Source organism: Streptomyces sp. NPDC001410 (assembly GCF_042895235.1).
Lineage (GTDB): Bacteria > Actinomycetota > Actinomycetes > Streptomycetales > Streptomycetaceae > Streptomyces.
Genome location: NZ_JBIAWE010000004.1, coordinates 449,786 through 506,876 on the forward strand (window position 1 = coordinate 449,786; position 57,091 = coordinate 506,876).

Below are 57,091 nucleotides of genomic sequence, written 5' to 3' on the forward strand. Positions count from 1 at the left end.
CCGTCAGGAAATAGGAGGCGAAGCCGTGATGGGCGATGATGTCCAGCTCGTCATGCATCCGCGCCCAGTACTCCCGGCGGTCGGCATAGCCGCGCAGCACCATGCCCGCGGCGGCCCGCGAGGCGAGCGCCCGCTGGGCGGTACGCCGCCCGGCGCCGACGAGATGCGCCTCGGGGAAATGAACGCTCCCCATGCCGAGGTCGTCCTCAGGATCGACCAGGCACTCGGCGGCCGTGGCCCGGGTCTGCTCCAGCAGCCGATGAGCGGTGTCGCGCCGATAGCCGGCCGCCTCCACCACCCGCTCGGCGACCCGCAGCATGGCCTGCGCGTCCTTCAGCCAGGCCTCGCCCGAGTCCAGCTCCTTGCGAGGATCGATCGGAACCAGACGGCGAGCGGCATCCAGCACGTCGGCGACCGGCCCCTGACCGGGATCGGCGTACCGAACCGCGTTGCTGAGCACGGGCCGGACCCGCTGCTCGGCGGCGAAGCCGACCGTGCGGGCGGCCAGCCGCAGAGAACCGGACCCCGTACCTTCACGACCGTGCCAGACGGTCTCCAGGCGCAGCGCGTCGCCGTAGACCTCACGCCAGGGAACGAGCAGCTTGGCGGCCCGATCGGGACGCCCCGCGGCAAGAGCACGCCCCACATCGGAGCCCGGCCCCAGCAGCACACTCACACCATCGCCCTGGTTGCCGTCCCAGGGCAGCAAAGGCGCACCCTCACCCTCATGCGCCGCCGTGACGATCCTGCACAGATCGGCCCAGCCACGGGCGCCGTCCCGGGCAAGGAAGGTCACCCGGGCTGCCGACTCATCGACAAAGGCACCACCGCGCACCGGCGCACGCCGCCGCTCACGCCGCGCGACCACCGGCTCACCCACCGCGAGATTCACACCGAACAGCGGACGGACCCCGACCTTGGCGCACGCCTTGGCGAACCGCACCGCGCCCGCAAGGGTGTCACGATCGGTGAGGGCAAGAGCGTCCATGCCCCGCTCCGAGGCACGCTCGGCCAGCCGCTCCGGGTGCGAGGCTCCATACCGCAGGGAGAACCCGGAGACGGTGTGCAGATGCGCGAAGCCCGGCACACGCACCTCCCGCACTCGTGAGCCCCAAACGGCTCTCGAACATCTGTTCCCACCCCCACCATACCCCCATTCCCGAACAAGTGTGCGACATCCGTTCGAGCACCTCTCACCTGCGCGGATGCCGCCTGCGACCAGTACCCGAGCAGGCGCCACAGGCATGAAACGACGAAGCCCGCCCCCACACCCGGGACGGACTCCGACGAAGCAGAAGCCGGGGCGTCAGCCGATCTGCGCCCCCGTGGCCGAGAGCGCCTCGGTGACCGGCTGGAAGAAGGTCTCCCCACCGGAGGTGCAGTCACCGCTGCCACCGGACGTCAGCCCGATCGCGCTGCTGCCGGAGAACAGCGAGCCACCGCTGTCACCGGGCTCGGCGCACACGTCGGTCTGGATCAGACCGCTGACCGTGCCCTCGGAGTAGTTGACGGTGGCGTTCAGCCCGGTGACCGTGCCGTCGTGCACCTGGGTGGTCGAGCCGCTCCGGGTGACCTTCATACCGACGGTGGCCTCGGCCGCGCCGGTGATCTGCTGGGCGGACCCGTTGTAGAGGTCGACCTCGCTCGGGTGATCCACGTCCGAGGTGTACTTGACCAGCCCGAAGTCGTTGCCCGGGAAGCTGGACTGCGCGTTCTCGCCGATGACGTTGCCGGAGGAGTCCGACCAGGAAGAGATGGCCTCGGTGCAGTGCCCCGCGGTCAGGAAGTACGGCTGCCCGTCCTTGACCACATTGAAGCCGAGCGAGCAACGCCCACCCGATCCCGTGATGGCGTCGCCACCGGCGATGAAGGCCTTGAACTCCCCCCTCGACCGCTTCAGTTCGGCCTTGGTCCCAAGCCCGTCGACGACCTTGCCGAGCTTCGCCCACTCACCCCCGGACACCGTCCTGTCCGCGGTGACGACGACCTTGTTGGTGACCGGGTCGATCGCCCACGAGGTACCGGGGATGGTGGCGTCCTTCTTCAACGTCGCTCGTGCGCCCTCGAGTTCGGCCAGCGAGTGGTCGACGATTCTGGCCTTGGCGCCGGCCGCCCGGACGGACTTGGCGGCGGTGGCGTCGAGCACGTTGACGACGAGGCTCTTGGTCCGGGCGTCGTAGTAGCTGCCCGCGGCGTCGGACCCGAGGTCCTCAACCAGCGCCGAGGCGAGCTTTCCGGCCGCCGGAACGGACAGAACCCGCGCTTTTGGGGCGGACTTGGCGGGCTCGCTGGCGTTCGCAGTCTGGAAGGTGACACCCGCGGCGACCAATGCGGCGATTCCCGCGCCGGTCACGACGGCCCGTCGCCCGGATATGCGTCGGTGCTTCAACTCACGTCCTCCTGTGGGGGGTCGGCCCGAGAGGTTGTGGGGACCTCAAGGGCCGGAAGGCTGGTTGACGGGCGCCCACTCTTCCGAACCGCACAGGCAGCACACAAGGTCGACTTCAGGACGCGCGCACGAAGTGACCGCACGCCCCCGCCGACTTGGGCGTACGACGGTCACCCCAGGGAATTCGCACTGCAAACACTACGTGCGAGTAGCCCATCGGCGGACAGTGACAGTTGCCCCTGGCCGGAATGCCACCTTCCCCGGGCAGGAACGAGCCCCCACACGCAACCCGCGCGCGGGGGCTCGCAGAGCCGGACTGACTCAGGGACCGGACTGGCTCAGGGAAGGGTCACACCGTAGTAGCTCAGTGCCTCGGTGACCGGCTGGAAGAACGTCGTACCGCCGGAGGTGCAGTTGCCGCTGCCGCCGGAGGTCAGACCGTAGGCCACGGTGCCCGCGTAGAGCGGACCGCCGCTGTCGCCGCCCTCGGCGCAGACCGTGGTCTGGATCAGGCCGTAGACGATGTCACCGCTGCCGTAGTTGACGGTCGCGTTCAGTGCGGTGACCCGCCCGCTGTGCGTACCGGTGGTGGAACCACGCCGGTAGACGGTCGTGCCCACGGACGGAGTCGCCGCACTGCTGATGGTCTGGCTGCCCACCGCGCTCGGGTGCGCGATCGAGGAGTTGGTGTAGCGCACCAGCGCGAAGTCGTTGCCCGGGAAGCTGTAGCCGACGTTCGTGCCCAGCGTCGTGGTGTGGCCGGAGTTGCTGTACCAGGTCGAGGCGACCTCGCCGCAGTGACCGGCGGTCAGGAAGTAGTACGTGCTGCCGCTGCGCACGTTGAAGCCGAGCGAGCAGCGGTAGGAGCCGCCGTAGATCGCGTCGCCGCCGGTGATCAGCTTGTTGAACTTGCCGGACGTGTGCTTGATGGTCAGCGCGCCCGAGTTGCCGCCGGCCTGCCGCTTGATCTTGGCGATCTCGGCCTGGGAGACCGTGCTGTCGACGGTGACGACGACACGGTTGGTCTTGCTGTCCACCGCCCAGGCCGTGCCGGCGATGTCGGCCTTGAGGACGGAGTCGCTCGCCTTGGTGAGCTGGGTGGCGCTGAACGTGTGGGCGTCGCTGGCGTTCGCGGTGGGGGCGGCGAACGCGGCTGCGGCCAGGAAGCCGGTGGCCACGGCGATCAGCCGGGTCCGTCTTGCGATGCCGCTGCGGGGAGTGGTGCGCTTGATCCTCACGTTTCGTTCCCTCCCAGGGGAAGTCGGGGGCCCGCGTGGGGTCGGGGCCCGTGAGGCGCAGCCAGGGGCCGGTCCTGGGTTCCGAACACGTATGCCCCTGACAAGCGCTGAGGGGGAGTATTCGGCCGAACGGCCGGTAGGCGCAAGGGCACCTTTCGGCCGTGCAGCGTTCAACTGCCCTGCCTGCTACGCGCGTTCACCTTTCACCGCACGGCGCTTCCGTACGACGAGATGATGGCGGTTCCGTACGACGTGACGGCCGCTCCCCTTCAACAGGGAGCGGCCGGTGGACAGGCTAGTAGATGCTGACGCCGTAGGCGCTGAGCGCCTCCGGGACGGGCTGGAAGAACGTCGTACCGCCGGTCGTGCAGTCGCCGCTGCCGCCCGAGGTGATGCCCAGGGCCTTGGTGCCGTCGTAGAGGGGACCGCCGGAGTCGCCGGGCTCGGCGCACACCGTGGTCTGGATCATGCCGCTGACCGTGCCGCCACCCTGGTAGCGGACGCTGACGTTCAGCGCGGTGACGGTGCCGCCGTGGGTGCCGGAGGTGGAGCCGGTGCGCTTGACGTTCTCGCCGACGTAGGCGTTGGCGGCGGTGTAGCCGCCGGGGTGGCTGAGGGCGGTGTTGTCGTAGCGGACGAGGGCGAAGTCGTTGCCGGGGAAGTCGTAGTCGATGGTCGGGCCGATGAGCGTGGTGTGCGCCTGGTTGGTGTACCAGGTCTTGGCGACCTTGCCGCAGTGGCCCGCGGTGAGGAAGTAGTACGTGCTGCCGCTGACCACGTTGAAGCCGAGCGAACAGCGGTACTGGCCGCCGTAGATGGCGTCGCCGGCGCCCAGCAGCGGCCGGAAGACCCCGCTGGTGCGGCGGACCTCGACAGCGCCCGCGTCGGCGCCCGCGGCCTTCTCGATGCGAGCGATGCCGGCCGGGGTGACCGTTGCGTCGGCGGTGACGACGATGTGCCCGGACGCACGGTCCGCATACCAGGCGGTGCCGTCGACGGCGGCCCGTGCGACGTTGTCCGAAACGCGGGCCAGCTGCGCCGCGCCGCGGGCGGGGGTGCCGGTGGCCCCTGCGGTGGGTACTCCCGCCAGGGTGGCGGCGACGAGACCTGCGGCGACGGCGAGCAGTCGGGTGCGTTTGGTTCTCACTGATCCTCCTCTTGGGGAGCGGAAGGCCCTACGGGGTGGGGGCCCGTGAGACGCTGCCGGAATGGCATGTTCCTGACATGCACCGATCAATGAGGATGACGCCGGAGCGTTACGCTCACAAGAGGCTCACAGCAAGGGGTTGACCCGGCTCCGGTTCAGTTCAGGGCACGCTCCCCCGCCTCGATCGCCACGTCCAGCCGGTTGCCCGACGGCGGGAAGGGGCAGATGAAGTGATCGGCGAAGGCGCACGGCGGGAGCTGGGCGCGGTTGAAGTCGACCGTGGTACGCCCCTCGGCGTCCGGTGCCTGCGGGAACAGGAACCGGAAGCGGAAGCTGGTGTCGCCGCTGGTGGCGTCGCCGAACACCGCCCACAGCCGGCCGTCGCCCTGCTGCGCGACCTGGAGCGTGAGATCGCTTCCGGCCAGGGAGAAGGCGAGTTCCCCGGCGAGGGCGAGCCCGCGCTCCCGTCCGTCCGCGTTGCCGACCCGCACGGTGCGCGTGTCGTCGTACGGCGTGAAGCGCCCCGGCACCGACCAGCGCGGGTCGTACGGGGTGGCCTCGATGCCGCCGAAGGTGCGGCGGGCCTCGGCGGCGGGGTCGTAGACCCGCACTCCCCACACGTCCTCGCGGACCAGCACGACCAGCCGCTTCTCGCCCAGCGCGACCCGCGACTCGGCCTCCGGCCCGAGGTCGGCGGCGAGGTGGGCCTCCCCGGCGAAGGGCCTGCCGTCCAGGGTCAGCCCGTCACCCTCGGCGGCCGCGAGCACCACCCCGTCACCATCCGCCACCCACGTCCCGGGAATGTCCGGAAGTCGCCCTTCCGGATGGTCCTCGACCCAGTGGGTGGCGGTCAGCGCGAGCGGCCCATAGGGCGCCGAGATCCTCTCCACGCGCCGCTCGTGCCACTGCTTCCAGGCAGCATCCGGTGCATCGCCGGTCATACGATCCATTCCTCTCCTACGCGCTCGACCCTCCCACGGCGGGTCGGGCAGCCCGAGGGGTGAGCGCGGAGTTGCGCCCTGGTATTCCGTGCGGAATGGGACGGGAAGTCGCGGCGAGTCGTCGGGCCCGGGGCGCGAGGGAGTCGTCCGGCGCCACGAAGTCGAGCCCACTGCGCCAAGTCCCGGACAGCGTCCCGGACTTCACCGACCGGCTCCGGATCCAGCGGTGAGGCCGGCTCGCAGGATCCTGAAGAAGTGGGGGACGACGGGCTCGTCGATCACCAGGTCCCGGATCAGCCCACCGAAGCTGAAGAACTGACGTTCATTCACCCGTACGCTCCGGGCATCACCCATCCGCCCCCGAACATCATATTTCACTCACAGTCAGCAGCCGTACGAGTCAAGACCCTTGGGGCACAAGGGCTCTCGACGGATCGTCTCTGCACCAGTACCGTCACAAACCCCCCGCGCGGCGTCTATCCACTTGGCGCGCCGTCCGCATCATGGATGACCATAGGGATGCGCAAGTAAGAAGGACCGCTGTGAGAGGAGGCGTCCATGGGATCGGTACGCAAGGCGAGTGCGTGGCTCGGCCTCGTCGACGACAACGATGACGAGCGCTACTACGACGACGACTACTCCGAGGGCGCCGAGCCCGCGGACGCCTGGGTCACGGACCCCCGGGTGAAGGTGGCCACGGACACGGCCGAGGAGAAGGGCCGCCGGATCGGCACGGTCACCCCGGACAGCTTCCGGGACGCCCGCGCCATCGGAGAGCTGTTCCGGGACGGGGTCCCGGTCATCATGAACCTCACGGTGATGGAGCCCGCCGACGCCAAGCGCGTGGTGGACTTCGCGGCCGGGCTGACCTTCGGCCTGCGGGGCACGATCGAGCGGGTGGCCAACCGGGTCTTCCTGCTGACGCCCGCGAACACGGAGATCATCAGCGGTGAGCCGGCGGCGCGCCGCGAGGACGGTTTCTTCAACCAGAGCTGAGGCAGGGCCGCTCACCGGCCCTGCCCCGGCCCCAAGGGGTCAGCGGAAGGCGTCGAGCCCGGTGAGCGCCTTGCCCAGCACGAGCTGGTGCATCTCGACGGTGCCCTCGTAGGTGAGAACCGATTCGAGGTTGGTCGCGTGCCGCATCACGGGGTATTCGAGGGAGATCCCGTTGGCACCGAGGATCGTCCGCGCCGTACGGCAGATCTCGATGGCCTCGCGGACGTTGTTGAGCTTGCCGAAGCTGACCTGCTCGGGACGCAGGCGGCCGGCGTCCATCCGCCGCCCCAGATGGTGGGCGAGCAGGATTCCCTTGTGCAGTTCGACCGCCATGTCGGCGAGCTTGGCCTGGGTGAGCTGGAAGCCGCCGATGGGCCGCCCGAACTGCTCCCGTGTCTTCGCGTACTCCAGGGCCGCCTCGAAGCTGCTGCGCGCCGCGCCCATCGCGCCCCAGACGATGCCGTAGCGGGCGTGCGACAGACAGCCGAGCGGTCCGCGCAGCCCGGTGACCTCGGGGAGTACGGCGGTGGCGGGCAGCCGTACGTCGTCCATGACGAGTTCGCTGGTGACCGAGGCGCGCAGGGACCACTTGTGCTTGATCTCGGGCGCCGAGAAGCCGGGGCGGTCGGTCGGTACGACGAACCCGCGGATGCCGTCCTCGGTCTGCGCCCAGACGACGGCCACGCCGGCCACGGAGCCGTTGGTGATCCACATCTTGCGGCCGCTGAGGATCCAGTCGTCGCCGTCGCGCTTGGCGTGGGTGCGCATGGAGGCGGGGTCGGAACCGTGGTCGGGCTCGGTGAGCCCGAAGCAGCCGATCACCTCGCCGGAGGCCATGCGGGGCAGCCACTCCTGCTTCTGCTCCTCGCTGCCGAACCGGTGGATCGCGTACATGGCGAGCGAGCCCTGCACGGAGACGAGGGACCGGATGCCCGAGTCGGCGGCCTCCAGCTCAAGACAGGCGAGGCCGTACTGCACGGCCGACGCGCCCGCGCAGCCGTACCCGGTGAGCGACATGCCGAGGGCGCCGAGCCCGCCGAGTTCGCGCGCCAGCTCCCTGATGACGGGCAGCTCGCCCTTCTCGTACCAGTCGGCGACGTAGGGCAGCACGCGGTCGGCCGCCCAGCTGCGGACCGTGTCCCGTACGGCCAGGTCCTCCGGCTCCAGGAGGTCGTCGATCCCGAGCGGGTCGGCGGCGTCGAACGGGGGCAACTTCGCGGACATGGAACACCCTCCGGCACACTGAGGCACGGTGAAAACTAGCAACGCTAGTTACGCTGTGCGGCCGACGTTACGGCGCGACGTCCCGCACGTCCAGAGCCGCCACGGCGACCCTCGGCTTCTCGGCCTCCCGCGGGGACGGCAGCTCCACCTCGGCGGGCTCCTCCCCGCACTGCATGATCCGGGGCAGCCTGAGCGCCATCACCGCGCCCAGCAGCAACAGGCCCGCGCTCACCAGCAGGGTCACATGCAGTCCGTGCACGAAGGAGTCCCGGGCCGCCCGGCGCAGTGCGTCTCCCACCGGCCCGCCGAGCCGCCCGGCGACCTCGTAGGCCTCGCCCAGCGAGTGGCTCGCCGCGTCCGAGGCGTGCGGGGGCACGCCCGGCACCGACGCGAGAGCGGGTGCGTAGGCCGCGTTCATCACGCTGCCGAGCAGCGCGATCCCGATCCCGGCGCCGAGCTGGTACGACGTCTCGCCGATCGCCGCGGCCCCGCCGGCCTGCTCGGCCGGGGCCTCGCTCAGCATCGACTCGTACGCCCCGAAGAGGGTCGTCTCCAGGCCGAACCCGAGCAGGACGAAGCCGAACAGCAGCAGGCCCGCGTTGTCGGTCGCGCCCATCGCGGTCAGGGTCAGGACCGCCGCGGCGGTGAGGCAGAAGCCGAAGCACACCATCCGGCGCGGTCCGAAGCGGCGCAGCATCCGGGCGCCGGCGAGGCCCGACGCCATCGCCGCGACGGTCAGGGGCAGCAGCCTCAGGCCCGTCTCCAGCGGCGACAGACCGAGCACCAGCTGGAGGTACTGCGCGGCGATCAGCTCCAGGCCGACGAGCGCGAGCATCGCCAGCACGATGCAGCCCACCGAGGTGCTGAACGCCGGCCGCCGGAACATCCGCAGGTCCACCAGCGGGTGCGGGCGCCGTCCCTGCCGTCGTACGAAGAGGAAGAGGAGTGCCGCGCCCACCAGCAGGGGCACCACGGTGAACGGGCTGGCGGGCGACTCACCGCCGCCGAGCCGCTTCACGCCCAGCACGGCCCCGAACAGGCCGGCCGCCGCCATCAGCGCGCCGACCACGTCCCACGGGCCGCTACGGTCACCGCGCGACTCGGGCAGCAGCATCCGGCCGACCGGCAGGCTGACGAGCATCAGCGGGATGTTGACGAGGAAGACCGCGCCCCACCAGAAGTGCTCCAGCAGGAAGCCGCCGAGCAGCGGACCGACCGCCGCGCCGACGGCCGCGACCGCGCTCCAGATGCCGATGGCCAGCGCGCGCTCGCGCCGGTCCGGGAAGACCTGGCGGAGGATCGACAGGGTCGCGGGCATGATCATCGCGCCGCCGACGCCGAGCAGCGCCCGGGCGAGGATCAGCGTCTCGGCGGTCTGTGCGAAGGCGGCCACGGCGGAGGCGACACCGAAGAGGGCGTAGCCGAGGAGGAGGATGCGCCGGCGGCCGACCCGGTCGCCCAGGGTGCCGAAGAGGATCAAAAGGGAGGCGCAGACCAGCGGGTAGACGTCGACGATCCAGAGCAGCTCTATCGCGCCGGGCCTGAGGTCCTCGGTGACGGCGGGGACCGCCACGTGCAGCACGGTCGCGTCGAGGGCGACGAGCAGCAGGCTGACGCAGAGGACGACAAGGACGACCCAGCGGTTTGCACCGGCCCCGGTCGCCCGACGGCGCGGCCGTACGGCAGCCGTGGTCGTCCCGGACATCTACGTACCTCCCAGATGATCCCTCGCGGGCGGCGGATCGGCGGGGTGGGGACTCCCCGTCGTACGGCCGGAGAGGAGCGGTGTCTCCGGCCCGCGCAAACCCACGCGGGTGACTCGTCAGCGTACGCGAGTTCACTGCGGGGTCACGTGGCGGACCTCTCACACGCATGACCGAACCCGTGTGGCGTACGCCACTGCGCCCGCTCTTGACCACGCCCCGGCGGGCGGTCCGGTTCCCCGTCCGGTCGATAATCGAGCCCGTGACCGATCTTGACACGCGCGTGGCACCACCCCGCACCCCCGCTCTGCGCCGGGCGGCGCCGGCCCTCCTCGGGTACGCGGCCGTCCGCGCCCTGGGCCTGGTCGCGCTGGCCGTGTGGAGCAGCGCGCGCGACAAGAGCCCGTACACGCTGCTGACCGCGCGCTGGGACTCCCTTTGGTACACCCGGGTCGCCGAGCTGGGCTACGGCTACGAGGTGCGGCTGCCGAACGGCGACGTCCACTCCAACCTGGCGTTCTTCCCGCTGCTGCCCTGGCTGGAGCGGCTGCTGCACGCGGTCACGCCGCTGTCGTACGCGGACGCCGGTTTCGTCGTCAGCCTGCTCGCCTCACTGGCGGCGGCCTGGGGGATCTTCGCGGTCGCGGAGTGGGTGTACGGGCCTAGGGCGGGGGTCGGCGCGGTACTGCTGTGGGCGGTGCTTCCGGTCGGGATCGTGCAGTCGATGGCGTACAGCGAGTCCTTGTTCACGGCGCTGGCCGCGTGGTCGCTGTACGCGGTGCTGACCGGCCGGTGGGTGAGCGCGGGCGCACTGGCCGCACTGGCCGGGCTGACCCGGCCGGTGGGGCTCGCGGTGGTGGCGGCGGTGTGGGTGGCGGGCGTGATCTCGTTCGTGCAGGACCGAAGCGCACCGGGCACGCACGGCGCACGCGACACAACACGCGCCCCATCTTTCACCACCGGCGCACCCGTCTGGCAACGCGCCCTCGGCATGCTTCTCGCGCCCCTGGGTGCCGCCGGCTATGTCCTCTGGGTCGGTCACCACACCGGCAAAGGCCCGCTCGGATATCTCGATGTGCAGGCCGGGTGGCGCAACGGGTTCGACGGCGGGTACGCCTTCGCACGCTTCGTAGTCGACAAGTTCACGTCATTTCCGTCGGCTCTCGCCGGCGCGGGCCTGATCATCGGAGTGGCTCTGCTGATCTGGCTCTACGTGACCGGCGTACGCCAGGGCCAGCCCGTCACGCTGCTGGTGTACACGGGCGTCGTGCTGGCCCTCGCCCTGTGCGCGTCGAGTTACTTCGGGTCGAAACCGCGGCTGCTGATGCCGGCCTTCCCGGTGCTGTTCCCGCTCGCCCGCGCCCTGGCCCGGCTGCGAACGTCCAGATCGGCGCTGGTCACGGCGGGTGTGGCGGTGGCGACGGCGGTCTACGGGGCCTTCTGGCTGAACGGCTCAGGCCCCCCGTGATCAACTCCGACGGTTCGATGAGCACGCCCTGAATTCCACCCCATGATTCGGTGAACGAATTCATAAGCGCCATAAAACCGGCCTCCCGGCATGATCAAAGGAATTGCAGGAAGCAGGCTCACAGGATTGCGGAATCCCAGGAATTCGGACCGCTCCTGAGAGGTTTCCCACATCACATCGTCATCACAAAGCCGCTGTTTCGACCGGGAACAGAGCTCACTCGCTGTAACGTCGATTGGGTGCGTACCGAACGAAACCTCACCCGGAGTCTGGACCGGGTGTTCGCCAGGCTGGACCGTGAGCCGGAACGACCGGCTCACATCGATGTGCCGAGGATGAGCCGGCACCGGGTCGTGCTGTTCACCGCGACCCTCGCCTTTTACCTGGCGATCGTCTGGGCTGTGGTGATCACCTCCTGGCTGGTCCGGCTCGACTGGCAGGTCATGTTCTTCCGGCCCTACCAGCAGTGGCCGCAGATCCACGCCTTCCTCGACTACTACGTGGTGCTCGGCCAGCGCGGCCCCACCGCCGTGATGGTCGCGGCCTGGCTCGGCTGGCGCTCCTGGCGGCAGCACACGCTCCGCCCGCTGCTGACCCTGGCCACCTCGCTGCTGCTGCTCAACATCACGGTCGGCGCCGCCAAGCTCGGCATGGGGCGGCTCGGTCCGCACTACGCGACCGTGATCGGCTCGAACGAGATGGGTCTGGGCGGCGATATATTTCCCAGCGGCCACACCGCCAACGCGGTGGTGACCTGGGGAATCCTGGCCTATCTGGCCTCCACCCCGAGAGCGCGCCGCTGGCTGTCCGCGCTCTCCGCGGTCACCTCGCTCGGCGTCGGCCTCACCACCGTCTACCTCGGTACGCACTGGCTGAGCGACGTGCTGCTGGGCTGGGCCGCCGGCCTGCTGATCCTGCTCGCCCTGCCCTGGTTCGAGACGCTGATCGCCAAGGCCGAGACCGCGCTCTTCGACCTGCGCGACCGCTGGCGCGCCCGCGGCGACCGTACGGTGCCCTCCCCCACTCTCGAACCCGCTCGAGCGGGGGGACCCCCATCGGCCGTCCCGGTCACGCCCTCGCCGGTGCTGCTCAAGCCGCGCCCCGCGCCCGCCGAGCAGAGCGTCGCCCCGGCGCGCGAGCCGGTGTCGCCGGTGCGCGGCTCCCGGGCCCCGATCCATCTGGCCCCGGGCCCGCACACGGCCCGTTCGGAGCGCACCCCGGTCACCCCGGCGGGCAGCCGCCGCCCGCCGCACGCCGACCGCATCCCACGCGGCACCTCCCAGCCGGCCCGCCCGCTGACCGGCAACTGACGCTCCACCACGGCGGCGGGGCCGGTACGCACAGCCAACCCCCCGCCAAGACGAAGGCCCCGCTCCCGGGAAGAGGGAGCGGGGCCTTCGTCGCAGCGGCCGGCGGGAGCGGGGTCAGCCCTTCCAGGCGCGGGCCACCCGGCCGTCCCGCACCTCGAAGTTGAGCCGGCCCACCCGGTACTCCATGGTGATGATCGTGCCCGGCGGCAGCGACCGTACCGTCGACCACCCGCGCTCCCGAGCGAGCCGCTCGGCGCGCGTGGCGTCGAGGCCGACGTACCCGTCCGGACTGTCCTGGGGCTCCGCTGGCGGAGTGGGAATCGGTGCCATGCGGCCACGCTAGGCCGCATCGGACGGTGACGGAAGCCGGAACCGGCGTACCGCGTCCCGGCGCTCCCCCGGTCCCTCTCCGGTCACACTTCTGTCACAGGTTCCCGACACTCGTTTCCGTCGCCGTGACATCAACTACTGCCGCAGCGGGCATCACACGTACGGGGGTTTCCGTACCGCCCACCGGGGCAATCGAACAGAATTCCCGCGTGTCGGAGCAGCCCCTCGAATTACCCGCCGGAATACCCCTCGATGCGGATCGGAGCGGTCCCGGGTGCGATTCCCCGCGGAATCCGGCGCCATGCCCGGCGAGCTGACACCGCATAGGAAATTCACGGATTCAGCACACGACCGACGCACACGTCAGTCCCTCCCGGATCCGCCCCGCGGCCCCGCTGCCCGCGCCAGTGCGGCGTCCAGCCGGTCCCGGACGCTCCTGATCACCTCGTTCAGCTCGACGGGCTCCAGCACCTCGAAGGGGAGGCCCGTCATCATGATGTGAATGACCATCACCTCGAGGTTCGGGGCACCGCTGCGCAGGATGCACGCGTCCTCTCCGTCGGCGTCCAGCATCCCCGCGGACGGCGAGATCCGCTCGGCCGCCGTCCGCAGCGGCGCCAGCAGCCGGACGGTGGACTGCGCGGCGTACGCGCTCGTGGAGACGCCCTTCGACACATAGGCGGCGAGATCCTCCGCGGGCGGCTCGCGCGGGTCGAAGCGCGGGCCGTGCGGCGGCTTCGGCGTGATGCGGTCGACGCGGAAGGTCCGCCAGTCCGCCCGGTCGACGTCCCAGGCGACCAGATACCAGCGCCGCTCGGTGCACACCAGCCGGTGCGGCTCGACGGTACGGCGACTGGCCGTGCCCTCGTGGCTCAGGTACTCGAAGCGCAGCCGCTCGGCGTCCCGGCACAGATGGGCGAGTTCGGTGAGCACGGCCGGGTCGACGGGGGTGGACGGCGGACCGCCGCGCAGCATCGGCACGGTGAAGGCGTTGAGGGCGCCCACCCGGCGGCGCAGCCGGTCCGGCAGCACCTGTTCCAGCTTGGCCAGGGCGCGTACGGAGGTCTCGCCGATGCCCTCGATGCCCTGTCCCGCCGCGGTGCGCAGTCCGACGGCGACGGCGACGGCCTCGTCGTCGTCCAGCAGCAGCGGGGGCAGTTCGGCGCCCACACCGAGCTGGTAGCCACCGCCGGTGCCGGGGCTCGCGTTGACCGGGTAGCCCAGTTCGCGCAGCCGGTCCACGTCCCGGCGGACCGTGCGCGAGGTGACACCGAGCCGCTCGGCGAGTTCGGCTCCGGACCACTCACGGTGGGCCTGGAGCAGCGAGAGCAGGCGCAGCAGTCGTGCCGAGGTCTCCAACATGGGGCCGAGTCTGCCAGCCGATGCGGACAGCCGCTGTCCTCATTCAGGACAGCGGCTGCACCGGTCAGGTGCTCGGCACCCGTCGTGTGCCTCAGAGCGCGAGGCGCTGGCCGGGCACGATCAGGTTCGGGTCGCCGCCGATGACCTTCTCGTTGGCGGCGTAGATCCGCTGCCAGGTGGTCCCGTGCCGGGCGGCGATGGCGCTCAGGGTGTCGCCCTCGCGGACGGTGTAGTCACCGCGGGAGGCACTGCGGTCGGTGTGGCCCGTCGCGCGTTCCGACGCCTTCGCCGGTGCGGACCTGGCCGGGGCGGCGGACTTGGCCGGGGCGGACTTCGTCGTCGCACTGCTCTTCGAGGCGCTCGTGCCCGAGGTGTTCGTGCTCGGGGAGCCGGCCGCAGGTGCCGAGCCGGAGGCTCCGGCCCGCGCCGAGCAGACCGGCCAGGCGCCCCAGCCCTGGGCGTGCTGAACCTTGGTGGCGACGGCGATCTGCGCGCTCCTGGAGGCCTGGTCGGCCGTCGGGGCGTAGGCGGTGCCGCCGTACGCGCGCCAGGTGCCGGCGGAGAACTGGAGCCCGCCGTAGTAGCCGTTGCCGGTGTTGATGTGCCAGTTGCCACCGCTCTCGCACTGGGCGATGCGGTCCCACACTCCGTTGTCCGCCGCGGCGGCGTTGCCGGTCGCGGCCAGCAGCCCCAGCGGGGCCAGCAGCGCCGCCCCGGCGAGGGCGGCCGTCGTACGGCCCTTGCGGGCGCTGTCGTGACGAGCGGTGTTGCGGGTGGTATCGGCACACTCGGACATGTAATTCCCTCTCCACGAACCCGGGCTCCCCCAGGCGGAGCACGCCTCCCCGCGTAGGACCGCGGTTCGTCGCGCCCGCCCCGTCCGCCGCGGCCGGTACCTGATCGTGCTCTGCCTGGTGCCGGCCGGCGGACGTACCCGAGCGGTGCTCGCTGCACACGGCGGAGGAATGTAGGGAGATCGGGCCGCCGATATCAACCAACTCCCTGTCATTCCAGGCCAGTTCGCCGTTACCTTGGGTATCGGCGATTTTCGGCCAGCCCTTTCATCCGCTGATTTCATGATTTTTCGACCACCCGCTCAGGCGATCTGTGACCCACTTCACCCATTCAAGTTCCTTGACTGCGCGAGGAGTTGACGGGGAGTGGCCGATTCCGTGCAGACGGTGACCCTGTGCGGTGGTTGGTTCGATTCCGTTATCCCCTGGGCGTGACCACCACCACAGGACGCCCGTTGTCTTCTTCATGAGCCCGGAACCCCGGGGCTCAGGGGCCGGGAGCCACCCGGCCGACCCAGCACCGCATCCCGATGGGAGCCACCGTGCCGCGCATGCTCGACGTCAGTGACGCCGTACGCGCCGAGATCGGCGACGAAGAAGCCGACCGGCTGCTCGCCGGAGAGAACGCCCCGGGCAGTTACGACTGCACGTCCTGCCGCACCCCGGGCGACTCCGAGCAGGAGCGCACCAGCACCGTTCTGTTCGTCGGCGACGAGACCGCCGTGCTCGCCTTCGCCCACGCCAGCTGCCTGCCCTCGCAGGTCGTCCAGGTCACCGAGGAGCAGCTGCAGGGCGCGGTCCGCTCCATCGGCGGCAGCGCCGCCGGCGTGGGCGAGCCGCACCGGGCCGTGCCCGAGCAGGCCGTGCTCGGCGTGACCAGCGGACTCGTCCTCGTCGAGGGCGAGTTGCACCCCGCGCTCGTGGTCGAGCCGACCGCGCCCATCGTGCGCCCCGGCTCCGTCGCGGCCGGTGACGACTTCCTTCCGCTCCTCATCGAGCAGGGCTTCATGCCGCTGACCGAGCTGGCGACCGTTCCGGCGGTGCTGCACGGCTGGTCGGTGCTGCTCGCCGTCGGACAGCTGCACGCGGTGCTGCAGCCGGGCACCAACGGAGGGCAGCCGGTGGCCTGGTGGCAGGCGCATCAGCCGCTGCAGGTGACGGACAGCTGGCGGGCCGCCGCCAACAAGCACCAGCAGGTGCTGATGTTCGCCGCGCCGGTGGGGTCCATCGGGCGGCAGCCTCGGGAGGACCTGCTGCGGGAGGCGCTGGACAAGGCTGCGGCGAACGGGAAGCTGGTGGCTGCGGCGCTGCCTCTCGCGGGTACCTGACAGTCGTCTGTGGGCTGAGGGCTGCGGACTGTTCGACGGCTGCGGCTGGTTCGTGGCTTGTCACGCCCCTGAATGCCGTACACCGGCCGCATCCCTTCAAGGTTGCCGTCGTTTGGACATACGTGCACGCATACGACGCTCCCTCCCGCCGGTCCGCCTTCCCCTCCGTTCCGTCCGCGCGGACGGGGCAGGAGGGGGTCGGCAGGCCATCGGCCACGCCGATCTACGACTCGCTCTACGCGGAGTGGGTCAAGACCTTCCGTACGCTGCCGGGTGACCGCAGCGGCGAGGAGGGGCTGGACTTCACGGCCTTCGGGAACATGCCGCACGGCACGGGCTCGTACGGCGGACACCGGCCGGGGTCGTTCAGCAGCTCGTACAGCGCCTACAGCGCGGGGGCCTACAGCGCGCGGCAGCAGTCGCAGTGGCAGCGGATCGGCACCCTTGGGCGGCAGCAGGACACCGGGATGCACCATGTTCCGGCGGGGCTGCCGCCTGCTCCACGCCGGGGTCTGTGACGCACGTACGTACGGCGAAGGGCGGCTCCTGGCGCAGGAGCCGCCCTTCGTGATGGGCCGTGGGGGTACTACTTCTTCTTCGTGCCGCGCTTCTCGCGCACCCGCACCGAGATGTGGATCGGGGTGCCCTCGAAGCCGAACTCCTCGCGCAGGCGGCGCTCGATGAAGCGCCGGTAGCCCGCCTCGATGAAGCCGGAGGCGAAGAGGACGAACCGCGGCGGCTTGGTGCCGGCCTGGGTGCCGAACAGGATGCGCGGCTGCTTGCCGCCCCGGACCGGGTGCGGGTGGGCCGAGACCAGCTCGCCGAGGAAGGCGTTCAGACGGCCGGTGGGCACGCGGGTCTCCCAGCCGGCGAGCGCGGTCTCGATGGCCGGGACCAGCTTCTCCATGTGGCGGCCGGTGCGGGCCGAGACGTTGACGCGGGGTGCCCAGGCGATCTGGGCCAGCTCGGTCTCGATCTCCCGCTCCAGGTAGTAGCGGCGCTCCTCGTCGAGGGTGTCCCACTTGTTGTAGGCGATGACCATCGCGCGGCCGGCCTCGACGGCCATGGTGATGATCCGCTGGTCCTGCACGGAGATGTTCTCGGAGGCATCGATCAGGATGACCGCGACCTCGGCCTTCTCCACGGCCGCGGCCGTGCGCAGGGAGGCGTAGTAGTCGGCGCCCTGCTGGAGGTGGACGCGCTTGCGGATGCCGGCGGTGTCGACGAACTTCCAGGTCACGCCGCCCAGTTCGATCAGCTCGTCGACCGGGTCGCGGGTGGTGCCGGCCAGCTCGTTGACGACGACGCGCTCCTCGCCGGCCACCTTGTTCAGGAGGGAGGACTTGCCCACGTTCGGGCGGCCGATCAGGGCGATGCGGCGCGGGCCGCCGACCGCGGCGCCGCCGAAGGTCTGCTCGGGCGCGGGCGGCAGGGCCTCCAGGACGGCGTCGAGCATGTCGCCGGTGCCGCGGCCGTGCAGGGCCGAGACCGGGTGGGGCTCGCCGAGGCCCAGGGACCACAGGTAGGCCGCGTCGGCCTCGCCGCTCGGGCCGTCGACCTTGTTGGCGCACAGCACGACCGGCTTGCCGGCCTTGCGCAGCAGTCGTACGACCGCCTCGTCGGTGTCGGTGGCGCCGACCTTGGCGTCCACGACGAAGACGACCGCGTCGGCCGCCTCGATCGCGTACTCGGCCTGGGCGGCCACGGAGGCGTCGATGCCGAGGACGTCCTGCTCCCAGCCGCCGGTGTCGACGACCTTGAAGCGGCGGCCCGCCCACTCGGCCTCGTAGGTGACGCGGTCGCGGGTGACGCCCGGCTTGTCCTCGACGACCGCCTCGCGGCGGCCGATGATCCGGTTCACCAGGGTCGACTTGCCGACATTGGGGCGGCCGACGACGGCGAGCACGGGCAGCGGACCATGGCCGGCCGCCTCGATGGCGCCCTCGACATCCTCGATGTCGAAGCCCTCTTCGGCGGCGAGCTCCATGAACTCCGCGTACTCGGCGTCGCCGAGCGCCCCGTGCTCGTACTCGTGCTCGGCCGAGCCGTCGGGCTGGATCTGGTCGTTCATGAAGTCCGTACCTCGTCGTTCATCGTGGTGATCGGTGGAGCGGCCCGTCAGGGGGCTGATCCACTACTCAAGTGTCGCCTAGCGCCCGGTCAGGCGCCTGGCGTTTTCCAGGTGGCTGGTGAGCTGCTTCTGGATGCGCTCGGTCGCCTCGTCCAGCGCCCTGCGCGTACGCCGTCCGCTGCCGTCGCCCGCCTCGAACGGGTCGCCGAAGACGACGTCGACGCGGGAGCGCAGCGGGGGGAGCCCTTTTATCAACCGTCCCGGCTCCTCGGAACTTCCCAGGACCGCGACGGGGACGATCGGTGCCCCACTGCGGACCGCGAAGTAGGCGAGCCCGGCGCGCAGCGAGGCGAAGTCGCCCTCGCCCCGGGTGCCCTCCGGGAAGATGCCGAGCACTCCCCCGTTGTCCAGGACCCCGAGGGCGTCGCTGATCGCCGTGCGGTCGGCGGAGGTGCGGTCCACCTTCAGCTGGCCGATGCCGGTCAGGAACGTGCCCAGCGGACCGACGAACGCCTCCTTCTTGATCAGGAAGTGCGTCGGTCGGGGCGACACGCCCATGACCATCGGGCCGTCGATGTTGTGGGAGTGGTTGACGGCGAGGATCGCCGGGCCGCTCGCGGGCACCCTCCAGGCGCCGAGCACGCGCGGCTTCCACAGCCCGTTCATCAGGCCGACGCCGATGCGCCGCCCGACCTCGGCGCCCCGCTCGGACGGAAGGCTCACTTCCCGGCTCGCTTCTCCTCGACCAGGGTGACGACGCACTCGATGACCTGGGCGAGGGTGAGCTCGGTGGTGTCGACCTCGACGGCGTCGCCGGCCTTGGCGAGCGGCGAGGTCTTGCGGCTGGAGTCGGCCGCGTCCCGCTTGATCAGCGCCTCGCGGGTGGCGTGGACGTCCACGCCCTTCAGCTCGCCGCTGCGGCGGGCCGCACGGGCCTCCGGGGATGCGGTGAGGAAGATCTTCAGGTCGGCGTCCGGCAGCACGGTCGTACCGATGTCGCGGCCCTCGACCACGATGCCGTACTCCGCGCCGGCGGCCAGCGAGCGCTGCAGCTCGGTGATCCGGGAGCGCACCTCGGGCACCGCGCTGACCGCGCTGACCTTGGAGGTGACCTCCTGGGTGCGGATCGGGCCGGCCACGTCGACGCCGTCGACCGTGATGGTCGGGGCGGCCGGGTCGGTGCCGGAGACGATCTCCGGCTTGCCGGCGACGGCCGCGATCGCGGTCGGGTCCTCCAGGTCGATGCCGTTGCTCACCATCCACCAGGTGATCGCCCGGTACTGGGCGCCGGTGTCCAGGTAGCTCAGGCCGAGCTGCGCGGCGACGGCCTTCGACGTGCTCGACTTGCCCGTGCCGGAGGGGCCGTCGATCGCGACGATCACGGGCTTGGCGGTCGGGGCGGCGCCGTTTTCCACGGGAGGGCACCTTCCTGGTGAAGGGTGGTGGGTGGGTGTGGGACGCGAGGGCGTCCCGCACAAGGTTACTGGCTCCCGGGAGGCGCCCTCACCGGGCTTTACTGCCGCAGGGCCCAGCCCCGCTCCCGCAGGGCGTCCTTCAGGACCGGTGCGGCCTTCGGCTCGACCATGAGCTGGACCAGACCGGCCTGCTGTCCGGTCGCGTGCTCGATGCGTACGTCCTCGACGTTGACACCGGCCCGCCCCGCGTCCGCGAAGATGCGGGCCAGCTGGCCGGGCTGGTCGTCGATGAGGACGACGACGGTGTCGTACGCGCGCGGTGCGCTGCCGTGCTTGCCCGGGACCCGCACCTGCCCCGCGTTCCCGCGGCGCAGCACGTCCTCGATGCCCTGGCTGCCCTCGTGCCGCTTGTCCTCGTCGGAGGACTGCAGGGCGCGCAGGGCGCGGACGGTCTCGTCCAGGTCGGAGGAGACGTCGGCGAGGAGGTCGGCGACCGGGCCGGGGTTGGCGGAGAGGATGTCGATCCACATCCGGGGGTCGGAGGCGGCGATCCGGGTCACGTCGCGGATGCCCTGCCCGCACAGGCGTACGGCCGCCTCCTCGGCGTGCTCCAGCCGCGCGGCGACCATGCTGGAGACCAGGTGGGGCATGTGGGAGACGAGGGCGACGGCCCGGTCGTGCGCGTCGGCGTCCATGACGACCGGCACGGCCCGGCAGTGCGAGACCAGTTCCAGGGCGAGGTTCAGTACCTCGGTGTCGGTGTCCCGGGTCGGGGTGAGCACCCAGGGCCGGCCCTCGAAGAGGTCGCCGGTCGCGGCCAGCGGGCCGGACTTCTCCCGGCCGGACATGGGGTGGGTGCCGATGTAGGAGGAGAGGTCGAGGCCGCGGGCCTCCAGCTCGCGGCGCGGGCCGCCCTTGACGCTGGCCACGTCGACGTAGCCGCGCGCCACTCCCCGGGCCATGGCGTCCGCGAGGACTGCGGCCACGTGGGCGGGCGGGGCGGCGACGATCGCGAGGTCGACCGGGCCCTCGGGGGCCGCGTCGGTGCCGGCGCCGAGCGCGGCCGCCGTACGGGCCTGCTCGGGGTCGTGGTCGTCGAGGTGGACGACGACGCCCCGCCGGGTCAGGGCGAGCGCGGCGGAGGTGCCGATGAGCCCGGTGCCGATGACGAGTGCTGTCCTCACTGGGCGATGTCCTTGCGCAGAGCGGCGGCGGCGCCGAGGTAGACGTGGGCGATGTCGGCGCGGGGCGTGTCCGACTCGATGTGCGCGAGCACCCGGACGACCCGGGGCATGGCGCCCTCGATGTCCAGTTCCTGGGCGCAGATCAGCGGGACGTCGACGATGCCGAGCTTGCGGGCGGCGGCCGCCGGGAAGTCGCTGTGCAGGTCGGGGGTGGCCGTGAACCAGATGCTGATCAGGTCGTCGGTGGTGAGCCCGTTCCGCTCCAGGACGGCGGTGAGCAGGGCGCCCACCTGCTCGTCCATGTGACCGGCGTCGTCCCGCTCCAGTTGGACGGCCCCCCGGACCGCTCGTACCGCCACGGCGCTGCTCCTTGCTGACATGCGTATCGGCTCTTGGTCCGTCCAGCGTAGTCAGACCACGCAGGCAGGGTGCGCGGCGCCCGCGGGCTGAGACTCGTTCCCTTCATCTTGGACACCTTCAATGCAAGATGCCGCACGGAAATTCGATCCTCCTGGCGTGAGCGGCCCGCGTACGCTCCGGGGATGCAGCCCGAGGACCTCGTACGCGACCACACGATCTACGCCTGTGTCATGGGATCGCGGGCCTTCGGCCTGGCCACGGACACCAGCGACACCGACCGCAGGGGCGTCTTCCTCGCCCCCACCCCGCTGTTCTGGCGGTTCGAGAAGCCGCCGACGCATGTGGAGGGACCGGGCGAGGAGCAGTTCTCCTGGGAGCTGGAGCGGTTCTGCGAGCTGGCCCTGCGCGGCAACCCGAACATCCTGGAGTGCCTGCACTCCCCGCTGGTGGAGCACGTGGACGACACCGGCCGCGAGCTGCTGTCCCTGCGCGGCGCCTTCCTCTCCCGGCGCGCCCACGGCACCTTCACCCGCTACGCCCTCGGCCAGCGCCGCAAGCTGGACGCCGACGTGCGTACGACGGGCGCCCCGCGCTGGAAGCACGCGATGCACCTGCTCCGCCTGCTGATGAGCGCCCGCGACCTGCTGCGCACCGGAGAGCTGCGGCTCGACGTCGGTGACCTGCGGGACCCGCTGCTGGCGGTGAAGCGGGGCGAGGTCCCCTGGACCCAGGTCGAGGCGTGGATGGTCCGGCTCGCGGACGAGACCGAGGAGGCCCTGCACCGCACCCCGCTGCCGCCGGAGCCGGATCACGCGCGCGTGGCCGACTTCCTGTACCGGGTGCGCCGTGCGTCAGCCTGCTTGCCGGACGCGCACCACGAAGTCGTGCAGGGCGTCGTGCGCGCTGGGCGCGTCGGGCAGGGCTGAGGCGGCCTGCGCCGCGTCGAGCACGGCGTGCAGCCGCTCCACGTCGGCCTCCACGCGCGCGTGCTCGACGTCGGCGGTGCCGTGCTCCTGCTCCGCCTTGGCGGCTATCAGCTCGGGCAGGTAGCCGGGCGCGTCCACCTGCTCCAGGAGCGTGGGCAGATGGGCCTGCACCTCGCCGCTGCGCATCAGGTGCACGCCGGTGAGCAGCACACGGAACGTGTAGAGCAGCGGCTTGAGTTCGCCGGTCTTCTCGAACAGCCGCCACTGGGTCACCGCGAACCCGCGGTAGTGGTGGGCGTGGTGGCTGGTGAGCACGCCCGGCACCAGGGCGATCAGCTCCCGGTGCTCCTCGGTGGTGTGCGCGACCAGGGGCGAGAGCAGCTGCTCCAGCACATAGCCGTTGCGCCGGAGCATCAGCCGTACGAACTTGCGCACGTCATGGGTGACGAGGTCCATCTCGACGCCGAACCGCACCCACGCCCGCGACCGCGTCTCCTCCGGCTCGCGCAGCCCGACCAGGTCGGCGGTGGGCAGCAGGTGGGCGCCGCGCAGGTCCAGGTCCGAGTCCTGGGACGGGAAGCCGTAGAGGTGGGCTCCGGAGACGGTCGCGAACAGCTGGGGGTACCCCCAGGCCCTTAAGGCACGGGGGGGAGGGTCGGGCTGTTCGGCGATCACCGGCGTCAGGTCCATGCCGAGGTCGTCGATCATGGGCCTAAGCGTCCCAGAGCGCCCCCAGGGCCAACAGGTCCCCCCGGTACTCGATCCGGTCGGCCCACTCGGTGGGCCAGGCGTCCGCGCCCAGCCAGGCGCCCGCGAAGGCGCCGGTGAGGCAGGCGATCGAGTCCGAGTCGCCCGAGGAGCAGGCGGCCCGGCGCAGGGCGGTGACGGGCTCGTCGGGGAAGAGCAGGAAGCACAGGAGCCCGGTGGCGAAGGCCTCTTCGGCGATCCAGCCCGCTCCGGTGGCCAGGCACGGGTCGGTCTCCGGGGAGACGGTGCGCACAGCGTCCTGGACACGGTCGAGGATCTCCAGGCACTCGTCCCAGCCGCGCGCGATGAAGTGCTCGGGGCCGGGGTCCTGGGAGCGGGTCCACAGGTCGCCGAGCCAGGTGTGGTGGTAGCGGCTGCGGTTGTCCTGGGCGTACGAGCGCAGCTGTCCGACGAGCCCGGCCGGGTCGGTGCCCCGGGCGAGCAGGTGGACGGCGCGGGCGGTCAGGTCGGAGGCGGCCAGCGCGGTGGGGTGTCCGTGGGTGAGCGCGGACTGCAACTGGGCGGCGCCGGCGCGCTGTTCGTCGCTGAGGCCGGGGGCGAGCCCGACGGGGGCGACGCGCATGTTGGCGCCGCAGCCCTTGGAGCCGATCTGGCTGGCGTCCTGCCAGATCCGGCCCTCCTCCTTCAGCAGGCTGCAGGCGGTCAGGCAGGTGCGGCCGGGGGCGCGGTTGTTCTCCGGGGACTGGTACCAGTCCACGAACTCCTCACGCAGCGGCCGCGCCAGCCGCCTCGGCGCGAGCACCCCCCGGTCCATGGCTGTCCTGAGCGCGCGGCCGACGGCGAGGGTCATCTGTGTGTCGTCGGAGACGAAGGCGCGCTGCGGCAGCTCCATCTCCCGCCAGGGTCCGCACTTGGCGAGGATCGAGGGCACGTCGTTGAACTCGGTCGGGAAGCCGAGGGCGTCCCCGAGGGCGAGTCCGGTCAGGGATCCGGAGGCGGGGCGCTTGCTCGCGTGGAAGGTGGTCATGCGGGGCGTCCTTCCCGGGACGGTCGGAGGAGAGGCGGGTGCAGGGTGGTGGCGGTGCCCGCGCGGTAGAGCGCGGCCGGTTTGCCGCGGCCACCGGTCAGCCGGGCGGCGCCGGGGACGGGTTCCACGAATCCGGGGGTGGCAAGCACCTTGCGGCGGAAGTTGGGGCGGTCCAGTGCCGTGCCCCACACCGTCTCGTAGACCTGCTGCAGCTCGCCGAGGGTGAACTCGGGCGGGCAGAAGGCGGTGGCGACGCAGCTGTTCTCCAGCCGGCCGCCGATCCGCTCGTGGGCGTCGGCCAGGATCCGCTCGTGGTCGAAGGCGAGCGGCCGGGCGCAGTCGTACGGCAGCCAGCGGGCCTGGGCCGCGTCACCGCCGCCGCGCGGTTCGGGAGGCTCGGGCAGCAGCGCGGTGAAGGCGACGGACACGACCCGCATCCGGGGGTCGCGGCCGGGCTCGCTGTAGGTGCGCAGCTGCTCCAGGTGCAGCCCGGAGACGTCGTCGAGCCCGGTCTCCTCGGCGAGTTCGCGCTGGGCCGCCGTCTCCGCCGACTCGTCGGGCAGCAGGAAGCCGCCGGGCAGCGCCCACTGACCGGCGTACGGCTCCTGTCCGCGCTCGACGAGCAGCACGTGCAGGGCGCCGGTGCGGAGCGTGAGGACGGCGAGGTCGACGGTGACGGCGAAGGGTTCGTAGGCGTACTTGTCGTAGCCCTCCATGCCCGGTCACCCCCTTCAGGGCCGGCCTTCGCGGCCGGCCTTTATGGTCAGCCCGACTAATAGTCGCTACGACCATAAAGGATGCGCGCGGCGATCCGCAAGCCCCTCAGCGCCCCCCGGAGCCCCGTTCGCGGATACGCCGACGGCCGGTCCCGGAGAACCCGGAACCGGCCGTCAGAACGCCACGCAGACGCCCCCTAGAGGTCGACCTCCTTCATGAGCATCCCGACCTCGGTGTTGGACAGGCGGCGCAGCCAGCCGGACTTCTGGTCGCCCAGGGTGATCGGGCCGAAGGAGGTGCGCACCAGCTTCTCGACCGGGAAGCCGGCCTCGGCGAGCATGCGGCGCACGATGTGCTTGCGGCCCTCGTGCAGGGTCACCTCGACCAGGTAGTTCTTGCCGGTCTGCTCGACGACCCGGAAGTGGTCCGCGCGTGCGTAGCCGTCCTCCAGCTGAATGCCGTCCTTCAGGCGCTTGCCGAGGTCGCGCGGGATCGGACCCACGATGGCGGCGAGGTAGGTCTTCTTCACGCCGTACTTCGGGTGGGTCAGCCGGTGCGCCAGCTCGCCATGGTTGGTGAGCAGGATGACGCCCTCGGTCTCGGTGTCGAGCCGCCCGACGTGGAAGAGCCGGGTCTCACGGTTGGTGACGTAGTCACCGAGGCACTGGCGGCCCTCGGGGTCCTCCATCGTCGAGACGACACCGGCGGGCTTGTTCAGCGAGAAGAACTGGTACGACTGGGTCGCGACGGTCAGGCCGTCGACCTTGACCTCGTCCTTCTCCGGGTCGACGCGGCGGCCCTGTTCCAGGACGATCTCGCCGTTGATCTCGACGCGGGCCTGCTCGATCAGCTCCTCGCAGGCACGCCGGGAGCCGTAGCCCGCGCGCGCGAGGACCTTCTGCAGCCGCTCGCCCTCCTGCTCGGCGCCCGGGAAGGTCTTGGGCAGCTTGACGTCCTTCTTGCCCGCGTACCGCTCGCGGTTGCGCTCCTCGGCGCGTGCCTCGTACTCACGGGAGCTTCCCGGAGCCGTCCGCCCGCCGCGCTGCTGGGCCTGCTTGGGGCCGCCCTTGGCACCGCCGCGCGCGGAGCCGCCGCGCCCGGACTTGGGACCGTCCTGGGTGGCGCCGGGGCCCACGTCGTAGCGGCGCTCCTCGGGGCGGGGCTTGCGGGGACGGCCCTGCCCCTGCCGGTCGTCCCTGTTGTTGCCGGCACCGCGGTAGTTACCGCGCCCGCCGCTCTTTCCGCTGCCGCTGCTTCGCATCAAAGTTCCGTCTTAGTCGTCTGCGTCCTGACCGCCGGGCGCGTCGGGCGCGTCCGGGTCGAACGACGGTACGCCCTCCTGGGTCTCGGCCTCGATCGCCTCCGCCTCCGGCAGGAAGGGCGCGAGCTCCGGGAGCTCGTCCAGGCCGCGCAGGCCCATCCGCTCCAGGAAGTAGTTCGTCGTCCTGTACAGGATCGCACCTGTTTCGGGTTCCGTGCCCGCCTCCTCGACCAGACCGCGCTGCAGGAGGGTGCGCATCACGCCGTCGCAGTTGACTCCGCGCACGACGGAGACGCGGCTGCGGCTGACGGGCTGGCGGTAGGCGACGACGGCCAGGGTCTCCAGTGCCGCCTGGGTGAGGCGGGCCGTCTGGCCGTCCAGCACGAGCCGCTCGACGGCGGGGGCGTACTCGGCGCGGCTGTAGAAACGCCAGCCGCCCGCGACGAACCGCAGCTCGAAGCCGCGGCCCTGCACGGTGTAGTCGTCGGCCAGCTCCCGCAGCGCGTCCGCGATCCGCCGCTTCGGCCGTTCCAGGATCCTGGCCAGGTGCTCCTCGGTCGCGGGCTCGTCCACGACCATGAGGACCGCCTCCAGGGCGGGCTTGAGGTCGAGATCGGCGACGGTACGGAGTCCCGCCGGCAGTTCCGCGGTCTCCTCGCTCATGCCTTCTTCTCCTCCTTGGGCTCCTCGGGCGGCCGGTCGAACTCGTCGGTGACCATCGGCGCCGCGTCCTCGTCGCCGCCGGTCCAGCGCACGAGCAGGTCGCCGAGCGCGGTCTCCTGCTCCAGGGCCACGGCCTTCTCGCGGTACAGCTCCAGCAGCGCGAGGAAGCGGGCCACGACCGTGAGGGTGTCGTCGGTGTCCTCCACCAGCACGCGGAAGCTGGCCTCGCCGAGTTCCCTGAGCCGCGCGACCACGATGCCGGCCTGCTCCTGCACGCTGACCAGCGGGGCGTGGATGTGGTCCACGTACACCTGCGGCTTGGCCTTGGGCTGCATCGCCTTGACGGCGAGCTTGGCGAAGCCCTCGGGGCCGATGCGGATGACGACCTCGGGCAGCAGCTCGGCGTGCTGGGGCTCCAGGCCGACGGTACGCGGGTAGCGGCGTGCCTCCTCGTCCAGGCGCTGGTTGAAGATGTCGGCGATCTGCTTGTACGCGCGGTACTGCAGCAGCCGCGCGAACAGCAGGTCCCTAGCCTCCAGCAGCGCGAGGTCGGCCTCGTCCTCGACCTCGGCGGCGGGCAGCAGCCGGGCCGCCTTGAGGTCCAGCAGGGTGGCGGCGACGACGAGGAACTCGGTCGTCTGGTCCAGGTCCCAGTCCGGCCCCATGGCCCGGATGTGCGCCATGAACTCGTCGGTCACCTTGGAGAGCGCGACCTCGGTGACGTCCAGCTTGTGCTTCGAGATGAGCTGGAGCAGAAGGTCGAACGGCCCCTCGAAGTTGGAGAGCCGCACCTTGAAGACACCGTCGGAGGGGGCGGCGTCCTCGGCGAACGGCTCTCCGGCCCCACGCCCACCCGACAACTCCGCCCGGCCTCCGGCCACCGGCTCCGGTACGACGGCGGTGTCCGCCCCGCGCCCAGGTGCCACTGCCCCGGAAGTCAGCGCCCCGGGCTCGGACTCGACAACTGCCGACGAGGCCTCCGGCTCCAGCTCCACTCTTGCCTGCGAAGCCACGACCTCGGGCTCGGCAGCTTCCAGCGGCGCTACGGCCTCCGGCTCAGCGGCTGCCCGTGGTGCTGCGGCGTCGGGCTCGGCAGCCTCCAGCGGTGCTACGGACTCCGGCAGCGCTACGACCTCTGGCTCAGCGGCTGCCCGCGGTGCTGCAGCCTCGGGCTCGGGCTCGGCAGCTTCCAGCGGCGCTACGGCCTCCGGCTCAGCAGTTGCCCGCGGTGCTACAGCCTCGGGCTCGGCAGCCTCCAGCGGTGCCGCTGGTGCCGCGGGCGGCGGCGATGTGGACTCGGGCGGTTCGGGGCGCACGGTCCCTGGGCCCCGTCCGAGCGCACGTCTGCGGCCGGCCGCTGGGCCGGGGGCGGGGGCGTCGTTCGAGGTCATGGCCGTCGCAGGCTACCGCTTACCGCCCGCGACGCCGACTACCGACCCCGCAGCCGCCGTACCAGGATGCTCGCGTCCCCTCGGGACTCCAGGTCGGCCAGGACGACGGCCACCGCCTCGCGGACGATGCGGCCACGGTCGACGGCCAGCCCGTGCTCGCCTCTCAGGACCAGTCGCGCGTGCTCGAGGTCCATCAGCTCCTCGGCGGAGACGTACACGGTGATCTTCTCGTCGTGCCGCTCACGCCCACTGGGCCGCCGGGCCGCCGCCCGTCCCCGCTTGCGGGGTTGCTCGGCGGCCGCAGAACCTTCCTGCGCGGCCTGCCGCCGGGCCGGCCGCGTGCGGGACTCGCCGGCCTCGGCCGGTTCCGCCCCCGCCGCGGCATGCTCCGCACCCTCTCCGTCACCGCCCTGGACGGGCACCGACGGCGGCGCGTCCTCGGCGGCGGCCGCCTCGTCGCTTTCCCCCGCTGGAGCCGGCACCCGGGCCTCGCCGTTGGCCGCGCGCCGGGGCGTGGACGGCTGGAGTGCCATCCCCCCTGTCGTGCGGAACAGTTCGTCGGCCCCGGGCAGACTCACTCGGCGTGACACCGGGCGAGCACCTCCCTGGCGAGCTGGCGATAGGCGGCGGCACCGACGGAGTTGGAGGCGTACGTGGTGATCGGCTCACCGGCGACCGTGGTCTCCGGGAAGCGGACCGTGCGGCCGATGACCGTGTGGTAGACGTGGTCGTCGAACGCCTCGACCACACGGGCCAGCACCTCGCGGCTGTGGACCGTGCGCGAGTCGTACATCGTGGCCAGGATGCCGTCCAGTTCCAGCTCGGGGTTGAGCCGCTCCTGGACCTTCTCGATGGTCTCGGTGAGCAGCGCGACACCGCGGAGGGCGAAGAACTCGCACTCCAGGGGGACGATCACCTTGTGGGCGGCCGTCAGCGCGTTGACCGTGAGCAGGCCGAGCGAGGGCTGACAGTCGATCACGATGTAGTCGTAGTCGGGCAGCAGGGGCTTCAGGGCCCGCTGCAGCGTCGACTCGCGCGCGACCTCGGAGACCAGCTGGACCTCGGCGGCCGACAGGTCGATGTTGGACGGCAGCAGGTCCATGTTGGGGACCGCCGTCTTCAGCAGGACCTCGTCCGCGGACATGCCCCGCTCCATGAGCAGGTTGTAGACGGTGAGGTCCAGCTCCATCGGGTTGACACCGAGACCCACCGACAGCGCGCCCTGCGGGTCGAAGTCCACGAGCAGCACGCGCCGGCCGTACTCCGCGAGCGCGGCACCCAGGTTGATGGTCGACGTCGTCTTGCCGACGCCGCCCTTCTGGTTGCACATCGCGATGATCTTCGCGGGGCCGTGGTCGGTCAGCGGGCCCGGGATCGGGAAGTACGGCAGCGGGCGTCCGGTCGGGCCGACGCGCTCACGGCGCTGACGGGCAGCGTCGGGCGCGAGCGTGGCCGCGTACTCCGGGTCCGGCTCGTATTCGGCGTCGGGGTCGTAGAAGTGCCCCTCGGGCAGTTCGTCGTAGTCGGCGAAGCGGTTGTGGGGCGCGCCACTTCCCTCGCCGGCCATGGCGTTCACGTGATGGCCATCCATGCTCTGGTGTGCTGTCCGGGCGGTCTGCTGACCCGGACTCTGGTGGGCTGCGAAGGTGCGCACAGCTACGGAGCCGACAGCCTCGAATCCCGCGGAGCCCTGGCCCCGTACAGGCATTCCTGGTTGACCACCCCCGGGAGAAAATGTCGACTCATTCACAAGTCGTCTTACCTCCTTGGTGACCAGGAAACTTCTAGACAAGGTCAGCGTGGCACCATGCCGACGGTTGGCGACTCTATGGCGTGTCGGCGGTCCGCAGCAACACAATCCGCCGGACCCGGCAGGATGTGTCGGCAATGAAACATCCCGCTGTCAAGGGCGTACGGCCGTCGCACAGCAGGTTTCACCGGTGTGCGAATCGGTCGAAGGGTTACGTTCGAGGCGAGTTGACCGAGAGCCGCAAAGTGACCATACACACATCCGGCCGGACCTTGTCGGGCAAGGTCCGGCCGGGTGCGCGGCGTTGACGATGTGTGTTGACGAATCGCCTTTTACCTGTCGGTGACTTAGCGACTCACCAGGTCGCAGGCTCAGCCGAGCAGGGTCTCCAGCTCGACGTGCTCCAGCCCGTGGGCCTCGGCGACCTCCTTGTAAACGACCTTGCCGTCATGGGTGTTGAGACCCTTGGCGAGCCCGGCGTCGCGGCGCAGCGCCTCGACCCAGCCGTTGTTGGCCAGCGAGACGATGTACGGCAGCGTCGCGTTGGTGAGGGCGTTGGTGGAGGTGTTCGGCACCGCGCCCGGCATGTTGGCGACGCAGTAGAAGACCGAGTTGTGGACCTGGAAGGTCGGCTCGGCGTGCGTGGTGGGACGCGAGTCCTCGAAGCAGCCGCCCTGGTCGATCGCGATGTCGACAAGGACACTTCCGGGCTTCATGCGGGACACCAGCTCGTTGGTGACCAGCTTCGGGGCCTTGGCGCCCGGGATGAGCACGGCGCCGATGACGAGGTCGGCGTCCAGGACGGCCTTCTCCAGCTCGAAGGAGTTGGACATGATGGCCTTGACCTTGCTGCCGAAGACCTTGTCGGCCTCGCGCAGCTTGTTGATGTCACGGTCGAGCAGGGTCACGTCGAAGCCCATGCCGACGGCGATCTGGGTGGCGTTCCAGCCCGAGACACCGCCGCCGATGACGACGACCTTGGCCGGGGTCACGCCCGGCACGCCGCCCGGCAGCACGCCGCGGCCGCCGACCGGGGCCATCAGGTGGTAGGCGCCGACCTGCGGGGCCAGCCGGCCCGCGACCTCGGACATCGGGGCGAGCAGCGGCAGCGCGCGGTTCGGCAGCTCGACGGTCTCGTAGGCGATGGCCGTGGTGCCGGACTCGATGAGCGCGTCCGTGCACTCCTTGGAGGCGGCCAGGTGCAGGTAGGTGAAGAGGATCTGGTCCTTGCGGAGGCGGTGGTACTCCTCCGCGATGGGCTCCTTGACCTTCAGCAGCAGGTCCGCGGCGGCCCAGACCTCGTCCGCCGTCTCGAGGATCCCGGCACCGGCGGAGATGTACTCGCTGTCCGTGATGGAGGAGCCGAGGCCGGCGCCCCGCTCGATGACGACCTGGTGGCCGTTGCGCACCAGCTCGTGCACACCGGCGGGGGTGATGGCCACCCGGAACTCGTTGTTCTTGACCTCGCGGGGGATGCCGACCTTCACGTCGATCACGGTCCTTGGCTCAGAGGGTATGGGGGGTGCATTACAAGACATACCCAGGCATGCAGGGGCACACCGGGAGACACCGCAGGAGAACGAGCGGCAGAGCCAGTTTAATGAAGGTGTTCCGAGTGTCTAGCCTTTCATTGCATCAATCTTTGCTGGATGCACTACGGATTTCGCAGGCGTCTGCGTCCTGATCCGGGCCGGAGTCCTCCTCCGGGTGCTCCTCGTTCAGCATGCGCTCTGCCGTCGCGCGGTGCAGGCGGGCGGCCGTGGGGTCGCCGAGCCGGTCCAGGGTGTCGGCCAGCCTGAGCTGCAGCGCGGCCTGCAGCCGGACCTCGTCGGCACGCCGCGCCCACTCCACCGCCTCCTGGCAGGTGCGCAGCGATTCCTCGGGCCGCCCCGCGTACTCCTGGACCCGGGCCAGTTCGCTCAACGCCCGGGCGTGCGCGGCGACATCACCGTCCTTGCGGTACCCGGCGACGGCCGCCCGCCAGTTCCTGAGCGCCTCGCCGTAGCGGCCCGCGTAGGTGTGGGCGGTGGCGATCCGGCCGTACAGCCGGGCGGCCTCGGTGCGCTCGCCGCGGGCCAGCCGCTCGGCGAGGGCCCGGCCGAACCAGTCGGCGGCCCGGTCGTAGTCCCCCAGCTCCTGGTACGCGCCGCCTACGGATTCCATCGCGCGGCGGGTCGCGTACGGGTCATTCGCCTCGCGTCCGGCGTCCAGGGCGGCCCGGTAGCGGGCCAGCGCGTCCCGGGTGCGGCCGGTCTGCGCGTCCAGATCGCCCAGGTTCAGCAGGGCCGCGGCCCGCTCCCGGTGCAGCCCGCGCCGCTCGGCGACATCCAGGACCAGACCGTGGACGCCGTACAGGTCGGGCGCGGCCGCCTGCGTGCCGAAGTGCGCTGCCATGGCCCTGACCAGCTGGGACATCAGCCGGCGGGCGAGGGTGTCCAGCTCACCGTCGGCCACGGCCACGCGGACGGCGGCCAGCAGGGCGGGCCGGCGCACCCGCAGCCACTCCTCGGCGGCCCGGGGGGTGGGGAAGCGCAGCGCCTTGGGCATCTCCTGCAGCTTCTCCCGGGCCTGCGGGCTGTCCGTCTCGGTGATCGCCCGGCACGACTGCAGCAGCCGTACGGTCCGCTCCAGCATGCGGGCGCGGGCCAGCTGCAGCTCCGCCGGGCGCTCCTGGCTCTCGGCGAAGGAGCGCAGCAGCGGGTGCAGACAGCCGGGGATGTCGTACTCGGGCAGCGGGGAGTCCACCGCGCGCACCAGGCCGAGCAGGACGAACTCGTCCAGGGCGGCGCGGGCCGCACCCACCGAGCAGCCGGCCAGGGCCGAGGCGGTGTGCGGGTCGATCAGGCCGGCCGGGGCCAGCGAGAGCAGTCGCAGTATCCGGGCCGCGGAGCCCGCCAGCTGGTCGTGGACGAGCCGGAAGACACGGGCCAGCGGGGTGCTGTCGGCGCCCTCGGCGCCCGCGAGGGCGTCGGTGTGCATCCGCTTGGCGAGGTCGGAGACGGCCGCCTGGGGCCGGGAGGCGAGCCAGCCGCCGGCCAGGGTGAGCGCGGCCGGGTGGCCCTGGCACGCCTCGGCCAGGCTCTCGGCGGAGCGCGGGTCGACGGTGATGCGGACCGAGCCGGTGTAGCGGGTGAGGAGTTCCACCGCGGACTTGGTGTCGAGGCCGCCCAGGGTGCAGGGGCGGACGTCCGCGATGCCGGTGAGCGGGCCGCCGGAGACGGCGACCACCAGGCAGTCCGGGGCGTCCGGCAGCAGCGCGTCGACCTGCTCGGCACCGGCCGCGTCGTCCAGCAGGAGCAGGACCCGCCGCTCGGCGAGGGCCGCGCGCAGCTCCTCGGTCAGGTCGTCCTCGGCGGCCCCGGGGAGTGCCTGCACATCCAGCGCGGCGAGCAGCTCGCGGGCGGTGCGTTCGATCGGTACGGGGGTGCCGTCGGGCTCGCTGAGCCGGGCGCGCAGCACTCCGTCGGGGTAACGCTCGGCGACGTGTCGTACGAGTTCCTCGGCCAGGGCGGTCCGGCCGGAGCCAGGGCGGCCCGCGATGAGGAGCACGCGCGCGCGGGGTGCCTTGCGGCCGGAGAGGGTGTCCAGGCCCGCGCGCTCGATGTCGGCGCGCAGTCCCTTCAACTCCCGTGTGCGGCCCAGGAAATGGTCCGCCGTGACCGGGTGCGCCGACAGCCGCCCGCCGCCTGTGTCCACCGCCTGATCCGTCACGGGCCACGCTCCCGTCCCACCGCACGCGCAAGCCCGCCGGATCTTCCGGTACGGGCGTTTTCCAGAGCCTAGTTCACGCTCTGCGACGTTCCGGGAAGAGCACGGCGGGCACGTCCCTCGATCGGATCAGGCGATCGTCACACCAATGCGCGGACGGGCGGGTTCAGGACTCGAAAGGGCGCGCGGGCCACGGCGCGTCGGCCGGGCGCAGCGCGTCGAGACCCTCCCCGCCGCGGGCCGCGACCAGGGAGAGGACGCCGACGACGAGGCAGTTGTTGTGCACGTCACCGGCGAGCACCAGGCGCACCAGCTCGTCGACCGGCACGCGCGCGTACTCCATGTCGATCTCCTCGTGCTCCGTCTCGAAGCGTTCCCCCTCGGCCTCGGACAGATCACGGGCGAGGAAGATCCGTACGGCCTCGTCACAGCCGCCGGGGGTGGTGTACACGTCGGTCAGCACCCGCCAGTCCTCGGCCTTGACGTGCGCCTCCTCGTACAGCTCGCGCTGGGCGCCGTGCAGCGGGTTCTCGCCGGGCACGTCGAGCAGGCCGGCCGGGATCTCCCACAGCTTGTGCCGCACCGGGTGGCGGTACTGGCGGATGAGCAGGACGCGGTCCTCCTCGTCCAGGGCGAGCACGGCGACCGAGCCGGGGTGCACCTGGTAGTCGCGGCGGACCACGGAGCCGTCGGGCATGACCACGTCGTCCGTGCGGACGGAGGTCTTGTTGCCCCGGAAGGGGGTTTCCGTCGCCCGGATCTCCCACTCCTCGGGGGTGTCCTTGATCGTCATGCCCTGTCCTCCCACACATGCTTTCAAAAAGACCGGCCAAAAAACCGGCACAAGTGAAACCGGGGTGCGCACCTTTGAAGGTATGCACCCCGGCCACCGTACAACTGGTGTGTTACTTGGAATTCTTCCGCTCGACGGCGGCCTTCACCAGGCCGGCGAAGAGCGGGTGCGGACGGGTCGGCCGCGAGCGCAGCTCGGGGTGCGCCTGCGTGGCGACCAGGTAGGGGTGGGCGTCGCGCGGGTACTCGACGTACTCGACGAGCTTGCCGTCCGGCGAAGTGCCCGAGAAGAGGATGCCGGCCTTCTTCTCCAGCTCCGCGCGGTAGGCGTTGTTCACCTCGTAGCGGTGACGGTGCCGCTCCTCGATGTACTCCTTGCCGTCGTACACCTCGCGCACGATGGAGCCCTCGGCCAGCTTCGCCGGGTACATGCCGAGCCGCATCGTGCCGCCCATGTCGCCCTCACCCGCGACGATGTCCATCTGCTCGGCCATGGTGGAGATCACCGGGTGGGCGGTGGCCGGGTCGAACTCGGTGGAGTTGGCGTCCGGGATGTCGGCCAGGTTGCGCGCGGCCTCGATCACGATGCACTGCAGGCCCAGGCAGAGGCCGAGCAGCGGGATCTTGTTCTCGCGGGCGAAGCGGATGGCGCCGACCTTGCCGAGCACACCGCGGTCGCCGAAGCCGCCGGGGATGCAGATGGCGTCGACGTCGCCGAGCTGCGCCTTGGCCCCGGCCGGGGTCTTGCAGTCGTCCGAGGTGACCCACTTGATCTTGACGCGGGCCTTGTTGGCGAAGCCGCCCGCGCGCAGCGCCTCGGTGACCGACAGATAGGCGTCGGGCAGGTCGATGTACTTGCCGACCAGGGCGAGGGTGATCTCGTGGTCGGGGTTGTGGACGCGGTCGAGCAGGTCGTCCCACGTCGTCCAGTCCACGTCCCGGAAGGGCAGGTCGAGCTTGCGCACGACGTAGGCGTCCAGGCCCTCGGCGTGCACGACCTTCGGGATGTCGTAGATCGAGCGGGCGTCCGGGCAGGCGACGACGGCGGCCTCGTCGACGTCGCACATCAGCGAGATCTTGCGCTTGATCGCGGTCGGCACCTCGCGGTCGCAGCGCAGCACGATCGCGTCGGGCTGGATACCGATGTTGCGCAGGGCGGCGACGGAGTGCTGCGTCGGCTTGGTCTTCAGCTCGCCGGAGGGGCCGATGTACGGCAGCAGCGAGATGTGGACGACGAAGACGTTGTCCCGGCCGACCTCGTGGCGGACCTGGCGGACGGTCTCCAGGAACGGCAGCGACTCGATGTCGCCGACCGTGCCGCCGACCTCCGTGATGACGACGTCCACCTCGTCGGTGGCCATGCGCCGGATGCGGTGCTTGATCTCGTTGGTGATGTGCGGGATGACCTGCACGGTGTCGCCCAGGTACTCGCCGCGCCGCTCCTTGGCGATCACCGTGGAGTAGACCTGACCGGTGGTGACGTTGGCGGAGCCGTCCAGGTCGCGGTCGAGGAAGCGTTCGTAGTGGCCGATGTCCAGGTCGGTCTCGGCGCCGTCGTTGGTGACGAACACCTCACCGTGCTGGAAGGGGTTCATCGTGCCCGGGTCGACGTTCAGGTACGGGTCGAGCTTCTGCATCACGACGCGCAGGCCACGGGCCTTGAGCAGCATGCCCAGGCTGGAGGCGGTGAGGCCCTTGCCGAGCGAGGAGGCGACACCCCCGGTGACGAAGATGTGCTTGGTCGTCGTAGATTTCGGCGGCATGGCCAAGAGGGGGCTCCCGTGGTCGCTGTCTGTGCTGTGCGGCTGCCGCCCGGTGATTTCCGGAGGTGCCGTCGCTGCGGTTCGGGGGTTTGTCGCCCACCGGTCCACGGGCTACCAGCGTATCAGCGCCTGGACGGGATGGCTTCCGGCCACGCTCCGCGCTCGTACCGACACGGGACGGCGCCACATGCGTATACACAGGTGCACAGTGGTCACATCGATATAACCCGCTGGTCACTCGTTCGGCCCACACGGGTTGCCCGGAGCGGCACGCAGATCATCTACGTGCGTCGTATCCTGCTCGGACACTCACTGCCGAGCCGGGCCGGACCGACGGCACACCCCCGCCAGCATCACCCGGAACAACGAGAGCGCGGCAGTTCGTTGAGCAAAGACTGTCGTGTTGCCTCAGGGCTCGGCGGGCTGCTTTGCTTCACCGCTCAACGACGCACAACAACGACCCCTTGACCGCACTAGCGACAGCCCCCCTGTGCGGGGGCGACGTGGCCGTTCGACTGGAGTTGCACGTGGCCGGGCGCATCGAAGACTACGCACTCATCGGAGACATGCAGACCGCGGCACTGGTCTGCCGGGACGGCACAGTCGACTGGCTGTGCCTGCCCCGCTTCGACTCGCATGCCATCTTCGCCGGCCTGCTGGGCACCGAGGAGCACGGTTTCTGGCGGCTCGGCCCCGCGCACGCGGCCGACGCGCAGCCCCCCACGGCCGCCCGGCGCAGCTACCGCGGCGACTCGCTGATCCTGGAGTCGGAGTGGGACACCCCGCGCGGCACCGTGCGCGTGACGGACTTCATGCCCCCGCGTGACGGCGCGCCGCAGCTGATCCGGATCGTGGAGGGCGTCACCGGCCGGGTGCCGATGCGCTCCGCGCTGCGGATGCGGTTCTCCTACGGCCGGGTGGTGCCCTGGGTGCACAAGCACGAGGGCAGGACGGTGGCGGTCGCCGGACCCGACTCGGTCTGGTTCGACACGGAGGCCGAGACCTACGGAAAGTCGCTGACCACCTACGCCGACTTCACGGTCGCCCCGGGTGACCGGATCGCGTTCACCATCTCGTGGCAGCCCTCGCACAAGGAGCCGCCGCCGCTGCCGGAGCCGGAGCAGTCGCTGGCGGCGACGGAGGACTTCTGGCGCGAGTGGGTCGAGCACTGCACGTACCACGGTCCGTACCGCGAGGCGGTGATCCGCTCGCTGATCACCCTGAAGGCGCTGACGTACGCCCCGACGGGCGGCATCGTCGCGGCCCCCACCACCTCGCTCCCCGAGGACATCGGCGGCGTCCGCAACTGGGACTACCGCTACACCTGGCTGCGGGACGCGGCGATCACCCTGTCCTCGCTGCTGCGCACGGGCTACCGCGAGGAAGCCCGGGCCTGGCGCGAGTGGCTGCTGCGCGCGGTCGCCGGCGACCCGGAGAACCTGCAGATCATGTACGGCATCGCGGGCGAGCGTGAACTGGGCGAGGCCGAGCTGGACTGGCTGCCGGGCTACGAGGCCTCCGCCCCGGTCCGGGTCGGCAACGGCGCGGCGCACCAGCTCCAGCTGGACGTGTACGGCGAGGTCACCGAGGCCCTGCACCTGGCGCACATGACGGGTCTGGCCCGCAACGACTACGCCTCCCTGCTCCAGCTGAAGCTGATCCGCTACCTGGAGGACCACTGGCAGGAGCCGGACGAGGGCATCTGGGAGGTGCGCGGCCCGCGCCGGCACTTCGTGCACTCGAAGGTGATGGCCTGGGTGGCGGTGGACCGCACCATCAAGCTGATCGAGTCCGGTGACGCGGACGGCCCGCTGGAGCGCTGGAAGGAACTGCGCGACGACATCCACCGGGACGTGTGCGAGAAGGGCTACGACCAGGAGCGCAACACGTTCACCCAGTCCTACGGCTCCAAGGAGCTGGACGCCTCGCTGCTGCTGATTCCGCAGATGGGCTTCCTGCCGCCGGACGACAAGCGGGTGATCGGCACCATCGAGGCGATCCAGCGCGAGCTGTCCACCTCGGACGGGTTCATCCTGCGCTACCCGACGGAGGGCGAGGACGAGGGCGTCGACGGCCTGCCGGGCGACGAGGGCGCCTTCCTGGCCTGCTCGTTCTGGATGGCGGACGACCTGGCGATGATCGGCCGGGTGGACGAGGCCCGCAAGCTGTTCGAGAAGCTCCTCGCGCTGCGCAACGACCTCGGTCTGCTCGCCGAGGAGTGGGACCCGCGCCTGCAGCGCCAGGTCGGCAACTTCCCGCAGGCATTCAGTCATGTTCCGCTGATCGACACCGCGCTGCGTCTGACGGCGTCCGGGGCGTACGGAGGCTGAGCGGAGCGTTTCGGGACAGGGATGAACCCCCTGATCCCGGGCGGGCGTTGGAGGCCTCCCTTGTCAGCGTGCAGTTTCGCTGGGCGTCGGCGTCGAGGTCCCTGCCGTGAGCGAATCCCTGCGCATAGGGTGGAGCCGGTAAGTCCGCCGCCATGAGAGGTCTGTGATGCCCGAGCTCCCCTCGGACCCCGCCGTCGCACAGTTCGGCCCCCAGGGGCTGCGCCGCATCAGTGTGCCTGCCTCGTACGGAACCGTGCCGGCCTCGGCCCGCACCCACCTCGCGCAGGTCGGTGTGCCGCTGCACGTCGGCCCGTACTTCATCGCGGCGGACGACACCGACGGGCCCACCCTCGGGATGTACACCGGGCACCGTGGCGTCGCCCTGCAGGGTGACTGGGCGGAGTGGGTGCGCATCGGCACCGACCGGCTGGCGAACCTGTGTGTCCGCACCGACGGCTCCGTACAGGCCCTCTTCCTCGGTCGCGGCGAAGCCGCCCTGTTCGTCAACTCGGACATTGCCGCCTTCACCCACTGCGCCGCCGTCCTGGACCGCGCCCTCCCGGTGATCGCCGCCTCCGACGGACTCCAGTCCGCCGCCGAGACGTTCGCCGCGCTGGTCCGGGAGATCCGGCAGATCGACCCAGCGGCCGTCGCCGACCGGGAGAACTGGTGGTCGCGGGTGCTCGACGACGTCCGCCACACCCTCAGCTTCCCCTTCTCGTCGGCCTTCGAGTACGTCAACAAGGACGGCGCGAAGCAGATCGTCACCGCCCAGACCGGTCCCGGCCGCCTGCACCCCGAGGAGCTGCTGTGGCAGCAGCTCTCCTCCGCCGGGGTGGAGCCCGAGCAGGTCCGCCGCGTCTACTGCGAACTGGAACCGTGCATGATGCCGGGCCACTACTGCTCCGCCTGGCTCCAGGCCGTCCTCCCGCATGCCGAGTTCACGCACAGCTTCGACTACGGCGACACCGCGGAGTCCCGCGAGGAAGGCCTCAAGGAACTCATCACCTACGCCGCGCAGCAGGCCCGGCAGTGATTCGCCGCCCGGGTGCCGCAGCAACGGAGGGGGGTTCATGACCGCCGATCCCGCCCAGCGCTGGTTCCGGCCCGCTTCCGGGCGGGAGCCCGCCGCGGCCGCCCTGCTCTCCTGGCTCGGCGACCCCCGCGCCCCCGGCCTCGCCGTGATCACCGGCGCCGAGGGCAGCGGCAAGTCGCGGCTCCTCGCCTGGTTGATCGGCCACGGCACCCGGCCCGGCACCGTCAGCGAACGCCGCATCCACGGCTTCGTACCGCTGCCCGGCCAGACCGCGACCACGGCCGCCTGGATGCTCGGCGAACAGTTGTCGATCGCCGCCCGCTCCCCGGGCGACCTGCTGGCCGCGCTTGCCGCCGACCGGCGCCGCACCGTCATCGCGCTGCCCGAACTTCACTCCGCCGAGCAGCCCGGCTCCCTGGTCGAACTCGCCCTGGACATGGCCTCGTTGGAGCACATCCGGGTACTTGTCGAGGTCCGCTCCGGTACGGAATGGGAGCAGGCGCTCACCGCCGGACCCTGCGCCCGCATGGACCTGGACGAGCCCCGGTGGACCGACGAGGCCCTCCGCGCGTCCTGGGACGCGGCCCACCCCGTCGGCCCGGCCGGGGTCGCGGGGCAGGACCCGGAGCCGGAGGAGCCGTTCGACCTGAACGATCCCGCCTCGGTCTGCGCCGCCGACCCTTGGAGCGTGACCACCGCGTACGAACGCTCCACGGAGAGCCACGGCGGACTGCGCGCCGCCTGGTTGCGGGCCGGCGCCTCCCTGACCCGCGAACAGCCGGCCGCCGAACGCGCCCTGGTCCTGCTCACCGCCCTCGGTGACGCCGGTGATCCGCGACTGCCCGCCGCCCTCGACTCCGCTGCTCAAGACGCCTCCTGGACCGTCGTCTGGCATCGGGTGCGCGGCGACGTCACCCCGCCGTGGCCCGGCCCGGTCCGCTCCCTGGCGGCCGGTACCGGCCCCCTGGCCGGGCAGCTCGTCGTCGCCGACCACCAGGGCACCGTGCGCGTCCTCGACGCGGAGAGCGCCCGCTCCGCCGGACGTCTCCCGCACTCTGCGCCCGGCGTCCGCGCCATTGCCGAGCACGGCGACGGCACCGTCAGCGTCCTCGACGAGCACGGGCTTCTGCACGCCCAGCGTGCCGCCGAGTCCGCAAAGCCCAAGGGGCTCGCCGCCCTCCTCGACGACGGCCTCTCCGTGCAGGAGCAACTCCGCAAAGCCGTACAGGAGTACACGCAGCGTCAGCAGGAGACGGTCACCGCGCTGACCGGCGTCGGGGACCGTGTCGTCCTCGGTGACGCCGCTGGAACGGTGCACGTGGTGACCGTCGGCGCCGAGCCGCGTACCTCCACTCTGCACCGGGGGCGCGTCACCGCGGTCGCCGGGACCGCCCTGCCCGTCTCCGCGGCGGGTGACACCGTCATCCTGCTGTACACGGGCGGCGCCGACGGCACCGTACGCGCCTGGGCCCCCCACACCGACCCCATGCCCGAGCCGGTGGCCGCCCGCAACTGCGCCGTCAACGCGGTGGCGGTGGCGACGACCGACGCCGGGCTCGTCCTCGCGATCGCCTGGGCCGACGGCCTCGTCGAACACCGCGCCCTGGACGACGACCGGCTGCGTACCTTCCACCCCGGCAGCCAGGCCCACGCCCTTGCCTTCACGGCGGAAGGGGACCTGGTGGTGGGGACGGACGAGGCACTCGTGCGGATGCGGGGGCGGTGACGGCTGCCGCGCGGTGAACGGCGGACACGTCAACTCCGTTGCCGTCCCCGTCAGATGGGTCTCTTGTCACAGAGCTGTGACGCGGCCCGTTTACTCTTGTGCACCTGACAACCTGCCCGTTAGCTGGGGGCAGGAGATGCAGCAGTCGACGGGGGACGGAGCACGCGGCCATGGGTCTGGTACTGCCGAGCATCATCGACGAGGCACTCGACCTCATCGGGGTCAACTGGCCCAATGTGGATGAGGACGACTACTTCGAAATGGCGACGTCCATACGGGACTTCGCCGACGAGTTCGAGGGCCACGGCGGCGACGCACACAAAGCCGTGACCCGCATCCTCAACTCCTCCGAGGGCTGGGCCGTGGAGTCCATGCAGAGTCACTGGTCGCACGTGAAGACCAGTCACCTGGAGAAGATCCCCGAGGTGGCACGGCTGTTCGCGGACGCCTGCGACGGGGTCGGCCAGATCATCCGCGGCATGAAGGTCAAGGCGGGCGTCGAACTCGGTGTACTCGCCGGCACCATCGTCGCCGAACTCGCCGCCACCCCCCTGACCTTGGGCATATCCGCCGCGGCCGCCGCCGGTGAGATCGCGCTGATGCGCACCATCGTGAAGCGGCTCATCGACGAGGCGGTCGATCAGATAGTCGACGCACTCATCGCGAAGGTCACCGAGCCCGTCACCGGCAAACTCCAGGAACTCATCTCGGACATGGTCCTCGACCTCGCCGAGGGAGCCTTCCACCCCGGTGCCAACCCGGGCGGCATGCAACTGGCCTCCGCGGGCGGCGACAGCGGCGGCTCCGGCAGCGGGGGCAAGAAGACGGTCATCGACCACGCCGAGTTCGAGGACGGCGCCGGCAAGGTCTCCCGCAAGGGCACCGACATGGGCAGCCAGTCCCAGATCCACCTCGGCAAATCGAAGCACACCTTCGGCAGGACCAAGGGCAAGGACGTTTTCACCAAGGCCTTCGATGGCATCCTCGAGGATGCCATCGAAGGCATGGAGAAGGCCGCCAAGAAGGTGACCCACCACGTCACCGACACCTTCCCGGAACGTGTGAAGGGCGCCTCCCGGCACCAGAAGCGCAAGGACCACGACGTCGGCGAGGAGGCCGACAAGGTCGACGTCAAGAAGGCCAAGCATGAGGGCGACACGCCCATGTACCTTCTCAGTGACGACGGTTCGATCCGCCAGCTGCACCACGACGGGACCACCAGTCCCGTCCATCACAACGACTCCTCCGGCGTGAACAACGTACTCGGCGACAAGGCCTGGTACCCGTGGAACAACAAGGGGGAGAAGCAGCGCCCGGACAAGCCCAGCAAGGGCGAGACGGTCGACTCCAAGAAGGTCGCGCCCGGCTCCACCGAGCTGGCCCGCGCCACCCAGCTCGGCCGCTACGCCAACCGCACCGAACGCCCCGGCTCCTACATCTCCGGCGGCAACTACGCCTCGGCGCTGTACGACGACGGCAAGGGGAACCGGTTCATCCTGGTCGGCGCCAGCGGTAAGGCGCACTCCGAACGCTCCATCGGACACCCGCTGATAAAGAAGGGCCACGAGGGCAACGTCAGCCAGCTCTACACGGAACGTGAGCCCTGCCAGAAGAATCCGAAGTGCGACAAATATCTCGCGCGGGAATTCCCCGACCATCTCGAGGTCACCCACAGCGCGAAATACGACCAGTCCGAAAAGGGGCCGGACGGCACAGAGCTCAGCAAGTACAAGAAGGACCGGGAACACCGCGCCTACGTCAAGTGGCTGGAAGACCAGTGGGATCAGCACGGTGTTGCCGGCGGACGCACTGATACAGTGCTGAACCTCTCACCCTCGGACAACAAGTTCGTTCCGTAACCCGTCCACTGAAAGTTTCACGGCGCCCATGCCGCCGCCGAGTTCGGAGTTCCGGCAGTGCTTTTCGACATCACCCGCAGCGAACTCGTCGACATCTTCGGCGAGGACCGGCTCGCGACCATCCCCGCCACCGCCTTCCCGCCCGCCGCCGCGGACACCGAGGGCGCCCGCCTCCTCCAGACCGTCGGCGCCCCCACCGGGACGCTCACGCTGCGTCAGCCCGACGAGGAGGACGGCCTGCTGCCCCTCGTCCAGGACGTCGTCTACATCGAGGACTTCGAGGACGCCGCGGAGGGCGCGGGTGACTGGCCCGTCATCGGCTGGCTGCTCAATGCGCACCTCGCCCTCGACCCCGGTTCCGGCAAGGTGCTCGCCTTCGACGCCGACGAGGAGACCGTGCAGGAACTCCACACGGACGTCTCCTCCCTCGTCCAGGTCACCCTCCGGTTGCAGCGCCTGCTCGACGAGTTCACCTTCAGCGGCGACGAGGCCGAGGAGGAAGCCGACTTCGAGCGCCTGGACGCCGAGGTCGATCGCGTCCGTGAGGAGACGAGCAGCATTGACCCGCTCCCCTTCCAGGACGACGAGACCGTCTGGTCGGTAGTGGGCGACGAGATCGCCATGGGCCAGCGCTTCAGGGGCGACAGCCCGGCAGCCCGCTCGCTCCGCGGGTGATGCGGTCCGTTCGAGGCGTGTCCGGGTGACCGGGTGACCGGGCCTGCCTAGGCTGGAAGCGAACTACCCCCTCTGCGGAAGGGGGCGGCCATGGCTTCCCTCTCGAAGGCGGGCGCGGCTCTCGCCGCGCTGCGCGAGGATCTGGCCGGCGAGGTGTTCGCCCCCGGGGACGCGGGCTACGACGACACACGTGCCGTCTTCAACGGGATGATCGACAAGCGTCCGGCCGTGATCGCGCAGTGCGCGGACGCGGCTGACGTGGTCCGGGCGGTGCGCTTCGGACGGGATCTCGACCTGCCGATCGCGGTGCGCGGGGGCGGGCACAGTGTGGCCGGCACGGCCCTGGGCGACGGCGCGCTCGTGGTGGACCTGCGCCGGATGCACCGGGTGACCGTGGATCCGGCCGGCGAGGCGGTCCGGGTCGAGGGCGGCGCCACGATGAGCCTGCTGGACCGGGCCACCCAGCCGTACGGCCTCGCGACCACCGGCGGCCGGATGTCGTCCACGGGCGTCGGCGGGTTCGTGCTGGGCGGTGGCACCGGCTGGCTGGACCGCGCCTTCGGCCTGGCCGTCGACAACCTCATCGCGGTGGAACTGGTGACCGCAGACGCCGAGCAGGTGCACGCCAACGCCGACGAGAACCCCGAGTTGTTCTGGGCCCTGCACGGCGGCGGCGGCAATTTCGGCGTCGCCACCGCGCTCACTCTGGAGCTGCACGAGCTGCCCGAGTTCGCCGTCGCCCTGCTGCTGTACCTGCCGGAAGCCGGCCGGGACGCGGTCCGCACCTTCCGGGACGTCCTCGGCACCGGCCCCGACGAGCTGGGCGGCGCGGTGCTGTACCTCACCGGCCCGCCCGCAAAGTTCGTACCGGAGCACCTGGTCGGGCGGCTCGTGTGCGCCGCGCTGCTGACGTACGCCGGCGGCGAGGCGGATCTGCGCAAGCTGGCCGAGCCGCTGCTGGCGCTGCCGCACGAGTCGGAGCTGGTCGGCGCGGTGCCCTACGTGGACCTGCAGTGCATGCTGGATGTCCCGCCCGGCCTGCGGAACCACTGGTCGGCCGAGTACCTGGCGGGTCTGCCCGACGAGCTGGTGGACGTCTACTGCGCCCGGGCCGCGGGCATGCCCGTGCCGACCGCCAGCCAGCACCTCGTCTTCCCGCAGGGCGGTGCGATCGCCGCAGGTCCGCACGAGTACCCGGTGCCGTACCGGGACGCGCCCTGGGCGGTGCACCCGTTCGCCGTCTGGGAGGACCCGGCCGACGACGAGCGGGCCCTCGCCTGGGTGCGGGACGTCCGCGCGAACGTCCGGCCGTGGAGCACGGGCGATGTGTACCTGAACTTCATCGGCGATGAGGGCGCCGAGCGGGTGCGCGCGGGGCTGGGCGCCGGGAACCTGCTGCGGTTGGAGAAGGTGAAGCGGGCGTACGACCCCGACAACGTGTTCCGCTTCAACCACAACATCCGTCCGGTGTAGCCGGCTCCCGAGCTGTCGTCCGGGCGTTTGCGCAGGTAGCGTCCGTTCCATGGACAGCGGTACGGAGAGCAGATTCGCCACTCAGGGCGCCGGGATCACCGTTCAACGGGCGCTGGAGCTGCCGGGACTGCGCAGTGGGCTCCCGGAGATCCTCGCGGGCGCCGACCGGCTGGGGCGCACGGTCCGCTGGGTGCACGCGGGCGAGGTGCCGAACATCGCCTCGCTGCTCAAGGGCGGCGAACTGCTGCTGACCACGGGCTACGGCCTCGGGACCCGCCCGGCCGAGCAGCGCGCGTTCGTGCGCACGCTCGCCGAGCGCGGGATCGCCGCGCTGGTGGTGGAGCTGGGCCCGCGTTTCACCCGGCTGCCGGCCGCCCTGGTGGACACCGCCCGCAGCGCGGGGTTGCCGCTGGTCCAGCTGCATCGCGAGGTGCCGTTCGTGACCGTCACCGAGGAGATCCACACCGAGATCGTCAACGGCCACTACGCGCTGCTGCAGCGCGCGGAGGAGGTGCACCGGCGGTGCACCGAGGCGCTGTTGGGCGGTGGCGGGGTGCCGCAGGTGCTGGGCATCCTGGCCGACTTCAGCGCCAATCCGGTGTTCCTTGAGACGGTGGACGGCCGACTGCTGTACGCCGCCGGGTCCGGACCCGAGGGGGCGGATCCGCTGCAGGTGTGGGAGGGGCTGCGGGGTCCGCACAAGGACGCTCCGCCGCCCGCCGGTTCGGTGCTCGTGGACGTGCCCGGCGGCGGGCCGGGAGCGGGGCCGGGGTCGGTACGGGCCCGGCTGGTACTGCTGCCGGTGCGCTCGCCACTGGCTCCGGTGCACCGGATCGCCGCCGAGCGGGCCGCGGGCATCCTGGCCGTGGTGCTGATGCAGGCCCGGCAGGAGGAGGAGCTGGCGGCGCGCGGGCGCGGCGACTTCCTGACCGACCTCGCCGAGGGCCGTATCACCGCCGAGGACGCCCCGGCGCAGGCCCGGGTCCTCGGCTTCAAGCCCGGCAACAGCCCGCTGCTGCCCGTGGTGATGCGGGTCGGGGACTCACTCTCCCCCGGCGGCGGCTGGGCGGTGCTGGCGCGGGCGGTCGCCGAGGAGCTGGCCGCGGTGGGCGTGCCGGTGCTGCTGGGTGTGCGGCCGGTCGAGGGCCGGGTACCGGTGCTGCTCGGGCTGCGCTCGGAGTCGGAGCGCTCCGCGGTCGCGGACCGGGTGGCGGCGGCGCTGCGGGCGGGCGTCGAGCGGGCCGGGATGCAGCGGCCGGGCGCCCCGCCGCCGGTCGTGGTGGTCGGGGTGGCCGGTGGCTGGGCGGCCGCGTCGGCGGGCCTCAGGCACGCGGCGGAGACGGCGACGGCGGCGCAGGGCCTGACCGACCGCCCCTGGTACGACGCCCGCCGGCTGGACATCGACCTGCTGCTGTGGCGGCTGCGGGACCACCCGGACCTGGCGGCCTTCGTGGACCGCGCGATCGGCCCGCTGCGCGACCACGACCACCGTTCCAAGCCGCCGCTGCTGCCCACCCTGGAGACCTATCTGGCGCACGCGGGCCGCAAGGCGGAGACCGCCCGCGAGCTGCACCTCAACCGCCAGACCCTCTACAACCGGCTCGCCCGCATCGGGGAGTTGCTGGGCACCGACCTCGACGACCCGCAGACCGTACTGGCGTTGAGCCTCGCCCTGCGGGCCCGCCGGCACGTGCCCTAAGCGAGCGGCTGCGGCTGGGTCAACTCGTCATAGACACTGAGCACTTGGGCGACGGTCTCGTCCTCCGTCGGCCAGGTCGCCGCCTGCCGGGTGCCCCGCTCCCGCAGCAGCTCGCGCCGCTCCGGATCCGCGAGCAGCCGTACGACGGTGTCCGCGAGCGCCTCCGCGTCGCCGTACGGGACGAGTTCGGCGGCGTCGCCGACGAGGTCCGGGACGCCGCCGACGCGCGTCGCTACGAGCGGCACGCGCGCGTGCAGCGCCTCCTGGGCGAGGACGGACCGGGACTCCCAACTGCTGGTCAGCAACGCGAGATCGGCGGCCGCGAGCAGCTCGGGCACGTCCTCGCGGCGGCCGACGAGCCGCACCGGCAGCTCCTCGTCCTCGATCCGCCGCTGCAGCTCCGGCCGCAGCGGCCCCTCCCCCGCGACGACGACCAGCGGTACCGGGTCGAGGTCCCGCCAGGCGCGGGCCGCGTCGAGCAGGACGTCGTAGCCGCGCTCCCGGTCGAGGGAGCCGACCGCCATGAGCAACGGGCGTCCGGTGGCGCCGAGTTCGGCGCGGGTCTTGGGGCGCAGCCGGTCGGGGTCCTCGCGGTCGACCGGGCGGCGCCGCCCGGGCAGGCCCACGGCCGCGAGCCGGGCGTCCCGGGCGCCCGTCCGGCGCGCCCGGTCGACCAGGTCGGAGGTGGTGCCGAGCACCACGGCGGCCGTCCTGACCACGCGCCGCTCCAGCAGCCGCAGCAGATGCGCCCGCGCGCCCTCGGCCCGGGCCCGGTTGTGCCAGGTGACCACGAGCGGGGTGCGGCGCCCGCTGAGCGCGAGCACGGCGCGGAAGGAGGCGTGCAGCCCGTGCGCATGCACCAGGTCGGCGTCGGCGCAGGCCGCCCGCAGCGCGGCCACGGAGCCCGGGTCGCTGCTGCGCGGCACGTGCACATGGTCGGCGCCGGCCCCGGTGAAGTCGTAGGCGTGATCGGCCTCGACGGGGGCGCACACTGTGACCCGCACGCCCCGGGCGACGAGCCCCTCGGCCAGGGAGCGCACGTGTGCACTGCTGCCGGCGTTGCCTCCGCCCAGCACCTGCACGGTGCGCAGCGCCGGCTGGCCGTGCGGTGCGTTGCTGCTCACGGGGCTCACGAGGCCGGGGCTCCTGACTCGGCGCGGGCGGTCACAAAGAAAGTACTGAAGGAAGAAACGTACTGAAGGTATCGGGCGGAGAGGAGCGGAAGGACGTACCGCGCGCCTCCCGCGCGGACCGCGTTCGACCCGCACCCGCGCTGCGTCGACCCGCCGCCCGCCCTGCGTTCCCTGCCAAGCATGCCAGGACGTACGGCCGTTCCGGGTAATCCGGGGAGGCGCACAGCGCGGCGGGCCGGAGCAGTGCGCCGGAGCACGTCACCCACACGAGTGAAGAAGGCCTCGGCTGGACGCACCGGCCCGTGCGCCCGTACCGCGAGGTCAGAGGCTCACAGCGCGCGCACCCCGGCACTCACCCGGTCCCCGTACGCCGCGGCCGCCACTACGGTAACGGCGTGCGCGAGCAACCCCGCGCGCCGGTTGCACGCGACCACGGCGGCACCGAGCGCCGCCCCCAGGGCGTGCGCCCCGGCGTCACCGATCATCACGCGCTCCCGGAGGTCGTCGGGCAGCACGGCAGCGGCACCGCCCAGGGCCACCGCGGTCAGTTCCCCGCCCGGCCCGTTCCGCAGCAGCCCCGGCGCCCCGAGCGCGAGGACCGCACCGGCGGCCCGCCCCGGCCGTACGTCGACCAGGTTCACGAAGTGCGCGGCCCCGGCGATCACGACACCCGCCAGCACCTTGTCGAGGGGCCGCTCCTTCATCAGGGCACCCGCCACCAGCCCGGCGGCGGAGATCCCGAACAACTTCACGGCCCCGCTGGTGACTTCTCCGTCCCGCAGCGCACCCAGGTGTGCCCGGAACCCGCGCCGCGGATCCCCGGCCCCGGCGACGTCGTCGTAAGCCCCGCATGCCCCGGCGGCCAGCACCGCGAGCCCGGCACCGGGGTGCACCCGGGCGGCGGCGACCGCCGTGCCGAGAGCTGCGGCGGGCCCGGCGTACAGCCCGACGGTCCGCCCGGCGTAGTTCTTCCGCTCCCAGCGCTCGCGCCCGCCGGGCGGCTCGGCGCGCAGGAGCGCGTGGCCGGCCCGGGTGAGCGCGGCGGACAGCAGGAACGAGCGGGACCTTCGGGCGCGGTCGATCATCCCGACAGCGTCACAGATCCGCTCGGGCCGTGGCCAGCAGCTCCTCGGCGTGCGCACGCGCCGTCTCCGAGTCCTCCTGGCCGGCCAGCATCCGGGACAGCTCGCGGACCCGCTCCTCGCCCTCCAGGACCTTCACGCCGGAGCGGGTGACCGAGCCGTCGTTGGTCTTCTCGACCAGCAGCTGACGGTCGGCGAAGGCGGCGACCTGGGGCAGGTGGGTGACCACGACGACCTGTGCGGTCCTGGCGAGCTTCGCCAGGCGCCGCCCGATCTCCACCGCGGCCTTGCCGCCGACACCGGCGTCGACCTCGTCGAAGAGGTACGTCGGCACGGGGTCGGTCCCCGCGAACACGACCTCCACGGCCAGCATCACTCGGGACAGCTCACCGCCGGAGGCGCCCTTGGCGATGGGCCGCGGCGGCGCGCCCGGGTGGGGGGCGAGCAGCAGCTCGACCTCGTCCGCGCCCGCGGGCCCGTACGCGACCGTGCGCCCGTCGACCTCGACGCCCTCCGGGTCCTCGGTCTGCCGGATGTCGAAGGACACGCGCGCGTGGGGCATCGCCAGCGAGGCCAGCTCGGCGGTCACCGCGGCGGCGAACCGCTCGGCGGCCTCCGTCCGGGCGTCCGTCAGCGCCTGCGCCAGCCCGCCCAGTTCGGTACGGAGCGCGTCCCGCTCGGCGGTCAGCTCGTCGATCCGCTCGTCGTCGCCGTCCAGCTCGGTGAGCCGTGCGGCACTCTGCTCGGCCCAGGCGAGAACGGCGTTGATGTCGTCGCCGTACTTGCGCGTGAGGCCGGTCAGCGCAGCCCGGCGCTCCTCCACGGCGGCCAGCCGCAGCGGGTCGGCGTCCAGGTCGTCGGCGTACCCGGCCAGCTCGCCGGCCACGTCACCGAGCAGGATCCCGACCTCACCGATCCGGTCGGCGAGGGAGGCGAGCGCGGGATCGTGGGAGCGGACGGCCTCCAGGGCCCGGTGCGCGCCCGCGACGAGGGTCGAGGCGTCGATCCCCTCGGGGTCCTCGGGATTGCCCGCCAGGGCGGCGTGTGCGGCGGTGGCGGCGGACGACAGCGCCTCGGCGTGCCCGAGCCGCTCCGCCTCCTCGGCCAGCTCCACGTCCTCCCCGGCCCGCGGCTCCACGGCCGCGATCTCCTCCAGCCCGTACCGGAGCATGTCGGCTTCCTGGGCGCGCTCACGCGCGCGCGTGACGATCTCCTCCAGCTCGACGGAGACCGCCCGCAGCCGCCGGTAGGCCTCGGTGTACCTGGCCAGCGGCACGGCGACGCCGTCGCCCGCGTACCGGTCCAGGGCCTGCCGCTGCCGGGACAGCTTCAGCAGCCCCTGCTGGTCGGTCTGCCCGTGCACGGCCACCAGGTCGTCGGCCAGCTCGGCGAGCAGCCCCACGGGCACGCTGCGCCCGCCCAGGTGCGCCCGCGAGCGCCCCTCGGCGGAAACGGTACGGCTGATCAGCAGGGCACCGTCGTCCAGCTCGGCCCCGGCCTCCTCGGCACGTACGACGGCCGCGGCACCCGCGGGGACGGCGATCCGCCCCTCCACGACCGCCTTCCCGGCCCCGATCCGCACGAGCGCCGGGTCGGCCCGCCCACCGAGCAGCAGCCCGAGGCTGGTGACCACCATGGTCTTGCCCGCACCCGTCTCACCGGTGACGGCGGTGAACCCCGGCGACAACTCGACGACAGCATCGTCGATGACCCCGAGCGACCGTATCCGCATCTCCTCCAACACGGAACAGACCATACGAGGTCCGGGCGGGCGAGTGCACACGGCCCGCCTATCTCACTCCGGCGAGTGGTGCGGCGCTCCCCGCCACCCATGGGTCGGCAGCGCGAACTTGGCCACGAGCCGATCCGTGAACGAAGCGTGATGCAACCGAGCAAGCCGGACGGGCACGGCTCCCCGCCGCACCTCCACCCGCGCTCCGGGGGGCAACTCGATGGTCCGCCGCCCGTCACACCACAACACCCCGGGCGGAATGTGCGGCAGAACCTCCACGGCAAGCACCGAATCCGGCGAAGTGACCAGCGGCTTGGCGAACAGCGCATGGGCACTGATCGGCACCATCAGCAGCGCCTCCACCTCGGGCCACACCACCGGCCCCCCGGCGGAGAACGCGTACGCCGTGGACCCGGTCGGTGTCGACAGCACGATCCCGTCACACCCGAAAGCGGTAACCGGCCGCCCGTCGATCTCCAGCACGACCTCGAGCATCTTCTCGGCGCCGGCCTTCTGCACGGCCGCCTCGTTCAGCGCCCAGTCCGTGTGCACGATGTCCCCGTTGCGGTGCACGACGACATCGACGGTCATCCGCTCCTCGACCTCGTACGACCGCGCGACGACCCGGTCGACCACCCGATCGAGGTCGTCCCGCTCGGCCTCCGCGAGGAACCCCACCCGGCCGAGGTTGACGCCGAGCATCGGCACCCCGGACGCCCGGGCGAACTCGGCGCCGCGCAGCAGCGTGCCGTCGCCGCCGAGCACTATCAGCAGCTCACAGCCGTCGAGGCACTGCGGTGTCGCTTCCTTGACCAGCTCGACCTCTTCGGGCAGCGGCAGGTCGCGCGCCTCCTCCTCCAGCACCCGCACCCCGATGCCCTGCCCCAGCAGTCCCTTGACCACGAGTTCCGCACTGCGGATCGCCGCGGGACGCCCGGTGTGGGCGAGCAGGAAAACAGTACGCGCTCGGTTCTGTGTCAACGCGGCCCCTCCGCCACTGCACGGTCAACGTCGGCCGGGTCCAGTTCGGGGGCGCCGGACCGCAGCCAGAGAAAGTACTCGACATTGCCCGAGGGACCGGGCAGCGGACTGGCGGTGACTCCACGCACCCCGAGCCCCAGCTCCCAGGCCTTCTCGGCCACCCCCCGCACGGCCTCCGCCCGCAGCTGCGGACTCCGTACGACACCCCCGCTGCCGAGCCGCTCCTTCCCCACCTCGAACTGCGGCTTGACCATCATCACCAGGTCGGCGTCCGGCTTCACGCACCGCTTCAGGGCGGGCAGCACCAGCCCCAGCGGGATGAAGGACAGATCACCCACGACAAGATCCACAGGTTCCCCATCGATCGCCTCGAGCGTCAACTCGCGTACGTTCGTACGGTCCTTGACGGTGACGCGTTCATCGCTCTGGAGAGACCACGCGAGTTGGCCGTATCCGACGTCCACGGCGACCACGTGCGCGGCGCCCGCGCGCAGCAGGACGTCGGTGAAGCCTCCGGTGGACGCGCCGGCGTCCAGCGCGCGCCGCCCCTCGACCACGAGCCCCTGCGGTACGAAAGCCTCCAGCGCGCCCGCGAGCTTGTGCCCGCCGCGCGACACGTAGTCGGGATCGCTGTCGTCGGACTGGACCACGATCGCCGCCGCGGTCTCCACCTGCGTGGCCGGCTTGGTCGCCACGGTCTTGCCGACGGTGACCCGCCCGGCGGCGATCAGCTGGCTGGCGTGCTCGCGCGAGCGCGCGAGCTTCCGGCGGACCAGCTCCGCGTCCAGACGGCGGCGTGCGACTCCTGCCACGTTCGGTTCAGCTCCTGCTCTGATACGACGACGGGGGCACCGGAGGTCCCGGGCGGGCGTCGAGCGCGGTGAGCGCGTCGCGCAGCCCCCGATGTACATCCTCGTACACCTCGAGATGTCCGTCGGTGGCGAGGTGGTCGGTGTCGCCCAGCCGCTCCAGCTGGGCGTCGACCTCGGCGTTGCCGGTCGGGGTGCGGGGGACGTCCAGGGGGGCGGGGGCGGCGGGGTCGTACTCGGGCTCGACATCGGCCACTGCCTCCGCCCCGGCCATGAACTCGGTGCCGACCTCGGCCTCTGACACGGACTCGCTCATGCCCAGACGCTACCCCGAACCGCTGGGGTACCGTCGTGCGCGATGGCCACGATCGAGGAGTGCCGCGCCGCACTGGGAAAGCTCTCGGACAACATGCAGGGCGCCGAGGGCGACGTTCGCGCGGCCGCCGCCCTGGACCGCTCCGTGAGCTGCCACATCACCGACCTGGCCGTCACCTTCGCCGGCCGGCTCACCGGCGGCCGGATCGAGGTGGACGAGACGCACCAGGGGCCACCGCGCGAGAAGGCGCAGATCAGGCTCGCCATGGCCGGCGACGACCTGGTGGCTCTGGTGAACGGCGAGCTGAACTTCGCGACCGCCTGGGGCTCGGGCCGGGTGCGGCTGGAGGCGAACCTGCTGGACCTGTTCCGGCTCAGGAAGCTGCTGTAACCCGCGCCGTACGCGCCTTCCTGGCGGCCGGCACCACCAGCGGGGTCCCGGTCTCCGGGTCGTCGATGATCTGGCAGCGCAGCCCGAAGACCTCCTCGACCAGCTCGGCCGTCACGATGTCGTTCGGTGCGCCCTCTGCGATCACCTCGCCGCCGCGCAGGGCGATGAGGTGGGTGGCGTACCGGGCGGCGTGGTTGAGGTCGTGCAGGACGGCGACCAGGGTGCGGCCCTGGGTCTCGTGCAGCTCCGCGCACAGGTCGAGGACGTCGATCTGGTGCTGGATGTCGAGGTAGGTGGTCGGCTCGTCCAGGAGCAGCAGCGGGGTCTGCTGGGCGAGCGCCATGGCGATCCACACGCGCTGGCGCTGGCCGCCGGACAGCTCGTCCACGTACCGGTCGGCGAGTTCGGCGACGCCCGTCTGCGCCATGGACTCCTGGACGACCCGCTCGTCCTCGGCCGACCACTGCCGCAGGATGCCCTGGTGCGGGTAGCGGCCGCGGCCGACGAGGTCGGCGACGGTGATCCCGTCCGGCGCGATGGACGACTGCGGCAGCAGGCCGAGGGTCCGGGCGACCTTCTTGGCGGGCATCGACTGGATGACCTGCCCGTCAAGCAGCACGCGGCCTTCAGTCGGCCTGAGCATCCGCGACAGCGCCCGCAGCAGCGTCGACTTGCCGCACGCGTTCGGGCCGACGATCACCGTGAACGAGTTGTCGGGGATCTCCACCGACAGCTGTTCGGCGATGACCCGCTGGTCGTAGGCGAGCGTGACCTTCTCGGCGGACAGGCGGTTCACAGTGCTCCTTCGGGTGTTCTTGATCGCTGAGCCGCTCGTGTCCGGCTGCCCCGAGCCGCTCATATCCGCCCCGCCCTGCGCTCGGTGACCAGCAGCCACAGCAGGTAGACGCCGCCGAGGACCCCGGTGACCACGCCCACGGGCAGCTGGTCGGCGCCGAGGGCGCGCTGCGAGGCCAAGTCGGCGGTGACCAGGAGGGCGGCGCCCATGCACAGGGACGGCAGCAGGTTCGGGCCGGGAGACCGGGTCAGGCGACGGGCGAGCTGGGGCGCGGTGAGGGCCACGAAGCTGACCGGGCCGGCCGCAGCGGTGGCGGTCGCGGTGAGCAGGACGGCGGCCACCATCAGCAGCGCCCGTACCCGCTCGACGCGCACGCCGAGGGCGTTCGAGACGTCGTCGCCCATCTCCGTCATCCTGAGACCGCGCGCATGGGCGAGGACGAGCGGCACGAGTACGGCACACAGCCCGAGCAGCGGCCAGACCTGGTCCCAGTCACGGCCGCCCAGGGACCCCGTCATCCAGACGACGGCGCGGGCCGCGTCGACGATGTCGGACACGGTGAGCAGATAACCGTTGATCGCCGTGACGATCGCGGACACGCCGATTCCGACCAGGACCAGTCGATAGCCGTGCACGCCCTGCTTCCAGGCGAGCAGATAGATGGCGAGCCCGGTCACCAGACCGCCGACGAGCGCGCCCACGGTGACCTGGGCCGTGCTCCCGGAGAACAGCACGATCATCACGAGCGCCCCGGCGGTCGCCCCCTGCCCGAGGCCGAGCACGTCCGGGCTGCCCAGCGGATTGCGGGTGACGGCCTGGAACAGCGCCCCGCCGAGCCCGAGGGAGGCGCCGACCAGCAGCCCGACCAGGACCCGCGGCAGCCGCAGCTCGTTGACGATGAACTCCTGGCCGGGGTTGCCGTTGCCGAGCAGCGTCCTGACCACGTCGCTCGCCGAGATCGGGAAGTCGCCGGTACCGATCAGCACGACGCTCGCGGCGAGCGCGGCGAGCAGCAGCAGGACGACGACGGTGACGGCCCGGACGTCCAGCCGCAGCGAGAGCCCGCCCGGCGTCCTGATGACACGGTTGGTCTTCACAGCTGGGCCGTCCTCCGCCGTCGTACGAGATAGATGAAGACCGGGCCGCCGATGATCGCGGTGACGATGCCGACCTGGAGCTCCGAGGGGCGGGCCACGACCCGGCCGATGACGTCGGCGCCGAGCAGCAGCACGGGTGACAGGACCGTCGCGTACGGCAGGATCCAGCGCAGGTCGGGGCCGGTGAAGGAGCGCACGACGTGCGGGACCATCAGGCCGACGAAGACGATCGGACCGCAGGCCGCGGTCGCCGCGCCGCAGAGCACGGTGGCGGCGAGCATGGCCAGCGTCCGGGTGCGGGCCAGGTTGGCGCCGAGGGCACGCGCGGTGTCGTCGCCCATCGCCACGGCGTTCAGCGGCCGGGCGAGGGCGAGCGCGAGGAGCGTGCCGACCGCGAGGAACGGCAGCACCTGCACGATGGTCGAGTCGGTGGCCGAGGAGAGCGAGCCCACCGTCCAGAAGCGCATCCTGCCCAGCGCCGCGTCGTCCATGATCATCACGGCCTGGAGGTAGCCGTACAACGCGGCGCTGATCGCCGTACCGGCGAGTGCGAGCCGCACCGGTGTGGCGCCCCGGCTACCGCCGAGGAACCAGACCAACGCGCCGACCGCAGCCGCCCCGCCGAAGGCGAACCACACATAGCCGGTGAGGCTGGTGACGCCGAAGCAGGTGATGGCCGTGACGACGGCGGCGGAGGCACCGGCGTTGATGCCGAGCAGTCCCGGGTCGGCCAGCGGGTTGCGGGTGAGCGCCTGCAGCACCGCCCCGGACAGGCCGAGCGCGGCACCGGCCAGCAGGCCGAGGACCGTACGCGAGAGCCGCTCGTCGACGACGACGTCGCCGTACGTCCCCGTGTCGTGGAACAGGCCGTGCCAGACCTGGTCCAACGTCAGCGCCTTCGCCCCGATCGCGATGCTCGCCAGGGCGACGAGCATCAGGATCGCGGCGGAGAGCAGGAGCCCAAAGGCCCGTACCGCCCGGCGGGTTGGGGGCGCGGGGGCGGTCTCCGCGCGCTGTTCCGGAGGACTGTCGACCAACACGAGGTTAGGTTAGCCTACCCTCGCATTCGATCTCGATCCCGAGGTCTCGATCCCGAGTCCCTGACCCCGAGGTTCTCGATCCTGCGGCTATCGATCCCAAGTTGACGCGCGGTCAGAGCCCGAGCCTCGCCAGCACCTTCCCTCCGTCCAGCTCGCAGGAACCGTCCCCGGCCGCCGTCCAGGCCGCCGCGCACAGCGCCCGCAGCCCGTCCAGGGCGTCGCCCTCGCCCTCCAGCTCCAGCCTCGCCCCGGCGGTCGCCGTCCAGCCCCCGCAGCGGAAACCGGCCCCGTCCTCGGTGACCTCCGGCTGGCCGGTGAGCAACCCGCGCAGATCCGCGTCCACATACGTCGGCCGGTGCTGCGGCGGCGCGGCGAGCAGCTGCGGGCCGTCCGTGACGCCGGTCAGCACCAGCAGCGAGTCCACCCCGCCGTTGAACGCGCCCTCGATGTCCGTGTCCAGCCGGTCCCCGACCACCAACGGCCGCTTCGCGCCCGTACGCAGGACCGTCTCCCGGTGCATGGGGGGCAGCGGCTTGCCCGCCACCTGAGGCTCCGCACCCGTCGCGATCCGGACGACCTCCACGGCCGCCCCGTTGCCCGGCGCGATGCCCCGCCCGCTGGGAATCGTCAGGTCGGTGTTGGACACGAACCACGGCACCCCGCGCGCCACGGCGTACGACGCCTCCGCGAACCGTCCCCACGTCAGCTCGGGCCCGCCGTACCCCTGCACCACCGCCGCCGGATCGTCGTCCGCCGACTCCACCGGCGTCAGACCGCGCTCGCGCAGCGCCACGCGCAGCCCCTCACCGCCGATGACCAGCACCCGCGACCCGGCCGGCACCTGCTCACTGATCAGCCGCGCGACCGCCTGCGCGGAGGTGATGACGTCGTCGGCCCCCGTCGGTATCCCCAGCTCCGTCAGGTGCTCCGCCACGGCGTCCGGGGTGCGCA

52 protein-coding genes (2 of these 52 cut by a window edge) are annotated in these 57,091 nt (G+C 71.7%); 14 read left to right on the forward strand and 38 right to left on the reverse strand.

Features of this window, described 5'->3' with window-relative positions; all coding sequences use genetic code 11:
* From ACFY3C_RS11485 to ACFY3C_RS11510, 6 genes are all read right to left on the reverse strand, one after another.
* On the reverse strand, positions 1–1,087 hold the 5' end (the start) of the coding sequence (locus tag ACFY3C_RS11485; RefSeq protein WP_390770584.1) for a DNA polymerase III subunit alpha. 2,381 nt of this gene lie to the left of the window's left edge; only the first 1,087 of its 3,468 coding nucleotides appear in the window; the start codon lies at positions 1,085–1,087; its stop codon lies off the left edge, out of view.
* Positions 1,088–1,306: 219 nt separating this feature from the next.
* On the reverse strand, positions 1,307–2,389 hold the full coding sequence (locus tag ACFY3C_RS11490; RefSeq protein WP_390770585.1) for a S1 family peptidase: 1,083 nt from the start codon (positions 2,387–2,389) through the stop codon (positions 1,307–1,309).
* Between the two features lie 338 nt (positions 2,390–2,727).
* Positions 2,728–3,627, reverse strand: coding sequence for a S1 family peptidase (locus tag ACFY3C_RS11495; RefSeq protein WP_386574542.1), 900 nt, complete (start codon positions 3,625–3,627; stop codon positions 2,728–2,730).
* A gap of 295 nt (positions 3,628–3,922) precedes the next feature.
* On the reverse strand, positions 3,923–4,774 hold the full coding sequence (locus tag ACFY3C_RS11500; RefSeq protein WP_390770586.1) for a S1 family peptidase: 852 nt from the start codon (positions 4,772–4,774) through the stop codon (positions 3,923–3,925).
* A gap of 155 nt (positions 4,775–4,929) precedes the next feature.
* Positions 4,930–5,715: a DUF1684 domain-containing protein gene (locus ACFY3C_RS11505; protein WP_390770587.1), complete on the reverse strand. Its 786-nt coding sequence runs from the start codon at positions 5,713–5,715 to the stop codon at positions 4,930–4,932.
* Positions 5,716–5,916: 201 nt separating this feature from the next.
* Positions 5,917–6,045 (reverse strand): hypothetical protein, encoded by a 129-nt coding sequence (locus tag ACFY3C_RS11510; RefSeq protein WP_390770588.1) that lies wholly within the window; start codon positions 6,043–6,045, stop codon positions 5,917–5,919.
* A gap of 228 nt (positions 6,046–6,273) precedes the next feature.
* Here ACFY3C_RS11510 and ACFY3C_RS11515 point away from each other — a divergent pair, with 228 nt between their 5' ends.
* Complete coding sequence (locus tag ACFY3C_RS11515; RefSeq protein ID WP_386574537.1) at positions 6,274–6,711, forward strand: cell division protein SepF; 438 nt, start codon at positions 6,274–6,276, stop codon at positions 6,709–6,711.
* A gap of 39 nt (positions 6,712–6,750) precedes the next feature.
* Here the strand turns inward: ACFY3C_RS11515 and ACFY3C_RS11520 are convergent, their stop codons facing one another.
* Together ACFY3C_RS11520 and ACFY3C_RS11525 are read right to left on the reverse strand one after the other, a co-directional pair.
* Positions 6,751–7,935, reverse strand: a complete 1,185-nt coding sequence (locus ACFY3C_RS11520; protein ID WP_390770589.1) for an acyl-CoA dehydrogenase family protein — start codon at positions 7,933–7,935, stop codon at positions 6,751–6,753.
* Between the two features lie 67 nt (positions 7,936–8,002).
* Positions 8,003–9,640: an MFS transporter gene (locus ACFY3C_RS11525; protein WP_390770590.1), complete on the reverse strand. Its 1,638-nt coding sequence runs from the start codon at positions 9,638–9,640 to the stop codon at positions 8,003–8,005.
* A 260-nt stretch (positions 9,641–9,900) separates the two neighbouring features.
* On the opposite strand from ACFY3C_RS11525, the gene ACFY3C_RS11530 reads away from it, so the two are divergent.
* Both ACFY3C_RS11530 and ACFY3C_RS11535 read left to right on the forward strand, forming a co-directional pair.
* Positions 9,901–11,106 carry a mannosyltransferase family protein gene (locus ACFY3C_RS11530; RefSeq protein WP_390770591.1) on the forward strand — a complete coding sequence of 402 codons (1,206 nt, stop codon included), beginning with the start codon at positions 9,901–9,903 and terminating at the stop codon, positions 11,104–11,106.
* 239 nt (positions 11,107–11,345) lie between these two features.
* Positions 11,346–12,416: a phosphatase PAP2 family protein gene (locus ACFY3C_RS11535; protein WP_390770592.1), complete on the forward strand. Its 1,071-nt coding sequence runs from the start codon at positions 11,346–11,348 to the stop codon at positions 12,414–12,416.
* 114 nt (positions 12,417–12,530) lie between these two features.
* On the opposite strand, the gene ACFY3C_RS11540 is transcribed toward ACFY3C_RS11535, so the two are convergent.
* The 3 genes from ACFY3C_RS11540 to ACFY3C_RS11550 form a co-directional block, all read right to left on the reverse strand.
* Positions 12,531–12,746, reverse strand: a complete 216-nt coding sequence (locus ACFY3C_RS11540; RefSeq protein ID WP_386574531.1) for an I78 family peptidase inhibitor — start codon at positions 12,744–12,746, stop codon at positions 12,531–12,533.
* 363 nt (positions 12,747–13,109) lie between these two features.
* A complete protein-coding gene (locus ACFY3C_RS11545; protein WP_390770593.1) occupies positions 13,110–14,108 on the reverse strand; it encodes a helix-turn-helix transcriptional regulator in 999 nt (332 codons plus the stop codon).
* Between the two features lie 91 nt (positions 14,109–14,199).
* Positions 14,200–14,904: a transglycosylase family protein gene (locus ACFY3C_RS11550; protein ID WP_390770594.1), complete on the reverse strand. Its 705-nt coding sequence runs from the start codon at positions 14,902–14,904 to the stop codon at positions 14,200–14,202.
* A 540-nt stretch (positions 14,905–15,444) separates the two neighbouring features.
* Between ACFY3C_RS11550 and ACFY3C_RS11555 the strand changes: the two genes are divergently transcribed.
* Positions 15,445–16,230 (forward strand): hypothetical protein, encoded by a 786-nt coding sequence (locus ACFY3C_RS11555; protein WP_386575004.1) that lies wholly within the window; start codon positions 15,445–15,447, stop codon positions 16,228–16,230.
* A gap of 122 nt (positions 16,231–16,352) precedes the next feature.
* The gene (locus ACFY3C_RS11560) at positions 16,353–16,748 is read left to right on the forward strand and encodes a hypothetical protein (RefSeq protein WP_386574527.1); all 396 of its coding nucleotides are present in this window, start codon (positions 16,353–16,355) and stop codon (positions 16,746–16,748) included.
* 68 nt (positions 16,749–16,816) lie between these two features.
* Here the strand turns inward: ACFY3C_RS11560 and der are convergent, their stop codons facing one another.
* From der to aroH, 5 genes are all read right to left on the reverse strand, one after another.
* Positions 16,817–18,301, reverse strand: coding sequence for a ribosome biogenesis GTPase Der (gene der, locus ACFY3C_RS11565; protein ID WP_386574526.1), 1,485 nt, complete (start codon positions 18,299–18,301; stop codon positions 16,817–16,819).
* Between the two features lie 78 nt (positions 18,302–18,379).
* Positions 18,380–18,967 (reverse strand): lysophospholipid acyltransferase family protein, encoded by a 588-nt coding sequence (locus ACFY3C_RS11570; RefSeq protein WP_386575003.1) that lies wholly within the window; start codon positions 18,965–18,967, stop codon positions 18,380–18,382.
* 53 nt (positions 18,968–19,020) lie between these two features.
* On the reverse strand, positions 19,021–19,716 hold the full coding sequence (gene cmk, locus ACFY3C_RS11575) for a (d)CMP kinase (RefSeq protein WP_386574525.1): 696 nt from the start codon (positions 19,714–19,716) through the stop codon (positions 19,021–19,023).
* 98 nt (positions 19,717–19,814) lie between these two features.
* On the reverse strand, positions 19,815–20,900 hold the full coding sequence (locus tag ACFY3C_RS11580; protein WP_390770595.1) for a prephenate dehydrogenase: 1,086 nt from the start codon (positions 20,898–20,900) through the stop codon (positions 19,815–19,817).
* Complete coding sequence (gene aroH, locus ACFY3C_RS11585; RefSeq protein WP_389187973.1) at positions 20,897–21,259, reverse strand: chorismate mutase; 363 nt, start codon at positions 21,257–21,259, stop codon at positions 20,897–20,899. Before aroH ends, ACFY3C_RS11580 begins: the two co-directional genes overlap by 4 nt.
* Positions 21,260–21,442: 183 nt before the next feature.
* Here aroH and ACFY3C_RS11590 point away from each other — a divergent pair, with 183 nt between their 5' ends.
* Complete coding sequence (locus ACFY3C_RS11590) at positions 21,443–22,186, forward strand: DNA polymerase beta superfamily protein (protein WP_386574522.1); 744 nt, start codon at positions 21,443–21,445, stop codon at positions 22,184–22,186.
* On the opposite strand, the gene ACFY3C_RS11595 is transcribed toward ACFY3C_RS11590, so the two are convergent.
* The 12 genes from ACFY3C_RS11595 to ACFY3C_RS11650 all read right to left on the reverse strand — a co-directional run bounded on the left by ACFY3C_RS11595 (position 22,112) and on the right by ACFY3C_RS11650 (position 35,966).
* Positions 22,112–22,894, reverse strand: coding sequence for a DNA polymerase beta superfamily protein (locus ACFY3C_RS11595; protein ID WP_390770596.1), 783 nt, complete (start codon positions 22,892–22,894; stop codon positions 22,112–22,114). The genes ACFY3C_RS11590 and ACFY3C_RS11595 overlap by 75 nt on opposite strands.
* A 4-nt stretch (positions 22,895–22,898) precedes the next feature.
* On the reverse strand, positions 22,899–23,921 hold the full coding sequence (locus ACFY3C_RS11600; RefSeq protein ID WP_390770597.1) for an ADP-ribosylglycohydrolase family protein: 1,023 nt from the start codon (positions 23,919–23,921) through the stop codon (positions 22,899–22,901).
* The gene (locus ACFY3C_RS11605) at positions 23,918–24,637 is read right to left on the reverse strand and encodes an NUDIX domain-containing protein (RefSeq protein ID WP_390770598.1); all 720 of its coding nucleotides are present in this window, start codon (positions 24,635–24,637) and stop codon (positions 23,918–23,920) included. Before ACFY3C_RS11605 ends, ACFY3C_RS11600 begins: the two co-directional genes overlap by 4 nt.
* 197 nt (positions 24,638–24,834) lie before the next feature.
* Complete coding sequence (locus tag ACFY3C_RS11610) at positions 24,835–25,899, reverse strand: pseudouridine synthase (protein ID WP_386574520.1); 1,065 nt, start codon at positions 25,897–25,899, stop codon at positions 24,835–24,837.
* Positions 25,900–25,911: 12 nt separating this feature from the next.
* Entirely contained in the window at positions 25,912–26,562 is a 651-nt protein-coding gene (scpB, locus tag ACFY3C_RS11615) for an SMC-Scp complex subunit ScpB (protein WP_386574519.1), read from the reverse strand.
* Positions 26,559–27,575, reverse strand: a complete 1,017-nt coding sequence (locus ACFY3C_RS11620) for a segregation and condensation protein A (RefSeq protein WP_390770599.1) — start codon at positions 27,573–27,575, stop codon at positions 26,559–26,561. The genes scpB and ACFY3C_RS11620 overlap by 4 nt, the downstream gene beginning before the upstream one ends.
* Positions 27,576–27,991: 416 nt before the next feature.
* Positions 27,992–28,543: a hypothetical protein gene (locus ACFY3C_RS11625; RefSeq protein WP_386574516.1), complete on the reverse strand. Its 552-nt coding sequence runs from the start codon at positions 28,541–28,543 to the stop codon at positions 27,992–27,994.
* On the reverse strand, positions 28,528–29,661 hold the full coding sequence (locus ACFY3C_RS11630) for a ParA family protein (protein WP_386574515.1): 1,134 nt from the start codon (positions 29,659–29,661) through the stop codon (positions 28,528–28,530). Before ACFY3C_RS11630 ends, ACFY3C_RS11625 begins: the two co-directional genes overlap by 16 nt.
* Positions 29,662–30,074: 413 nt before the next feature.
* Positions 30,075–31,199 (reverse strand): alanine dehydrogenase, encoded by a 1,125-nt coding sequence (gene ald / locus ACFY3C_RS11635; protein ID WP_386574513.1) that lies wholly within the window; start codon positions 31,197–31,199, stop codon positions 30,075–30,077.
* 139 nt (positions 31,200–31,338) lie between these two features.
* Positions 31,339–33,414: a tetratricopeptide repeat protein gene (locus ACFY3C_RS11640; protein ID WP_390770600.1), complete on the reverse strand. Its 2,076-nt coding sequence runs from the start codon at positions 33,412–33,414 to the stop codon at positions 31,339–31,341.
* A gap of 163 nt (positions 33,415–33,577) precedes the next feature.
* On the reverse strand, positions 33,578–34,204 hold the full coding sequence (locus ACFY3C_RS11645; protein WP_386574511.1) for an NUDIX domain-containing protein: 627 nt from the start codon (positions 34,202–34,204) through the stop codon (positions 33,578–33,580).
* A 112-nt stretch (positions 34,205–34,316) separates the two neighbouring features.
* Positions 34,317–35,966 (reverse strand): CTP synthase, encoded by a 1,650-nt coding sequence (locus tag ACFY3C_RS11650; protein WP_390770601.1) that lies wholly within the window; start codon positions 35,964–35,966, stop codon positions 34,317–34,319.
* Between the two features lie 527 nt (positions 35,967–36,493).
* On the opposite strand from ACFY3C_RS11650, the gene ACFY3C_RS11655 reads away from it, so the two are divergent.
* From ACFY3C_RS11655 to ACFY3C_RS11685, 7 genes are all read left to right on the forward strand, one after another.
* Positions 36,494–38,296 (forward strand): glycoside hydrolase family 15 protein, encoded by a 1,803-nt coding sequence (locus ACFY3C_RS11655; RefSeq protein WP_386575002.1) that lies wholly within the window; start codon positions 36,494–36,496, stop codon positions 38,294–38,296.
* A 166-nt stretch (positions 38,297–38,462) separates the two neighbouring features.
* On the forward strand, positions 38,463–39,332 hold the full coding sequence (locus tag ACFY3C_RS11660) for a nucleic acid/nucleotide deaminase domain-containing protein (RefSeq protein ID WP_390770602.1): 870 nt from the start codon (positions 38,463–38,465) through the stop codon (positions 39,330–39,332).
* A 37-nt stretch (positions 39,333–39,369) separates the two neighbouring features.
* Positions 39,370–41,058 (forward strand): hypothetical protein, encoded by a 1,689-nt coding sequence (locus ACFY3C_RS11665; RefSeq protein ID WP_390770603.1) that lies wholly within the window; start codon positions 39,370–39,372, stop codon positions 41,056–41,058.
* Between the two features lie 170 nt (positions 41,059–41,228).
* Positions 41,229–42,917 carry a nucleic acid/nucleotide deaminase domain-containing protein gene (locus tag ACFY3C_RS11670; protein WP_390770604.1) on the forward strand — a complete coding sequence of 563 codons (1,689 nt, stop codon included), beginning with the start codon at positions 41,229–41,231 and terminating at the stop codon, positions 42,915–42,917.
* Between the two features lie 57 nt (positions 42,918–42,974).
* Positions 42,975–43,592, forward strand: coding sequence for an SUKH-4 family immunity protein (locus tag ACFY3C_RS11675; protein ID WP_390770605.1), 618 nt, complete (start codon positions 42,975–42,977; stop codon positions 43,590–43,592).
* A gap of 90 nt (positions 43,593–43,682) precedes the next feature.
* Entirely contained in the window at positions 43,683–45,065 is a 1,383-nt protein-coding gene (locus ACFY3C_RS11680; protein WP_390770606.1) for an FAD-binding oxidoreductase, read from the forward strand.
* A 49-nt stretch (positions 45,066–45,114) separates the two neighbouring features.
* A complete protein-coding gene (locus ACFY3C_RS11685) occupies positions 45,115–46,764 on the forward strand; it encodes a PucR family transcriptional regulator (RefSeq protein ID WP_390770607.1) in 1,650 nt (549 codons plus the stop codon).
* Here ACFY3C_RS11685 and ACFY3C_RS11690 read toward each other — a convergent pair.
* The 6 genes from ACFY3C_RS11690 to ACFY3C_RS11715 form a co-directional block, all read right to left on the reverse strand.
* Entirely contained in the window at positions 46,761–47,897 is a 1,137-nt protein-coding gene (locus ACFY3C_RS11690) for a glycosyltransferase family 4 protein (RefSeq protein ID WP_390770608.1), read from the reverse strand. The two genes, ACFY3C_RS11685 and ACFY3C_RS11690, sit on opposite strands and share 4 nt — an antisense overlap.
* 329 nt (positions 47,898–48,226) lie before the next feature.
* Positions 48,227–48,982: a hypothetical protein gene (locus ACFY3C_RS11695; protein ID WP_390770609.1), complete on the reverse strand. Its 756-nt coding sequence runs from the start codon at positions 48,980–48,982 to the stop codon at positions 48,227–48,229.
* A 10-nt stretch (positions 48,983–48,992) separates the two neighbouring features.
* Complete coding sequence (gene recN, locus ACFY3C_RS11700; RefSeq protein WP_390770610.1) at positions 48,993–50,735, reverse strand: DNA repair protein RecN; 1,743 nt, start codon at positions 50,733–50,735, stop codon at positions 48,993–48,995.
* Between the two features lie 39 nt (positions 50,736–50,774).
* Positions 50,775–51,692 carry an NAD kinase gene (locus tag ACFY3C_RS11705; RefSeq protein WP_386574499.1) on the reverse strand — a complete coding sequence of 306 codons (918 nt, stop codon included), beginning with the start codon at positions 51,690–51,692 and terminating at the stop codon, positions 50,775–50,777.
* Positions 51,689–52,504 (reverse strand): TlyA family RNA methyltransferase, encoded by an 816-nt coding sequence (locus tag ACFY3C_RS11710; RefSeq protein WP_386574498.1) that lies wholly within the window; start codon positions 52,502–52,504, stop codon positions 51,689–51,691. The genes ACFY3C_RS11705 and ACFY3C_RS11710 overlap by 4 nt, the downstream gene beginning before the upstream one ends.
* 7 nt (positions 52,505–52,511) lie before the next feature.
* Positions 52,512–52,817, reverse strand: a complete 306-nt coding sequence (locus tag ACFY3C_RS11715; RefSeq protein WP_386574497.1) for a hypothetical protein — start codon at positions 52,815–52,817, stop codon at positions 52,512–52,514.
* Between the two features lie 42 nt (positions 52,818–52,859).
* Here ACFY3C_RS11715 and ACFY3C_RS11720 point away from each other — a divergent pair, with 42 nt between their 5' ends.
* Positions 52,860–53,207 carry an SCP2 sterol-binding domain-containing protein gene (locus tag ACFY3C_RS11720; protein WP_386574496.1) on the forward strand — a complete coding sequence of 116 codons (348 nt, stop codon included), beginning with the start codon at positions 52,860–52,862 and terminating at the stop codon, positions 53,205–53,207.
* On the opposite strand, the gene ACFY3C_RS11725 is transcribed toward ACFY3C_RS11720, so the two are convergent.
* The 4 genes from ACFY3C_RS11725 to ACFY3C_RS11740 all read right to left on the reverse strand — a co-directional run.
* Positions 53,191–54,003 (reverse strand): ABC transporter ATP-binding protein, encoded by an 813-nt coding sequence (locus tag ACFY3C_RS11725; RefSeq protein WP_386574495.1) that lies wholly within the window; start codon positions 54,001–54,003, stop codon positions 53,191–53,193. The two genes, ACFY3C_RS11720 and ACFY3C_RS11725, sit on opposite strands and share 17 nt — an antisense overlap.
* 59 nt (positions 54,004–54,062) lie before the next feature.
* On the reverse strand, positions 54,063–55,100 hold the full coding sequence (locus tag ACFY3C_RS11730; protein WP_390770611.1) for a FecCD family ABC transporter permease: 1,038 nt from the start codon (positions 55,098–55,100) through the stop codon (positions 54,063–54,065).
* Complete coding sequence (locus tag ACFY3C_RS11735; RefSeq protein WP_390770612.1) at positions 55,097–56,140, reverse strand: FecCD family ABC transporter permease; 1,044 nt, start codon at positions 56,138–56,140, stop codon at positions 55,097–55,099. Before ACFY3C_RS11735 ends, ACFY3C_RS11730 begins: the two co-directional genes overlap by 4 nt.
* Positions 56,141–56,252: 112 nt before the next feature.
* A protein-coding gene (locus ACFY3C_RS11740) for an HAD hydrolase-like protein (protein WP_386574492.1) crosses the window boundary here: on the reverse strand, positions 56,253–57,091 show its 3' portion. It continues 190 nt past the right edge of the window; the window shows 839 of its 1,029 coding nt (coding positions 191–1,029); the start codon falls outside the window, past its right edge; its stop codon occupies positions 56,253–56,255.

What these genes read in the sequence shown, in the direction of transcription:
- ACFY3C_RS11505 (WP_390770587.1), bottom strand. Translation starts at nt 5,715, where the DNA reads ATGACCGGCGATGCACCGGATGCTGCCTGGAAGCAGTGGCACGAGCGG.
- ACFY3C_RS11515 (WP_386574537.1), top strand. Translation starts at nt 6,274, where the DNA reads ATGGGATCGGTACGCAAGGCGAGTGCGTGGCTCGGCCTCGTCGACGAC.
- ACFY3C_RS11520 (WP_390770589.1), bottom strand. Translation starts at nt 7,935, where the DNA reads ATGTCCGCGAAGTTGCCCCCGTTCGACGCCGCCGACCCGCTCGGGATC.
- ACFY3C_RS11525 (WP_390770590.1), bottom strand. Translation starts at nt 9,640, where the DNA reads ATGTCCGGGACGACCACGGCTGCCGTACGGCCGCGCCGTCGGGCGACC.
- ACFY3C_RS11540 (WP_386574531.1), bottom strand. Translation starts at nt 12,746, where the DNA reads ATGGCACCGATTCCCACTCCGCCAGCGGAGCCCCAGGACAGTCCGGAC.
- ACFY3C_RS11545 (WP_390770593.1), bottom strand. Translation starts at nt 14,108, where the DNA reads ATGTTGGAGACCTCGGCACGACTGCTGCGCCTGCTCTCGCTGCTCCAG.
- ACFY3C_RS11550 (WP_390770594.1), bottom strand. Translation starts at nt 14,904, where the DNA reads ATGTCCGAGTGTGCCGATACCACCCGCAACACCGCTCGTCACGACAGC.
- der (WP_386574526.1), bottom strand. Translation starts at nt 18,301, where the DNA reads ATGAACGACCAGATCCAGCCCGACGGCTCGGCCGAGCACGAGTACGAG.
- ACFY3C_RS11570 (WP_386575003.1), bottom strand. Translation starts at nt 18,967, where the DNA reads ATGAACGGGCTGTGGAAGCCGCGCGTGCTCGGCGCCTGGAGGGTGCCC.
- ACFY3C_RS11590 (WP_386574522.1), top strand. Translation starts at nt 21,443, where the DNA reads ATGCAGCCCGAGGACCTCGTACGCGACCACACGATCTACGCCTGTGTC.
- ACFY3C_RS11595 (WP_390770596.1), bottom strand. Translation starts at nt 22,894, where the DNA reads ATGATCGACGACCTCGGCATGGACCTGACGCCGGTGATCGCCGAACAG.
- ACFY3C_RS11600 (WP_390770597.1), bottom strand. Translation starts at nt 23,921, where the DNA reads ATGACCACCTTCCACGCGAGCAAGCGCCCCGCCTCCGGATCCCTGACC.
- ACFY3C_RS11605 (WP_390770598.1), bottom strand. Translation starts at nt 24,637, where the DNA reads ATGGAGGGCTACGACAAGTACGCCTACGAACCCTTCGCCGTCACCGTC.
- ACFY3C_RS11610 (WP_386574520.1), bottom strand. Translation starts at nt 25,899, where the DNA reads ATGCGAAGCAGCGGCAGCGGAAAGAGCGGCGGGCGCGGTAACTACCGC.
- scpB (WP_386574519.1), bottom strand. Translation starts at nt 26,562, where the DNA reads ATGAGCGAGGAGACCGCGGAACTGCCGGCGGGACTCCGTACCGTCGCC.
- ACFY3C_RS11630 (WP_386574515.1), bottom strand. Translation starts at nt 29,661, where the DNA reads ATGCCTGTACGGGGCCAGGGCTCCGCGGGATTCGAGGCTGTCGGCTCC.
- ACFY3C_RS11645 (WP_386574511.1), bottom strand. Translation starts at nt 34,204, where the DNA reads ATGACGATCAAGGACACCCCCGAGGAGTGGGAGATCCGGGCGACGGAA.
- ACFY3C_RS11650 (WP_390770601.1), bottom strand. Translation starts at nt 35,966, where the DNA reads ATGCCGCCGAAATCTACGACGACCAAGCACATCTTCGTCACCGGGGGT.
- ACFY3C_RS11660 (WP_390770602.1), top strand. Translation starts at nt 38,463, where the DNA reads ATGCCCGAGCTCCCCTCGGACCCCGCCGTCGCACAGTTCGGCCCCCAG.
- ACFY3C_RS11665 (WP_390770603.1), top strand. Translation starts at nt 39,370, where the DNA reads ATGACCGCCGATCCCGCCCAGCGCTGGTTCCGGCCCGCTTCCGGGCGG.
- ACFY3C_RS11670 (WP_390770604.1), top strand. Translation starts at nt 41,229, where the DNA reads ATGGGTCTGGTACTGCCGAGCATCATCGACGAGGCACTCGACCTCATC.
- ACFY3C_RS11680 (WP_390770606.1), top strand. Translation starts at nt 43,683, where the DNA reads ATGGCTTCCCTCTCGAAGGCGGGCGCGGCTCTCGCCGCGCTGCGCGAG.
- ACFY3C_RS11685 (WP_390770607.1), top strand. Translation starts at nt 45,115, where the DNA reads ATGGACAGCGGTACGGAGAGCAGATTCGCCACTCAGGGCGCCGGGATC.
- ACFY3C_RS11695 (WP_390770609.1), bottom strand. Translation starts at nt 48,982, where the DNA reads ATGATCGACCGCGCCCGAAGGTCCCGCTCGTTCCTGCTGTCCGCCGCG.
- recN (WP_390770610.1), bottom strand. Translation starts at nt 50,735, where the DNA reads ATGGTCTGTTCCGTGTTGGAGGAGATGCGGATACGGTCGCTCGGGGTC.
- ACFY3C_RS11715 (WP_386574497.1), bottom strand. Translation starts at nt 52,817, where the DNA reads ATGAGCGAGTCCGTGTCAGAGGCCGAGGTCGGCACCGAGTTCATGGCC.
- ACFY3C_RS11720 (WP_386574496.1), top strand. Translation starts at nt 52,860, where the DNA reads ATGGCCACGATCGAGGAGTGCCGCGCCGCACTGGGAAAGCTCTCGGAC.